Annotated in this window: 44 protein-coding genes and 1 tRNA gene; 22 read left to right on the top strand and 23 right to left on the bottom strand. The window is 66.3% G+C overall.

Annotation, left to right across the window (positions count from 1 at the left end; all coding sequences use genetic code 11):
- Together H7007_RS09150 and H7007_RS13735 are read right to left on the bottom strand one after the other, a co-directional pair.
- Positions 1-1,948 (bottom strand): DUF362 domain-containing protein (locus tag H7007_RS09150; protein ID WP_287154923.1); only part of this gene is annotated, 1,948 nt, incomplete at its 3' end.
- A 278-nt stretch (positions 1,949-2,226) separates the two neighbouring features.
- Positions 2,227-2,718 (bottom strand): HEAT repeat domain-containing protein, encoded by a 492-nt coding sequence (locus H7007_RS13735; protein ID WP_287154922.1) that lies wholly within the window; start codon positions 2,716-2,718, stop codon positions 2,227-2,229.
- A gap of 414 nt (positions 2,719-3,132) precedes the next feature.
- Between H7007_RS13735 and H7007_RS09140 the strand changes: the two genes are divergently transcribed.
- Positions 3,133-3,981 (top strand): amidohydrolase family protein, encoded by an 849-nt coding sequence (locus H7007_RS09140; protein ID WP_287154921.1) that lies wholly within the window; start codon positions 3,133-3,135, stop codon positions 3,979-3,981.
- A 270-nt stretch (positions 3,982-4,251) separates the two neighbouring features.
- Complete coding sequence (locus H7007_RS09135) at positions 4,252-5,337, top strand: DUF3048 domain-containing protein (RefSeq protein WP_287154920.1); 1,086 nt, start codon at positions 4,252-4,254, stop codon at positions 5,335-5,337.
- Between the two features lie 158 nt (positions 5,338-5,495).
- On the opposite strand, the gene H7007_RS09130 is transcribed toward H7007_RS09135, so the two are convergent.
- Together H7007_RS09130 and H7007_RS09125 are read right to left on the bottom strand one after the other, a co-directional pair.
- Positions 5,496-6,431: a carbon-nitrogen hydrolase family protein gene (locus H7007_RS09130; protein ID WP_287154919.1), complete on the bottom strand. Its 936-nt coding sequence runs from the start codon at positions 6,429-6,431 to the stop codon at positions 5,496-5,498.
- A gap of 326 nt (positions 6,432-6,757) precedes the next feature.
- Positions 6,758-7,468, bottom strand: coding sequence for an HAD family hydrolase (locus H7007_RS09125; RefSeq protein WP_287154918.1), 711 nt, complete (start codon positions 7,466-7,468; stop codon positions 6,758-6,760).
- A 716-nt stretch (positions 7,469-8,184) separates the two neighbouring features.
- On the opposite strand from H7007_RS09125, the gene H7007_RS09120 reads away from it, so the two are divergent.
- From H7007_RS09120 to H7007_RS09060, 13 genes are all read left to right on the top strand, one after another.
- Positions 8,185-9,582, top strand: a complete 1,398-nt coding sequence (locus tag H7007_RS09120) for a MurT ligase domain-containing protein (protein ID WP_287154917.1) — start codon at positions 8,185-8,187, stop codon at positions 9,580-9,582.
- Between the two features lie 82 nt (positions 9,583-9,664).
- Positions 9,665-10,447, top strand: coding sequence for a type 1 glutamine amidotransferase (locus tag H7007_RS09115; protein ID WP_287154915.1), 783 nt, complete (start codon positions 9,665-9,667; stop codon positions 10,445-10,447).
- Between the two features lie 84 nt (positions 10,448-10,531).
- Positions 10,532-11,791 carry an NAD(P)/FAD-dependent oxidoreductase gene (locus H7007_RS09110; RefSeq protein WP_287154914.1) on the top strand — a complete coding sequence of 420 codons (1,260 nt, stop codon included), beginning with the start codon at positions 10,532-10,534 and terminating at the stop codon, positions 11,789-11,791.
- 408 nt (positions 11,792-12,199) lie between these two features.
- A complete protein-coding gene (locus tag H7007_RS09105) occupies positions 12,200-12,397 on the top strand; it encodes a 4Fe-4S binding protein (protein ID WP_287154913.1) in 198 nt (65 codons plus the stop codon).
- Positions 12,398-12,452: 55 nt separating this feature from the next.
- Positions 12,453-13,172, top strand: coding sequence for a Crp/Fnr family transcriptional regulator (locus tag H7007_RS09100; RefSeq protein WP_287154912.1), 720 nt, complete (start codon positions 12,453-12,455; stop codon positions 13,170-13,172).
- A gap of 543 nt (positions 13,173-13,715) precedes the next feature.
- The gene (locus H7007_RS09095) at positions 13,716-13,967 is read left to right on the top strand and encodes a glutaredoxin family protein (RefSeq protein WP_287154911.1); all 252 of its coding nucleotides are present in this window, start codon (positions 13,716-13,718) and stop codon (positions 13,965-13,967) included.
- A gap of 106 nt (positions 13,968-14,073) precedes the next feature.
- Positions 14,074-15,117 carry a uroporphyrinogen decarboxylase/cobalamine-independent methonine synthase family protein gene (locus tag H7007_RS09090; RefSeq protein WP_287154909.1) on the top strand — a complete coding sequence of 348 codons (1,044 nt, stop codon included), beginning with the start codon at positions 14,074-14,076 and terminating at the stop codon, positions 15,115-15,117.
- A 454-nt stretch (positions 15,118-15,571) separates the two neighbouring features.
- Positions 15,572-16,522, top strand: coding sequence for a HAMP domain-containing protein (locus H7007_RS09085; protein WP_287154908.1), 951 nt, complete (start codon positions 15,572-15,574; stop codon positions 16,520-16,522).
- 118 nt (positions 16,523-16,640) lie between these two features.
- Positions 16,641-18,281 (top strand): FAD-binding oxidoreductase, encoded by a 1,641-nt coding sequence (locus H7007_RS09080; protein WP_287154907.1) that lies wholly within the window; start codon positions 16,641-16,643, stop codon positions 18,279-18,281.
- Positions 18,282-18,574: 293 nt separating this feature from the next.
- Positions 18,575-20,683 carry a vitamin B12-dependent ribonucleotide reductase gene (locus tag H7007_RS09075; RefSeq protein WP_287154906.1) on the top strand — a complete coding sequence of 703 codons (2,109 nt, stop codon included), beginning with the start codon at positions 18,575-18,577 and terminating at the stop codon, positions 20,681-20,683.
- 391 nt (positions 20,684-21,074) lie between these two features.
- The gene (locus tag H7007_RS09070; RefSeq protein ID WP_287154905.1) at positions 21,075-21,923 is read left to right on the top strand and encodes a DUF166 domain-containing protein; all 849 of its coding nucleotides are present in this window, start codon (positions 21,075-21,077) and stop codon (positions 21,921-21,923) included.
- Between the two features lie 188 nt (positions 21,924-22,111).
- The gene (locus tag H7007_RS09065; RefSeq protein WP_287154904.1) at positions 22,112-22,801 is read left to right on the top strand and encodes a response regulator; all 690 of its coding nucleotides are present in this window, start codon (positions 22,112-22,114) and stop codon (positions 22,799-22,801) included.
- A 78-nt stretch (positions 22,802-22,879) separates the two neighbouring features.
- Positions 22,880-22,954: transfer RNA gene (locus tag H7007_RS09060), tRNA-Val, on the top strand.
- 661 nt (positions 22,955-23,615) lie between these two features.
- Here H7007_RS09060 and H7007_RS09055 read toward each other — a convergent pair.
- Positions 23,616-24,113, bottom strand: coding sequence for a hypothetical protein (locus H7007_RS09055; RefSeq protein WP_287154903.1), 498 nt, complete (start codon positions 24,111-24,113; stop codon positions 23,616-23,618).
- 772 nt (positions 24,114-24,885) lie between these two features.
- Between H7007_RS09055 and H7007_RS09050 the strand changes: the two genes are divergently transcribed.
- Positions 24,886-25,965, top strand: coding sequence for a hypothetical protein (locus tag H7007_RS09050; protein WP_287154902.1), 1,080 nt, complete (start codon positions 24,886-24,888; stop codon positions 25,963-25,965).
- 413 nt (positions 25,966-26,378) lie between these two features.
- Here the strand turns inward: H7007_RS09050 and H7007_RS09045 are convergent, their stop codons facing one another.
- The 8 genes from H7007_RS09045 to lexA form a co-directional block, all read right to left on the bottom strand.
- On the bottom strand, positions 26,379-27,794 hold the full coding sequence (locus H7007_RS09045) for a hypothetical protein (protein ID WP_287154901.1): 1,416 nt from the start codon (positions 27,792-27,794) through the stop codon (positions 26,379-26,381).
- 146 nt (positions 27,795-27,940) lie between these two features.
- The gene (locus H7007_RS09040; protein WP_287154899.1) at positions 27,941-29,563 is read right to left on the bottom strand and encodes a hypothetical protein; all 1,623 of its coding nucleotides are present in this window, start codon (positions 29,561-29,563) and stop codon (positions 27,941-27,943) included.
- Between the two features lie 396 nt (positions 29,564-29,959).
- Entirely contained in the window at positions 29,960-30,853 is an 894-nt protein-coding gene (locus H7007_RS09035; protein WP_287154897.1) for a hypothetical protein, read from the bottom strand.
- A gap of 120 nt (positions 30,854-30,973) precedes the next feature.
- Positions 30,974-33,142 carry a CehA/McbA family metallohydrolase gene (locus H7007_RS09030; protein WP_287154895.1) on the bottom strand — a complete coding sequence of 723 codons (2,169 nt, stop codon included), beginning with the start codon at positions 33,140-33,142 and terminating at the stop codon, positions 30,974-30,976.
- Positions 33,143-33,637: 495 nt separating this feature from the next.
- Positions 33,638-34,135 carry a DUF2284 domain-containing protein gene (locus H7007_RS09025; protein ID WP_287154893.1) on the bottom strand — a complete coding sequence of 166 codons (498 nt, stop codon included), beginning with the start codon at positions 34,133-34,135 and terminating at the stop codon, positions 33,638-33,640.
- Between the two features lie 357 nt (positions 34,136-34,492).
- Entirely contained in the window at positions 34,493-35,794 is a 1,302-nt protein-coding gene (gene dinB, locus H7007_RS09020) for a DNA polymerase IV (RefSeq protein ID WP_287154891.1), read from the bottom strand.
- Positions 35,795-35,806: 12 nt separating this feature from the next.
- The gene (locus tag H7007_RS09015; protein ID WP_287154890.1) at positions 35,807-36,058 is read right to left on the bottom strand and encodes a DUF6504 family protein; all 252 of its coding nucleotides are present in this window, start codon (positions 36,056-36,058) and stop codon (positions 35,807-35,809) included.
- Positions 36,059-36,352: 294 nt separating this feature from the next.
- Complete coding sequence (lexA, locus tag H7007_RS09010; protein ID WP_287154888.1) at positions 36,353-37,018, bottom strand: transcriptional repressor LexA; 666 nt, start codon at positions 37,016-37,018, stop codon at positions 36,353-36,355.
- A gap of 530 nt (positions 37,019-37,548) precedes the next feature.
- Here lexA and H7007_RS09005 point away from each other — a divergent pair.
- From H7007_RS09005 to H7007_RS08985, 5 genes are all read left to right on the top strand, one after another.
- Positions 37,549-37,707, top strand: coding sequence for a hypothetical protein (locus H7007_RS09005; protein ID WP_287154886.1), 159 nt, complete (start codon positions 37,549-37,551; stop codon positions 37,705-37,707).
- 52 nt (positions 37,708-37,759) lie between these two features.
- Complete coding sequence (locus H7007_RS09000; RefSeq protein ID WP_287154885.1) at positions 37,760-38,134, top strand: STAS domain-containing protein; 375 nt, start codon at positions 37,760-37,762, stop codon at positions 38,132-38,134.
- A 2-nt stretch (positions 38,135-38,136) separates the two neighbouring features.
- Positions 38,137-38,574 (top strand): ATP-binding protein, encoded by a 438-nt coding sequence (locus tag H7007_RS08995; protein ID WP_287154883.1) that lies wholly within the window; start codon positions 38,137-38,139, stop codon positions 38,572-38,574.
- 88 nt (positions 38,575-38,662) lie between these two features.
- Positions 38,663-39,322, top strand: a complete 660-nt coding sequence (locus H7007_RS08990) for a protein-L-isoaspartate(D-aspartate) O-methyltransferase (RefSeq protein ID WP_287154881.1) — start codon at positions 38,663-38,665, stop codon at positions 39,320-39,322.
- 154 nt (positions 39,323-39,476) lie between these two features.
- Positions 39,477-40,196: a polyprenol monophosphomannose synthase gene (locus H7007_RS08985; RefSeq protein ID WP_303646174.1), complete on the top strand. Its 720-nt coding sequence runs from the start codon at positions 39,477-39,479 to the stop codon at positions 40,194-40,196.
- Positions 40,197-40,423: 227 nt separating this feature from the next.
- On the opposite strand, the gene H7007_RS08980 is transcribed toward H7007_RS08985, so the two are convergent.
- The 8 genes from H7007_RS08980 to H7007_RS08945 all read right to left on the bottom strand — a co-directional run bounded on the left by H7007_RS08980 (position 40,424) and on the right by H7007_RS08945 (position 48,584).
- The gene (locus H7007_RS08980) at positions 40,424-41,806 is read right to left on the bottom strand and encodes a GGDEF domain-containing protein (protein WP_287154877.1); all 1,383 of its coding nucleotides are present in this window, start codon (positions 41,804-41,806) and stop codon (positions 40,424-40,426) included.
- Positions 41,807-41,980: 174 nt separating this feature from the next.
- Positions 41,981-43,240 (bottom strand): radical SAM/SPASM domain-containing protein, encoded by a 1,260-nt coding sequence (locus tag H7007_RS08975; protein ID WP_287154875.1) that lies wholly within the window; start codon positions 43,238-43,240, stop codon positions 41,981-41,983.
- 667 nt (positions 43,241-43,907) lie between these two features.
- Complete coding sequence (locus H7007_RS08970; RefSeq protein ID WP_287154873.1) at positions 43,908-45,059, bottom strand: glycosyltransferase family 4 protein; 1,152 nt, start codon at positions 45,057-45,059, stop codon at positions 43,908-43,910.
- Positions 45,044-45,514: a deoxycytidylate deaminase gene (locus tag H7007_RS08965; protein ID WP_287154871.1), complete on the bottom strand. Its 471-nt coding sequence runs from the start codon at positions 45,512-45,514 to the stop codon at positions 45,044-45,046. The genes H7007_RS08970 and H7007_RS08965 overlap by 16 nt, the downstream gene beginning before the upstream one ends.
- 29 nt (positions 45,515-45,543) lie before the next feature.
- Positions 45,544-46,794, bottom strand: coding sequence for a serine hydroxymethyltransferase (glyA, locus tag H7007_RS08960; protein ID WP_287154869.1), 1,251 nt, complete (start codon positions 46,792-46,794; stop codon positions 45,544-45,546).
- The gene (rpiB, locus tag H7007_RS08955) at positions 46,791-47,267 is read right to left on the bottom strand and encodes a ribose 5-phosphate isomerase B (RefSeq protein WP_287154867.1); all 477 of its coding nucleotides are present in this window, start codon (positions 47,265-47,267) and stop codon (positions 46,791-46,793) included. Before rpiB ends, glyA begins: the two co-directional genes overlap by 4 nt.
- A gap of 4 nt (positions 47,268-47,271) precedes the next feature.
- Complete coding sequence (locus tag H7007_RS08950) at positions 47,272-47,904, bottom strand: arsenate reductase/protein-tyrosine-phosphatase family protein (protein ID WP_287154865.1); 633 nt, start codon at positions 47,902-47,904, stop codon at positions 47,272-47,274.
- A 14-nt stretch (positions 47,905-47,918) separates the two neighbouring features.
- On the bottom strand, positions 47,919-48,584 hold the full coding sequence (locus tag H7007_RS08945) for an L-threonylcarbamoyladenylate synthase (protein WP_287154863.1): 666 nt from the start codon (positions 48,582-48,584) through the stop codon (positions 47,919-47,921).
- Positions 48,585-49,071: 487 nt separating this feature from the next.
- On the opposite strand from H7007_RS08945, the gene H7007_RS08940 reads away from it, so the two are divergent.
- Complete coding sequence (locus H7007_RS08940; RefSeq protein ID WP_287154861.1) at positions 49,072-51,612, top strand: HEAT repeat domain-containing protein; 2,541 nt, start codon at positions 49,072-49,074, stop codon at positions 51,610-51,612.
- A 208-nt stretch (positions 51,613-51,820) separates the two neighbouring features.
- Here H7007_RS08940 and H7007_RS08935 read toward each other — a convergent pair whose 3' ends face one another.
- On the bottom strand, positions 51,821-53,350 hold the full coding sequence (locus H7007_RS08935) for a lactate racemase domain-containing protein (protein ID WP_287154859.1): 1,530 nt from the start codon (positions 53,348-53,350) through the stop codon (positions 51,821-51,823).
- 330 nt (positions 53,351-53,680) lie between these two features.
- Positions 53,681-54,871, bottom strand: a complete 1,191-nt coding sequence (locus tag H7007_RS08930) for a CaiB/BaiF CoA transferase family protein (RefSeq protein ID WP_287154858.1) — start codon at positions 54,869-54,871, stop codon at positions 53,681-53,683.
- Between the last annotated feature and the right edge of the window lie 107 nt (positions 54,872-54,978).

The raw sequence follows: 54,978 nt of genomic DNA, 5'->3' as shown, positions 1-54,978 counted from the left end.
AGGCCCCCTCCTGCCCGGGGTTCTGCAGGCAGAGCCACTCCTCGAACCCCTCCCGCGTGCACCCCTCGGCGAAGTACCAGTCCTGCCGCGGGGAATCGGCGCCCAGGACGCAGTGGCCTCCGGACCAGCGCCCGCCGTAGAGGAAGTACATGGGGCGCTCGGCCACGATGGGGGAGGAGGCGTGGACGTGCACGGAGAGGTCCCTCCCCGGGCCCAGGAGGTGGTTGACGTTCAGGGTGGTGCGGGAGTGGGGCGGGAGGTCCACCTGCAGGGGGACCACCTCCCCCTCCCCGGTGTGGAAGGTGAGGGCGCAGGAGGCCCCCTCCTGCCCGGGGTTCTGCAGGCAGAGCCACTCCTCGAACCCCTCCCGCGTGCACCCCTCGGCGAAGTACCAGTCCTGCCGCGGGGAATCGGCGCCCAGGACGCAGTGGCCTCCGGACCACTCCAGCCCCTCGCTCAGATCCCAGCGGTGCACGGACATGCGCGCCGGGTCCAGGGTGACGTCGTGCCCCCCGGCGGCGAGGACGCCGGCCGTGGACTCCAGCATGATGCGGAAGGCGTTGTAGGGGTAACCGGTGTTGCGGGTCCCATCATGGTAGGGGTTGGTGTTCTCGGTATAGGGCGTGTCCGGGTCGTGCCTCCCGTACCCGCTCACCGGGTAGAGGACGTGCTTGGCGGCGTACCAGTCCAGGGCCACGGGGTCGGTGCCCGCCAGGAGTATGTTCGTGCGCACCGCCTTGGAGTAGGGGGCGTCCGGCCCGTCGGGATGGGCCGGGCTCACCCAGATGGCGTCTATGATGTTCAGGTCGGGGAAGATCACCTGGTTCATTATCCGCCCCATGAAGCCGCGGTAGAGGAGGTCGTAATGCACGTTGCTGGTCATGTGGATGCTGGGGACCCCCATGAAGTTCTTCAGGGCGGCGGTGACCCCGGCCAGGTGGTGGGACTTGAGCACCGGGATGTTGATGAGTTTGACCCTGCTCTTGTCGTACCCGCTCCCGGTCCATATGCCCCGGCGCAGGGAGATGCAGGTCCCCCTCCCGGTGATGAACTTGGGGTAGGAGACGTTGTCCCCCAGGATGACGTACCCCTGCCGGTAGTCGCCGGACTCGAACTCGTACACCGCGTTGTCGGTGAAGGACCACCAGCTGGAGGCCGATACCCGCGAGGGGTCGCCGAAGGAATCCACCACCGCCTGGAAGGACTGGTAGATGTTCTCGGCGTTGTTGTAGCGCTGCGTGTAGTCCGGGCCTCCCTCGCAGTTCTCCACGATGACCACCTCCCCGGTGAAGCCGTCGGGATGCTCGAGTATGGCGGTTATCAGCCCCTTCACCAGGTCGGTGTTGGTCATGCCCCTCTGGTCCCAGGCGGCGTTGACCTTGAGGAGCACGACGTCGTCGCGGGCGATGATGCCGTCGGGGCCGGCCCCCGGGTAGTACTTGTCGCTGCGGTAGAAGCTCAAACCACCCTCCCACATGAGGCGGATGAGGCCCCGCACCCCCGGGTGGTGGGGGTCGGCCTGCGAAGGCACGGGGACGTGGTCCACGACGAAAAGGTGATGCGCGTCGTCGGCATCGGCGGCCTGCCAGCTCTCGGGCACCAGGGCGGCGGCCCGGGAGCGGGCCGCTTCCAGGTCCAGCTCCACGGCCGGAACACCGGCCTCCGTGGCCCCTCTCCAGTCCACCAGCGGAAAGAGCAGCAAAATGGCTATGATTGGTATTATTATCCATTTCCTTCCCGGGAAGCGCGCCCCGAGAGAACGGGCCAGGAAGGCCCCTCCCAGCGAGAGGATCCATCCCGAGTGGACCATGGCCGCTTGCTGGCAGGGATAGCGCAGGCGGGAGGGCTTGCGCCCGCTCCGCAACAGCAGCCAAAGGAGACAGAAAAGGGAGAACAGGGGGTAGACAAGACTGCGCACCCTTCCCCCCGCCCGCCTCAGCGGCCTCATCTGCGGGGGGCGGTTCCCTGCAGCACTCACCTTAGGCTCATTCACCTTCTCCTCCCTCAAAGCCGCTCCCCCTCTCGAGCCTTTTCCTCTCCCCCGCCGTACTTTCCGCATCCGGGCACGCCGGGGGCATCCCGTGTCCGAGGCCGTCAGGGACGGGCCTTGCCGGTCCGCCCGTCCACCCCGCCACAACCCCCGGAGACCCCGACCCACCTTGCCGGTCCTCACCGCCGCCGTCTCCACCTCAAAGGCGCCGGCTCGGCCTCACCGAACCCCACATTTCAAGCCCTACCACCATGCTCCATCCTCTCCAGGGCCTGGCTCGCCGCCTGCCTCACCTCCATATCCCCGTCCCCCAGCAGGTCCCTGAGCCGGGGCACGGCCTCCGAAGCCCCTATCCTGCCCAGTCGGCGGGCGGCTTCCGCTCTCCTGGCTGCAGAGCGTGAGTCGAGCTCCCTCATCCTCATGGCCGTGAAGCCGGCCAGACCGTAGAGCTTCTCCACCTTTTCCTTAAGGGGGCCCTCGGCCTGATCGCCCATCCTCAGGAGCACCTCCTCCAGGGCACCGGGATGGGGATCCCGCAGGAGGTCACGCAGGGCCTCCTCCGGGGATATCCTTGGCAGGGCGGCGTAAAGGATGGTCTCGTAACCGCGCATGATCTCCAGGGTGCGGGCGCGGCGGTATACCTTCACGATGCGCACCAGGAGGTAAATGGAGAAGATGGCCAGAGAGATCACCACGGCCGTCAGGAGGTAAAGAAGGACTTTTCCCACTTTTTTCCATCTCCCGGCTTCCCCGCGGCCCCCGGGCCACGGCTCGACCCCGGATATCCCAGGCGTTACCCGTCGGCTGCAGACGCTCTCGTCAGTCATATTATAAGCTCAGCGGCGACGGAAACCCTTAAACAATCCACGGAGCTTTCAACCCGCCCGGTTTCCGGAAATGTCGTCACGAGGCGGCCCCGGGATGGTCGCACCCGCGGCCTTCCCTCTCCCGGAAAGCGGCACATGCGCCGCGCCGATCGTCACGGACGTGAGGGAACACCCGGAAAAGTCCGGAGGCGGAGGCGACGACGCAGGGAGGGTTGGACAAGCCCCCTCCATCCCCGTATCATTTTCCTGGCCGGAGGCCCGGCCGGCGCGCGAAACCATAGGGTACGCCATTGGGTGAGGTTGAGGAGCAGGACCTTGATCATCGACGCCCACACCCATCTTTTCCCTCCCCGCGCCAGGGAGAGGCCGGCCTCGGTGAGCGAGGAGGAGATCGCCTTTCGCCTCCTCTTCGCCTCCGGAGGCCAACGCATGGTCTCCCCGGAGGAGATGCTCTCCGAGATGGACTCCGAGGGTGTGGATGCCGCCGTTCTCTGCCCTTTCCCCTGGATGACCCTGCGGGCCTGCGCGGAGAACAACGACTATATCCTGGAGGTGGCCTCCTCTCACCCCGGGCGCTTCATCCCCTTCGCCGTGGCCAATCCCAGGTGGGGCCGTCCCGCGGTGGAGGAAGCGCGGCGCTGCCTGGAAGCTGGGGCCAGGGGCATCGGCGAGCTGCACGCGCAACCTCAGGGTTTCGACCTCCTGGACGAGGGGCTCGTCTCCCCCCTCGTGGAACTGGCCGTGGAGTACGGGGTGCCCATCATGGTGCACGTGAACGAACCCGTGGGCCACACCTACCCCGGCAAGGGCCCGGTGACCCCGGAAACCGCTTACCGCCTGGTCAGGACATATCCCGAGGCGGTCTTCATCCTTCCCCACTGGGGGGGCGGCCTACTCTTCTACGAGCTCATGCCCGAGGTGGCCGAGGAGTGCCGCAACGTGTATTACGACACCGCCGCCTCTCCCTTCCTCTACCGTTCCGGGATCTACCGGCTGGCGGCGGAGGCCGCCGGGAGCGGGAAGATACTCTTCGCCACCGACTATCCGCTGCTGCCCTATCGGCGCACCCTCGCCGACGCCCGCAACGGACTGGAAAATACCCCCTTTGCGCAGGAGGTCCTGGGCGGGAACGCCGCCCGCCTCTTCGGCGTCACAAAGGTTTGAGCGGCGGCGTCATCGCCAACGGCGTGGGGCGGAACGCCCTTCTCGGATCCCGGCCACGGAAGCGCCGCCGCCCTTGACCGGCCCGGGAGGGGGAAACAACCTCCCGGGTAAGCGGCCTTGAAGGACATGGATCAGGGGGGAGTGAATAACAAGAATGGACAAGGCGGCCGGGTCGCCCATCCGGAGAAGGAGGGCGTCGTTCCAAGAGGAAGGCCAACGGAGTCGGACAGGAGCCTTTGAGTCGTTCAGGTGGGGTGAAGGAGAGGCGATATGAGGATGCAACGGTTCGCATGGTGGAAATCGACGCTCGCCGGGATGTCCGTGATCCTGCTCCTTCTCGCGGCAACGGTGGGCCTCTACGGCTGCTCTCCGGCCAGGTCGTCGCGGGAGGGTGAGCAGGCCCCGAAACCGAACGAGCCGCCCGTGAACCCCCTGACCGGGGAGGAGGTCTCCTCCTGGGACCTCCTCACCCGACGCCCCCTGGCGGTCAAGGTGGAGAACGACCCCAAGGCCAGGCCACAGAGCGGCATAATCGACGCCGACCTGGTCTATGAGGAGCTGGTCGAGGGCGGGGTGACCCGCTTCATCTGCGTCTATCTTTCCAGGGATTCCCAGGTCATCGGGCCCACGCGCAGCGCCCGCCCTTCGGACATCGACATCACCTTTTACCTGGACCCCCTACTCATCTGCAGCGGAGGGGCCAGCCAGGTCATCTCCATGGTCAAGGCGGCGGGGTTGAGGTACATCTCCGAGGATTCCGTGCACTTCTGGCGGGACCGCACGCGGAAGATACCCCACAACCTGTACACCAGCACCGCCCTTCTCCGCCAGTACCTGACGGAGACCGGCGACACCTACAACAAACTCCCCCAGAGCGGGCTGGTCTTCACCTCGGGAGGCGGCGATTCCGGGGAGGGAGAAGGGGAGGAAGCACAGAGCGCCTCGCAATCTCAAGCGACCTCCATCAACATCCCCTACAAGGCCACTATCTGCGCCGCCTCCTACCAGTACGACGCCTCCACGGATACCTATCTGCGCTCCATAAACGGCGTCCCCCACACCGACCTGACGACGGGAAAACGGGTAGCCCCGCGCAACGTCATCGTGCAGTTCATCACCGTGACCGGAAGCGGCATCTACGACGTGACCGGCGCGGAGACCCCCAACCTGCAGGTCATCGGGAGCGGCAAGTGCCTGGTCTTCACCGGCGGCAAGGTTTACCACGGCACCTGGAAGAAGGCCAACCGCAACTCCCCCACTCGGTTCCTGGACGAGAACGGGAGGGACATCCCCCTCCACCCGGGCCAGACCTGGATCCACCTGGTCACGGAGGACATCGGCGCGGTCTATAAGTGAGTCTCGCGCATCAGTAACCTCCACCCGGGAAAACGCGTTCTTCCCATCCTCCTCATCCGCGGGGTAATACCGCCTTCCCTGCAGCTCCCGGTGCCGCCGGGCGAGGCGGAGGAGACGGGGGAGGTCCGGTGCGAGGAGGCGTCCCGGAAGGCCCGGGGCTATGCGGTGCGCAGCCTCCCGCTCCGCTTGGCGCGGCGGTAATACCGCCCGCCGTGGAGGTTCTGGTACCACCAAGCGAGGCGGATGAGCCAGGGCAGGTCCGGTATCCAGAAACCGTCCGGCGGTTCCTCGGAGGGCTCCACCCTTCCCGGCTGGATGTCGGCGACCGCGACCCCCTCCCCTTCCTCACGGGAGAGACGAGCCAGCACCCGGCCCGTGGCGTCCACGATCATCGTCTCCCCGAGGTAATAGGAGCGGTAGGGGAGGCCGGGCAGGAGGGGCATCCGGGCCTCGAATTCCTGGGCATGGGCGGCGTGGACCACCGGGACGCCCAACATGCGGGCCATGCGCACCGGCGTCTGGCGCATGATCTCCAGGTTGCGCCGGTGGGCCTCCTTCTTGCCCGGCAGGGGGATGGCCCGGTCGGGCACCGTCCACCAGCAGGACCCGCCCACGAGCAGGTCCACCTTGCCGCGCAACCTGTGCACCGTGCGGGTCCGCACCAGCTCCCAGCAGAGGGCCACCCCCACCGGTCCCAGCGGCGTCTGGAGTATTCCCTCGTCTTTCCCTCCCAGGTAATAGCAGTTCTCCCACATGGTGGGCTGGTCCTTGTCGTGGACGGCATAGTCCCCGTCGGGGAAGGCCAGGACGAAGGTGTTGTAGTTATCACCTCCCCGTGAAGCGATGAACGACCCTCCCACATAACCCCCGTTGCGCCGGGCCGCTCCCCGGAGCATCTCCAGGGCGGGCCCCTCGAAGGGAAGCGCGGCCTGGAGCATGTCCGGGTGGAAGGCCACCGCCGAGGTGAAGAACTCCGGGAGGATGACCATCTCGCACCCTCGGGAGAAGGCCTCCTCCACCAGTTTCTCCGCCCGTTCCAGGTTGTGTTCCACGTCCGCCAGCCGGGCGGTCATCTGCACGGCGCCTACCCTCATGACCGTGACCTCCTCTCCCTCCGCCTCTCACCGGAAACCCCGCAGTCCGAAACGCCCTCCAAGAGTGCCCGTCGTTGGAAATCCATGCCGCCCCCGCCGAGACGCGCCGCTTTCCTCTCACTCCTCCCGGCGTCGCGGGGCTTTCATCTCCCGCTCGACAGCCGTCCGAACGGCGCCTACCCTCATGACCGTGACCTCCTCTCCCTCCGCCTCTCACCGGAAACCCCGCAGTCCGAAACGCCCTCCAAGAGTGCCCGTCGTTGGAAATCCATGCCGCCCCCGCCGAGCGGCGGCTCCCCGAGGCTCAGGCAGCCCGCGCTGCGCCCTCATCTCTCCAGAGCGCCGGTGAGGAGGAGCCCGGGAAGCTCGGAAAGGCTCCTTATCACCGGGCAATCCGGGTTCTCCGCCCGGCCGGTGCGGTCTAAAAGGACGGGACGGATGCCCGCCGAACGCGCGCCCAGGACGTCGGCATAGTAATGATCCCCCACATGAACCGCCTCCTCCGGCCGCACGCCAACCCGGTCCAATGCGGCGCGGAAGATGGAGGCCTCCGGCTTTATGCGCCCCAGGTTGGCCGAGCTGATGACGAACTCCAGATAGCGGCTGAGCCCCAGGTGGTGACAGAGCCCGGGGAGGCGAACGTCCCAATTGGAAACTATTCCCATACGGAGCCCCATCTCGTGAAGCCTATGCACAGTGGGCATCACGTCGGGGTAAAGGGCCCACCTGTCTCCCTTCCCGAACTCCTCGTAGAGCTCCCTCCCCAGTTCCCGGGAGGGCTCCACCCCCGCCTCCCGCATGGCCAGGGCGTACATCTCGCTCCACATGGCCGCCGCCTCCTCCTCGGAGGCCCAGAAGGTGTCGTCCTCCCAGTAGCGTTCCTCGTAGTAGAGGTCGGCTTTCTCCAGCCCTCTGCGGATGGCCTCCGGGTCGGCCCGCAGGCCATGGGAACGCAGGACCTCGGCGCATACCTCCTCCACCGAGGGATGGGGCAACAGCAAGGTGTTGCCCGCGTCGAAAAAGACCGCCTTGATCATGGGCCTTCCCTTGGTCGCCGTTTAAAGGCCTCCATTGCGTGCGGCACTCCGCGAGCTGAGGACCGCCCTTATCATGGGCCTCCTTCTGGCCCCCGTGCCGCCTTATGAACTGATTCTAACAGCACGGGCAGTCGATCATCGACGGACGTATCGTCTCGGCCTTTAACTCCTATGCCACCCGGATGCTCTTCGTGTCCCAACCAGATTCTCGTCATGTCTTTCAGGTCGAACACGAAGAGACCACCCCCGTTCCGGCAACCCGTTCCTGGCCTCCTCAGGATGACGGGGTGGTCCAGGAGAACTTCTCAAACCTTGAAGCGTCGGCTCCGACTATAGACATCGGGCCGGTCGAGGGTCTCACCGCCATACTCTATCCGCTTTTCACCCGCAGGTCGGCCACCTCCCGCCGGCGCGCAGCGCCGGTGAGGCGCGCCGCCCCCTATCACTCTCGGCATCTGGATGACCTTACCTCCCGGGTGTACTCCGGCGGAACTCCTCGACGGGTCCCGCATGTCCGTATACCTTCCATTGCATGGCCAAGCCCCTGCGGGTCGCCAGAGCTTCCCGTCAACCATCCTCCATAACGGAGCATATCCCGCCGCCTTCTAGACAAACGACCGTTCCCCGAAGACCGCCGCGGTTCAAGATCGGGCCGGGTGAGGATCGGATAGGCGATGCCGGGTGCGGCAGCCGCCGCGGACCCTTACAATAGACCCATGAGGACGAGGCTTGTCGCCGCCGTGGCCGCGGGAAAGGCGGCCACCGCCCTATCCCGGCGGCTGGGCCTGGGGGCGGGCTCCAACTTCCCGGGCCGGGTGGTCCTGCGCCTGTATCCCCGTGCCCTTGAGGATATGGCCTCACGCCTGGAGAGGGGTTGCGTGCTGGTCACCGGGACCAACGGCAAGACCACCACCTCCAATCTCCTGGCGTCCATGCTCCGCGAGGCCGGCCTGCGCCCGGTGCACAACCGGGTGGGGGCCAACCTCATCACCGGCATCACCGCTGCCCTCGCCCAGTCCTCCGACCTGCGCGGCGAACCGCGAGGCGACATCGGCCTCTTCGAGGTGGACGAGGCCACTCTCCCGGCGGCGGTAAGACGCCTTCGCCCTCGTATGGTAATAGTTACCAATCTCTTCCGGGACCAGCTCGATCGTTACGGGGAGCTGGAAACCCTGGCCGGCAAGATGGACGGGGCCCTGCGGGAGCTGGAGCCCGGGAGCGTCGTCCTCCTCAACGCTGACGACCCCCTTGTTGCCTCCCTGGGAAAGGACTCCCCGGCCTCCATACGCTATTACGGGATAGAATCCGAGGAAGCGGCGGAAAAGGTGCTGCGCCACGCCGCCGATTCCAAGCACTGCCGGGTGTGCGGGGCGCCCCTGGCATTCACGGCTCACTTCTTCGGCCACATGGGAAAATATTCCTGCCCTCGTTGCGGTACCGCCAGGCCCTTCCCCCATTTCTCCGCCACCCGCGTGGAGCTCAGGGGGACGGAGGGCACCTCGGTCACCGTCTCCACCCCCTCCTGGCGGGCCTCCCTCTCCCTCCCCATCCCCGGCCTGTACAACGTTCACAACCTGCTGGCCGCCCTGGGAGGGGCGCTGCTGCTGGGACTGGGGAGGGAGGAGGTAGAGCGCGGGGTGCGGGGATACGTCACCGCCTTCGGGCGGGGCGAACGCATCCCGTTGGAGGGCCGGGACATATTCCTGGTCCTCTCCAAGAACCCCACCGGGTTCAACGAGGTCATCCGCACCGTGCGGGGCGAGGGGAAGGACCTGGTGGTCCTGGCCGCCCTCAACGACCGCATCGCCGACGGCCGGGACGTATCCTGGATCTGGGACGTGGACTTCGAGGAGTTGGCCCCCCTTCCCCGCGTGCTGGTGGCCGCCGGGACGCGGGCCTTCGACATGGCGCTGCGCATGAAATACGCGGGCATGGACGCGGCGCGTATAGAGGTGCGCGGCGACCTGAGGGAGGCCCTGCGGGCGGCCCTCGCCCACGCCCGGGAGGGGGAGACGGTCTATGCCCTCACCACCTACACCGCCACCCTGGAGCTGCGCCGCATCCTGACCCGGATGGGCGCGGCCCCCGGGCTGTGGGAAGGGGGAAGCTCTTGAACATATACGGTGATCGGGGGAACGTCATCGCTCTGGAGCGCCGCTGTGCCTGGCGGTGCGTACTCGAGGAGGTGAAGCAGGCATGAAGGGGCTTACCCTGCGCCTCTGCCACCTCTACCCCGAGCTGATGAACATATACGGTGATCGGGGGAACGTCATCGCTCTGGAGCGCCGCTGTGCCTGGCGGGGCATACGGGTGGAGGTGAGCCGCCTCACCCTGGGTGACCCTCTGGATCCCGGGGACTTCGACCTCTTCTTCATCGGGGGAGGCCAGGACCGGGAACAGATGCTGGTCTGCGAAGACATCTCCGCGGAGAAGGGGGCCGCCCTGCGCCAGGCGGTGGAGGAGGGCGCCGCTCTGCTCTCCATCTGCGGCGGTTACCAGCTGCTGGGGAGGAGCTTCCTCACCTGGACCGGGGAACTCCTGCCCGGCATCGGGCTCTTCGACGTGGAGACGGTGGGAGGGGACACCCGTTTCATAGGCAACGTGGCCGTGAGGTGCACCCTGGAGGGCGCGGAGGGGACCCTGGTGGGCTTCGAGAACCACTCCGGGCGCACCCGGCTGGGACCGGGCTGCCGGCCCCTGGGGCAGGTCATCTTCGGCCACGGTAACAACGGGGAGGACGGGACGGAGGGATGCGTGTACCGCAACGCCATCGGGACCTACCTCCACGGTTCACTCCTGCCCAAGAACCCGCGCCTGGCCGACTGGCTCATCCTGCGTGCCCTTCGCCGCCGTCACGACCTGGAGGGCCTTCCACCGCTGGACGACTCCCTGGAGGAGGCCGCCCACCGCGCCGCCCTCTCCCTCATCCGCCGGGATAGCGGCTTACTGTGGAGGGCTATCCGCGGATCTGGAAGATAAAAATACGCTCGAGGCTCCGGTAAGGCCCGGGGCCGTTGAGGAGCCGTTTTAAAGGAAGGGCTAGGGAGAAAGGAACGAGAAGGGATGGAAGCCGAGATGCGTTACGTGATCGTGGGCAACGGAGGGGCGGGGTTGCGGGCGGCCCAGACCCTGCGCAAGCACGACCCCCAGGGGGAGATAACGGTCGTCGACCGCGAGCCTCTCCCCTGTTACTACCGCATGCGCCTCCCCGACTACATAAGCGGTTGGCGCGACCGCGATTCGGTCTTCGTGGTGAGGGATGATTTCTACGCCGAGAACGGCATCCGCTTCCTGGGGGGCAGGACGGTCGTCGAGGTCCGGGCCGGGGAGAAGACGATGCTCCTCGAGTCGGGAGAGGCCCTCCCCTACGACCGCCTGCTCCTGGCCTGCGGGGCGCGCCCCCGAAAGCTCGACGTCCCCGGCAGTGAGCTCGACGGGGTGGTCTACCTGCGCACCCTGGAGCAGGCCGAGGACATCATCCGCCGCGGGAAGGAGGCCGATTCCGCCGTGGCCCTGGGCGGTGGGCTTCTGGGCGTGGAGATGGCCCGGGCCTTCAACGAGATGGGCCTGCGCACACGCTACCTCATCCGCGAGGACCGTTTCTGGCCCCAGATGCTCGACGCGGAGGGCTCCCGTCTGGTGGAGAGGGTCCTGGAGTCCAAGGGCATCGAGCTCCTCAAGGAGGAGGGGATCGAGGAGGTCATTGGGGAGGAAGGGCGGATGAAAGCGGTGCGCACCACCTCCGGACGGGAGCTCCCGGCGGGCCTCCTCGGCGTGGCCATCGGCGTGGTCTCCAACCTGGAGTTCCTGGAGGGCAGCGGCCTGGAGACCGACCGGGGCATCCTGGTGGACGATCGCCTACGGTCCAACCTCCCCGACATATACGCCGCCGGAGACGCCGCTCAGGCCCTGGATCGGAGTTCCGGGGAACACCGCATCGTCACCTCCTGGCTTAATGCCCAACGTCAGGGGGAGATCGCCGCCGTCAACATGAGCGGAGGCGAAGCGGTCCTGGAGGGGGTGGTCCCCTACAACGTCATCGTCATCTACGGCCTCCCGGTGGCCTGCATAGGCCTGGACCTGCCGCCGGAGAACGAGGAGTACGAGGTGCTCACCGGCGATTACCCCAGGGATGGCAAGTACCGCAAGCTCGTGCTCCGCGAGGGCATACTGGTGGGGGCCACCTTCATCGGGGAGATCGGCGAGGCCCGTGCTGCGGAAGAACTCATCCGCCGGGGAGTCGATCTCTCCGCCTGGCGCGACCGGCTCTTCCTGCCGGGTTTCGACCTGCGACAACTGGCAAAAGATGCCAACAATCCATGAGCCCCATGGGCCTTTCATCCGTGTGGGGAACGGAATCGGCTTCCACGTACCCACGACCGGGTTTCCTGCGCAAAGTTTCCCGCCGCCACTGCGTGACGAGGAGACCATGCGGAGTCGTCAAGTGATCGATGCTGGCTCACCGCCCAAACTGCCATTGGAATAAACGGCGCGACCCGCCGTCGTAAATCGTCCCCGGCAAAGGGGCGTGAGGCAAAGGTCGCTTTTGCCCGAGGCTGAGCAAGATCCGAAATCCCCTTTGCCGTCTGTTCGATTTTTATGGCCTCCATCGGGAAAATCAACAATCACCGCGGGGTGAAAGGTTCATGTTGCCTACCCCGTAGTACTGTGCTATAGAATATGAGGGATTTAAGCCCCTGGGTGGAAAAGTCGGAAAAGGAGGAGTATTTCATGGGAGAGCCAAGCGACAAGAGGCCGGTCATCGACCAGGATGAGTGCACGGGGTGCGGGCTCTGCGTCGACGAGTGCCCCAACGACGTGCTGGAGCTCAACGACGACGACGTGGCCTACGTGGCGCGCCCGGAGGACTGCGACGGATGCGGGACCTGCTCCGAGGAGTGCCCTTCCGAGGCCATAACCATGGAATAAGCGCCTATACGGCGGCGGGGGAGCATAGGCTCCCCTTTTTCATCTGGGGGGATGCATGGCGGAGGGACAGGGGGGCGACCCCAAGGTAAACATCTTCTGGAAGATCCCCATGTTCGAGTTCCTGGAAGCGGAGGAACTCGACCGCCTCTACTCGCTGTGCGCCAGGGAGAACTTCTCCAAAGGGGATTACATCTTCCTCGAGTGTGACCCGCCCCGCAGCCTCTACGTGCTGGTCAAGGGAGAGGTGAAACTCCTCAAGCAAACCGACGATGGCCGGGAGATGATCGTGGAGATGGTCTATCCCGGCGAGATCTTCGGTGAGGAGGCCGTCTTCGACGGACAGCCCTATCCCATGACCGCCCAGGCCTTGGAGGATGTGGAGGTCCTTTCCATCTCCCGCAGCGACTTCTTCACCTTCCTCAGGGACAATCCGGACCTGGCGCTGGAGATAATCACCGAGCTGGGCGCCCGCCTGCGCGAGGCGCAGAACACCATACGTGCCCTGGCCATGGAACGGGTGGAATGGCGCATCGCCCGCGTGCTGCTCATGCTGGCCCGTAAGGCCGGTGTGGCCGGAAAGGAGGGGGTGAGCATAGACCTGCCCCTCACCCGCCAGGACATCGCGGAGATGGCCGCCACGACGGTGGAGACCACCATCCGCGTGCTCTCCAACCTCAAGAAGATGGGCCTCGTGGAGACGGGGAAAGGAAAGATCGTCCTCCGCGACCGCGCCAGGCTGGAGGAGATGGTCACCGAGGGCTGCGCCAGACGCTGACCCCAAGGCCCGGAGCGGGTAAAAGGGGCAAGATGGCATTTCCGGGAACGCCAGCCGGAGGAGGCTTCAGTCTATCCTTTTCCCCGCCGTATCTCTGGAGAACGCGCACAAGCACGCCGGAAAGGAGGACTTTCTCAGAAAGGCCACCGGGATCCCGTCCGTGGACAGCAGCGGGGCCTCGCCCCGGGGCAGGCTCAAGCGGGCGCGTAAGGGAATATCTCTTCCTTTGGGGGAGGGAATCCACGCCGCCCGCAAGCCCCTCCGCGGGCTTTTGCAACTGCAGTGGAGGTTCCAAGGAGGAGCTAGTGGCCAATGCCCCCGGAAGTGTTTATGGAGCCCGGTGAAGGTCTGTGCTTGTGATTGTACGCAGGGCTTGGGCGGAAGCCGTCGCCGGCAAGAGATTGGTCAAACACTCGCCCTTGCGCGAACCTGGAGCCGCTAAGAGAGTTGCGGGCTGACGCGGGTCATGGCGACAGCCACGGGTGAGCGTTTAGGATAAGTTGTTGAAACGCGGGATGACGGCGAGATTCGAGGAGGATTCGCATGCCGGAGGTCAAACTGTATTCCACTCCCACCTGCCCCTACTGCCGCATGGCCAAGGACTTCCTGGAAAAGGAAGGGGTCGAGTTCACCGTGGTGGACGTCTCCGAGGACGAGGAGGCGGCCCGGGAGATGGTGGAGAAGAGCGGCCAGATGGGGGTGCCGGTCATGGAGGTGGAGAACACCATAGTGGTGGGATTCGACCGCGGCGCCTACCGCAAGGCCCTGGTGGACGCCGGCATCCTGGCCGGATGAGGTCGAAACCGTCCTCCGGGCCTCTTTGCGCGGAGGCTTCCGGTAAGCGGCGAAGCGGGGCGCCCCGGCGGGAACCGCGTACCCTCGAGGAGCGAGACTCTCGGAGATGAACGGGGAAGACACAGGGGCGGGACGGCTCCCGGAGTTCGACATCCCGCTTCCGACCACGGCTATGGGCATCCTCCCTCACCGGGACCCCGAGAAGGCCCTGGACCTGGCCTTCTCCCTGGACATACCCTTCTGGCCCCAGTTGCCCAACCTCTCCTATTCCGAGGACACCTACGTGCAGACGGTTCGCGGATTCCCCGGAGCGGTGGTGGACCACGAGGGGCTGCGCATCCTCTTCGACGAGGAACTCTTCCTGGCCGGCCTGGAGGAATATCTGGGACTCGACCCTATGGACGACCTCTTCGCCGTTGACCCCGGAGAATCGCTGACCTACGCCGGATTCCTGGCGCGCGCCTCGGCGAAACACACTGCCTTGAGGGGGCAGTTCATGGGCCCCATATCCCTGGCCCTCATGGTCAAGGACGGGGAGAACAAGCCGGTCATCTACCGGGATGAGGTCAGGGAACTGCTCATCCGGCACGTGGCCTGCCGGGTGAACCGCCACCTCCACGACCTGCGGGAGATAAACCCGCGTTCCTTCGTGTGGGTGGACGAGCCCGGCCTGGAGTTCCTCTTCACGGGCATAACCGGCTACGCCGCGGAGAACGCCCGCGCCGACCTCGCCCTTTTCCTCTCCTTGCTGCAGGGACCTCGCGGCGTACACCTGTGCGGGAACCCGGACTGGGACTTCCTCCTCCGCTCCGATCTCGACCTCCTCTCCCTGGACGCCTACAACAACCGGGAGATCCTCGAGGGTTACAGGAGCGGCTTGGCCGCCCTTTTCCGCAGTGGGGGCTCGGTGGCTTGGGGCATCGTGCCCACCCACACCTCCCTTTTGGAGGGCGAGGACCCCCGGAGCTTGGCGGAGAAACTGCTCGCCATCTGGAAAAGACTGGAAGATGAGGGCCTGGAACCCTCGATGCTGCGCCGACGCTCCATGCTCACCCCCGCGACATGCTGCCTGGTCAACCCGGACCTCACTTACAGCGTGGAGAAGGCCTTCTCGCTGCTCCAAGAGGTACGAGAACTTCTCGTCGATTGAGGCGCGGAAAACCCGTGCCACCGGTCCCGCAAGGCCGCCCTCGGGATGCCGGCCTGAAGCGCAGCAGCATACCGGACGGGGGAATTAACGGCATAGTTACCAGAGGCTCCCGGCGTCACGGGCATAGGATCTCCGCGAAGCCCGAGGGCGCGTCCGCCCCGTACTTCGCGGGCGGGTGAGTACTTCAGTAAGAGTGAAGTGGGGCCGAGAAAAATAAAGAACGCCTACCCGGTCGGTGGGGCGGACGAGGTGGGAGCGTTGGCAAGACATCCCCATCCGGAATCCAGGGGCTGGAGGGAAGCGCCATCCAGCCCGAGGGAGAGGCGGAAAGCAGGCGAGGGGAGGATTCGCCTTCTTCCGGGTGGGGCGGACGAGGTGGGAGCGTTGGCAAGACATCCCCATCCGGAATCCAGGGCTTTGCGGGATTGATCCCTGAGGAAGGAGTGAGGCGAGTATGGCAACCGCGAAGAACATTGAGGGCAGGAAAGCGTTGGCCGCCCGGTCCAGGATCCTCTGGGAGATCACCGCCCTCCTGGTGGTGGTGATGGTCATTTCCGGTCTGGCCATCTTCTTAAGCGTGCGGGCCTCCCAGGACCGCCTCATTGAAAAGAGCGTGGACAAGCTGCTGGACGAGAGCGCCGAGGACGTCTCCTCCTTCTTCTTCTACACCATGCAGCAGAGGATGGCGGAGTTCATGGTTTACGTCCGCCAGGAGGGAACGGCGAGGATCGCCGCCGCCCTCCTGCAGGAGCAGCTCAGCGAGTCACAAAGGAAAATCAGCGATTACCTGGGGGAGCTGGCGAACACCAACCCCATGGGGGTCAACCTCCACATGATCATCGTCATCTCCAGTTCGGATTTCAGGGTCCCGGAGCCACTCATCTTCGCCTGCAACCGCGAGGACCTGATATACCATTGGAAGATACCACCGGACATCGCCGAAAGCCTGCTCGCCGGGAAGCCTTACGTGTACCGCGAAGAAGGAATCCCCGAACTGGGGCTGCAGGGGGAATATCTGGCCATCACCAGGAAGATAGAGGACCCGCAGCTCGGTTACGTCGCCGGATACCTGGGCTTCAAACCTTTCGCCGACGAGGTGTCCGCGGTAAAGGGCTACTATGACCAGGAGCGGCGCCACCTCCTCCTCACGCTGGGGACGGTGGTGGGCCTCTCCGTCTTGGCGGTCATCTTCGTGAGCTTCTTCGTCCTCAGCTGGCTCATACGCAAGAGGATAACCATGCCCCTGGAGCGCCTGGCAAAGTCGGCGGAGAGGGTGATGGAGGGGGACCTCGACGTCGAGATACAGGTCCAGGAGGGAGGGGATTTCTCCATCCTGGAGCGCGCCTTCCGGGAGATGCTGGAGAGCATCCGGAGGACCTTCGCCGCGGCGATGAAGGGCGAGTAGGGTTGGCCGACCGCCAACCCGCCTGACCGCTCCTCGCCGCCTCCGGCGAAGGGGGCGGGCTTGGGAACCAGCCCAAGACGCCGAATAAAACGGGTCCAGGGGAAGATGAGAGGCGTACATGATTCCCGACGACGCTTTCAGGGAGCTGCAGGTGGCGGTGGGTGAGGAGAACGCCTCCCGCGAGCCCGCGGTGCTCGACACCTATGCCTGGCAGCCCTTCCTCAACGAGGACCCCGCGCTGTGGACCCCGCGGCCGGAGGCGGTGGTTCTGCCCGGATCCACGGACGAGGTGCGGGCGGTGGTGAGGGTCTGTAACCGGCACGGGCTGAGGTTCAAGGCCTTGTGCACGGGATGGGGAGTGCATGCCGGTCCCACCGCCGTGGGAGTGGTGCAGGTGGACCTGCGCCGCATGGACCGCATCCTGGACATCGACGAGAAGAACATGATCGCGGTGGTGGAACCGTGCGTGAGCGGGGCCCAGCTCCAGGCCGAGGCCATGAAGCGCGGCCTTAACACCCACCTCATCGGGGCGGGACCGGTGTGCTCCCCACTGGCCAGCGCCACCTCCATGCACGGGGTGGGACACGACGGCATCTACATGAGCTACAGCCCGCGCAACCTGCTGGGTGTGGAATGGGTGCTGCCCGACGGGGAACTGCTGCGGCTTGGCTCTCCCGGCTCGGGACTGGGTTGGTTCACGGGCGACGGCCCCGGACCCTCCCTACGGGGCATAATGCGTGGAGCCTCCGGGGCCTTCGGCGGCCTGGGTATATTTACCAAATGCGCCCTCAAACTCTTCAACTGGCCGGGGCCCCCATCGCTCCGGGCAGAGGGTACCGTCTTCGACTCCGTGGTCGAACAGCCGCCCAACCTGCGCTTCTACGGCTGCGTCTTCCACCGGACGCACGACTTCGCCGAGGCCATGTACGCCCTGGGGGAAGCGGAGATCGGCTACCTGTGCCTGCGCGTAAGCCTGGCCTCCTTCCCCATGGCCATGACACCCAAGCTCTATCGCAAGATAATGCGCACGAAGAACCTTCGAGCCATCGCCTACGAGGCGCTCCGGTATCCGTTCACCGTGCTCCTGGCGGGGGATTCCATGCCGGAATTGGAGTACCAGGAGGCGGTGTTGAGGGAGATCGTCCACGGGCACGAGGGCATCATCCTGGACATGCAGCATCCACCACTGGGCCCCCTCCTTCCCCTCAACCTCATCCGCGCAAGCCTGATCCCCGCCGCCTTCCGCCTCGGGGGCACCTTCTGCACCAACCTGGACGGGAACGATGCCCTGGACTCCCAGATGCCGTGGTCCGAGGCCATCGCCGAGGTGAAGAGGCCCTGGATAGAGAGGGGGGCCATCCTCGACGACGGGGCGGAGAACCCCTATTTCGTCCCCTACGAGAACAACACCTGGGCCCACTGCGAGGTGGTACACATGTACAGCGTGCACGAGGAGAAGAGCCTGCAGGCCCTGAAACCCATCGCCTTCGCCTCCACCCTGGAGGCCATCGAACGCTGCATGACCCCCCTTTCCGTCCTCAGCCCGGAGGTGCGCAAAGCGCTGAGTCCGCTGGCTGGAAACTTCAACCGCTGGCAGAAAGGTATCTCGGCCGCCCTCGACCCCTGCGGGGCGGCGGACACCGGCCTCTACACCGCGGAGCGAGATTTCGATACCACCGGGGTCGATCCGGAGAAGGTCAAGCGCTTCGAGCGGCTGAGCGAGCTCTTGCGCTGGACTGACGAGGGCCCTCCGCCCTGAGCGGTCACCATCCGCCTCTTCCCACGCTTCCGCTCCCGCGACCCACCCGCATGCCTTCCCCCCTCCGGCACGGTCCCTCAAGCTGGGGAGAACGGCCTTCCCCCACACCCTAAAGGTCGCGGAGGCGGAGCCTGGTCCCGTGACCCGCCTCGTCCCGCTGCCCGGTCTCCGATCGGGTACAAGACCGTGTATACGGTCACCAGGTGCGGGTACAATCTATGGGTGAAGAAAGGTACCGATCACGCCGGCCGGCCGGACAGAAAGAGCGGACAGAAAGAGGAAGGAGAGCGACCATGCCCCTGGACAGGATCCGCAAGCGGGACGGCTCCGTGGTGCCCTTCGAGAAGGTGAAGATCGCCGCCGCGGTGCGTAAAGCCCTGGAAGCGGTGGGCGAGGGGGATCCTTCCCGGGCCGAATCCCTGGCCGACGAGGTAGCCGTCAAGCTCGAGGAGCGCTATGTCGGCGATATCCCCACCGTGGAGGAAGTGCAGGACCTGGTGGAGGAGACCCTCATCGAGAGGGGCCTTCCCCGCACGGCCAAGGCTTACATCCTCTACCGGGAGAAGAGGGCCGAGATCCGCCGCACCAAGGACTTCCTGGGGGTCCGCGACGAGCTCAAGCTGACCATCAACGCCGTCAACGTGCTCAAGAAGCGCTACCTCCTGAAGGACGAGCGGGGCCAGGTGGCGGAGACACCGGACCAGATGTTCCGGCGCGTGGCCCGTGCCGTGGCCGAGGCGGAGAGGCTGTACGACCCGGGGGCCGACGTCTCGGCCTGGGAGGAGGAGTTCTACCGCCTCATGGTCTCCCTGGAATTTCTTCCCAACTCTCCCACCCTGATGAACGCGGGCACCGAGGTGGGGCAGCTCTCCGCCTGCTTCGTACTCCCCGTGGAGGACTCCATCCCCGGCATCTTCGACGCTGTGAAGAACATGGCCCTGGTGCACAAGTCCGGAGGCGGGACCGGCTTCTCCTTCTCCCGCCTGCGCCCCAAGGGGGACGTGGTGCAGACCACCATGGGCATCGCCTCCGGCCCGGTCTCCTTCATGCGCATCTTCGACGTGACCACGGAGATAATCCGGCAGGGAGGCCGCAGGCGGGGAGCCAACATGGGCATCCTGCGCTGCGACCACCCGGACATCCTGGACTTCATCACCGCCAAGGACCAGGAGGGCTTCCTCTCCAACTTCAACCTCTCGGTGGGCATCACCGACGAGTTCATGGAGGCCCTGGAGAAGGACGAGGTGTACCTGTTGCGCAACCCGCGCAACGGGGCGGTGACCGGTAGCCTGCACGCCCGCGACGTCTTCAACCTCATCGTCACCCAGGCCTGGCGCACGGGGGACCCGGGGCTCATCTTCCTGGACACCATCAACCGCCATAACCCCACGCCCCACCTGGGGGAGATAGAGTCCACCAACCCCTGTGGGGAGCAGCCCCTGCTCCCCTGGGAGAGCTGCAACCTGGGCTCCATCAACCTCAAGCTCATGGTGCGCGACGGGAAGCTGGACCGGGAGAGGTTCCGTTCGGTCATCCGCACCGCGGTACGCTTCCTGGACGACGTCATCGACGTCAACCGCTGGCCGCTGGAGGAGACGGAGAGGGTTACCAAGGGGAACCGCAAGATAGGCCTGGGGGTCATGGGCTTCGCCGACGCCTTGCTCATGATGGGCATCCCCTACGACTCCGAGGAGGGCCTGCAGGCGGCGGAGGAGATCGCCTCCATCCTGGAGGAGGAATCCCACCGCGCCAGCTCCGAGCTGGCGGCAGAACGGGGCAACTTCCCCAACTACCCGGGCTCGGTCTGGGACAAGAGGGGCATCCCCATGCGCAACGCCACCACGGTGACCATCGCCCCCACCGGCACCATCAGCATAATCGCCGGCACCTCCTCGGGCATCGAGCCCCTCTTCGCCATCTCCTTCGTGCGCAACGTCATCGAGGGCACCCGGCTCATGGAGGTCAACCCCATCTTCGAGCAGGTGGCCAGGGAGAGGGGTTTCTACGGGAACGACCTGATGATGGACATCGCCCGCAGCGGCACCCTCCACTACGTGGAGGGCATCCCCGAGGACGTGAAACGGGTCTTCGTCACCGCCTTCGACATCGCCCCGGAGTGGCACGTGCGCATGCAGGCCGTCTTCCAGAAGCACTGCGACAACGCGGTGTCCAAGACCATCAACTTCCCTTCCGACGCCTCCATCGACGATATCGAGGAGGCCTACCTCCTGGCCTACCGCCTGGGATGCAAGGGGATAACCGTCTACCGCTACGGGAGCAAGCGGGAGCAGGTCCTCTACCTGGGAAGCGACTCCATGATGAGGCTCATGGAGAGGCCGGACTACACCATGGCAGAATCGGAGTACGCCGGCGGGTGCCCCACTCCCCTTTGCTTCTTCTAAACATGAAAGCTCCGAGGGGAAAGGCGGGACGGTGAAGGAGAAGACGAGCTCCGCCGTGGCGTTGCCGTGGTGGGATCGGAATACGAAGGCGGACCCATCCCCTCCACAGCGTTTCCTCTGAGCTGGACAGAGGCTTTGGAGAGGACCCTTCCTGAACCGTCTCGTGAAGGAAAGGGCCTACCGCGAAAGGTGCGAGATGCACGGCCCATCCCCTCCCCATTCCTGAATGGGAAGGGACCGGATGTCGCGGAACCGCGCAGGACTGAAACGACCGAAACAAAGCGAGTAAAGAACCGGAGGGTCGACAGGAAGGCCGGTCACTCCCCATCCCGGTGCCAAGACCGGCCGAACTGGAGCCCCGAGGTCCGGAGCGAAGGACGGAAGTGACGGGATGAAGCTGCTCATCGTGTACTGCGGGGGCTCCATACCGCCCCGGCCGGATCCCTTTTCCGTCACCTTTGACGACACCTTCGCCGAGCGTTTCATACGCCACCTGGTGAACGAGGAGGGCTACTGCAACGGCTGCGGAGCCCTGTGCGACCACTGCCGGGACACCTATGGCATCGACTTCACCGCGGACATCGCGGACGTCATCCAGCTCCCTTCCGTGCTCCCCTACTACCTCGACGACCCTGCCGAGTTATTGGGGGGCGAACTACCTCCCCACGAGGCCACGGTGGCCATAAACGTGCACCAGGAAGTCCTCCTGGCCCTACCCGAGCTGGCCCATCACGCCGGTTCCCGGGTGCTCATCGCCCCATCGGAGGCGCCGGAATGGGTGACGCGCTGGGTGAGGGGAGAGGTGCGGAAAGCCTGCCGCCGGCTGGACATGGGGTGCGCGTTTCCCAAGCCCTTCTGCTCCCTCCAGCCCGGCATCCACCCCACGGTGGACGAGTTCATGGAACACTTCCGCATCGGTTACCCCCGCCTCCACCTGGAGCTGGGTGACGGCTATATCCGGGAGGCCCGAGTGCTGCGCAGCGCGCCATGCGGGAACACCTATTACGTGGCCTTCAACCTCAAGGGCGCGCCGCTCGACGCCTCGGTGGCCGAAGTGGTCGCCAAATACTGGCACAGTTTCCCCTGCGTGGCCTCCATGCAAGTGGACCGCGAGCTGGGCGAGACCGTGCTGCACATGGGCGGGTTTATGCACTACCGGGCCGTCCAGGAAGCGCTCGCCGAGGCGGGCGTGACGGTGGAGCTTCCCTCCTCCCCGGCCCTGGCCCGCATCTCGGCCTGAACGGCAGCCGGGACCTCTCAACCTCCGGCTCAAAAGGGGGTCTCAACCGACCGATTATATTTATGGTATGGAAGAAATGAAACGCGCCGGCGGCAAGCTGGCACGTAAACGAGGAGGTGGATGCCCTCCGGATCAAGCACGTCCCGGGCTGGGAGTGTCCGGACGGTCATCGCCGGGGAGGTAAGGTCATGGCGGGCAAGAGGATCCTCATCGCCGACGACGACCCGCATATCCGCAGGCTCATCTCCGAGCTCCTGGCGGTGGAGGGCTACGAGTTGCTCACCGCCGAGGACGGGGAGGAGGCGTTGCGCGTATGTCGCGAGGAACATCCGGACCTCATCATCCTGGACATCATCATGCCCAAGGTGGACGGCATGGAGGTGTGCCGCCGCCTGCGCGACGAGACGGCGGCGCCCATCCTCTTCCTCACCGCCAAGGACGACATTACCGACCTGGTAAGCGGACTGGCCATCGGCGGAGACGACTACATCACCAAGCCCTTCAAGGGAGCGGAGCTGATCGCCAGGGTTAAGGCCGCCCTCCGCCGCGCGGACATGGTGCGGGACTCCTCGGAAAAGGAGGAGTACATATCCGTGGGCGGCCTGGAGATCGACCGGCGGCGGCGGGAGGTGTCCGTGGACGACCGGCCCGTTGAGCTGACCCAGACGGAGTTCGACCTCCTGTGGCTCCTGGCCAGCCACCGGGGCACGGTCTTCTCGCGCAAGGAGATAGTCAAGGCCCTGTGGGGTTACGACGACCCGGGAATCTCCCGGACCATCGACACCCACATCGCCCGGCTGCGCAAGAAGATCGAACGCGATTCCTCCAACCCGGAGTTCATCAAGACGGTCACCGGCGTGGGCTACAAGTTCTTCTGAGCAGCAGGAAGGTCGGCATCGAACCGAGATGCATCCTTCTAATCGCGAGGAAATTCTGATAACATAATGGGCTGCGGCGGGCGCTTAGCTCAGCGGGAGAGCGCTGCCTTCACACGGCAGAGGTCGAGGGTTCAAATCCCCCAGCGCCCACCAAACCAAAAGGTCCGGGAAGAGCGGTCCCGGACCTTCTCGTCTCGGAGGACCCGTCAAGAGGCGGACAACTCTTCGGATAATGCCGCCGCCTATCCTTCACGCTTTTTCCTGTACAGAACCCGCGAAAGGGCAGGCGCTTTCTCTTCCCGTCCTCCGGTCGGGAAATCCCCCTTTTTCACCTTGCATACAGGATGGAGAGCACCAATCACCTCGTTTTCATCCTCCATGTCCGTCACATCGTTACTCCTAAGCGTGCCGGGAATCCTCTGTCGCACACCAACCGCAGCCCTTGAAAAAGTCGGGTTTCGGCTCACAGGGAGGACCGGCTGCAAGGTCGACCGCCGACCGTCGTCTCCCAGAGATCCTCCTTAAGAGATGGATTCGCTTCCGATGCCGGGGACAGGTGCGGGATTGCTCGCGCGCCCTTAGGGTGAGCCGCGTCAAGTCGCGCGCCGGGATATGGACCGGATGCAAAACATCTTCGGTGATCCGGAAGTCGGGGATAGACTTGGAAGGGTTCCTCGACCTGCTGGCGAGGAAAAGCAGCGGCGGTGCCAACGACCCCATAAACATCTCCGGGCGATGGATGGCCGGGGACGGGTCCGGCCTCTGCGAGCGGCCTCAGTTCAATCTCGCTGCCCTCTCCATCCCGGCGGGCGCCTCAGTTTCCCCCGTAGCCGCAGGGCACCGCGTGGGCATACCAGATGTGCTCGCCCTCCGCCGTACCCTGGTCCATGATGACCTCGAACTGGCCCCAGACGGGATAACCCCCCTCCCGCCAGTAAGGACTGTTCTCGAGTTCCGGCCCCACCCAGATTATCTTATAGTGCCACACCTCGCCGCTCCCCCCCGGGACGGCGCCGTTCCACTCGTTGCTGCACCAGGCATCGGGGCTCCAGGGAGCTCCGTGGAAGCGCGCTTCGTCCCAGGCCTTGGACCACTTCATGACCAGGTTGTCATTGGCATAGGTGGGGTCGCCCCACACCTTCCCGTCCAGCACCCTGTCGACCCCGTCGGCCTTTCCCACGAAGAGACGGGCGCCGTAATTGTAGCCGAACTCGTCGAACCCGCCGCCGGCGACCGCCGTCCCGGCGAGCATCACGGTGAGGAAGAGAAAGACCGCCACCGCTACCAGCACTCGCGCGTATTTTCCGAGCATCCTCCGACCCCCCTTCCATTCCGGTGCCTCACGGCAAACATGCCGGCCCGTCCCCGGCGCGCCAAACGTCACTTCAAGGGGATTCCGTCTTTCGCCCGTCGGTCCTCATACGCCCCCTTAAATGTTACTACCCTCCTTTCCTTATTCCAACCTCCGGGAGAGCCTTGAGCACGGCCCGGCCGGCTCGAAGACGATCCCGGCGGTTTTTCCTTTTCCTTACAGGACCTTCGCGTGGGTCGGATGCGGTACCGTCTCCCTCGGGACGGTCATCAAGAGCTCACCTACTCCCTCCCGCAGAGAGGCTCGTTTTGTCAGGTCGACGGAGTGACCCCCCAACCCTATTCATGCCCGAAAGGGCTCTCGGGAAGCATCCCGCAACCCCTCCCGGCTGGTTGCATCGGTTTGACCCCCCTCTCCCCCATCGCCTCGCTCACCCTCGCTCCGGCCGTGGCGGACCGGGAATTCCCGGCGCTGGAGGCACGTCACTCTCCTCCCCTGTCACTGTCTCCTCCATCCGGGATGAAGGGTTCGCCCATTCTATTTCTTTCAAACCCCGAGGCGGTTGCCGTAACGGCTAAGGTGGGGTGTCTTCCGGGACGGTAGCGCTTTGGATACCGAGTCCGTTCCTCGAGAAGGAATCTGCCCTCAAGAGGGGAGTCTCCCAGAGGCCCGTAAACCCCTCGATGGGCCGCCAAGCTCTCAAGGATGGCCAGCCGGTTAACGATAAATATGTTACCCAGCGGTCATCAAAAAGGACTAACGGAGCGTGGTCATGGAAACAATATGTCCTTCCTGCGGCGTTCCCCTCATCATCTCCCGGACCCATGAATGGAGGAACGGTTGCATCGCCAACAGGGCCGACGGGAGCGCCAACTTCAGCGTTTACGAGGCCTCCTTCCACAACGGGGTCTTCGAGAGGCTGGAGCGGCAACTGGGTCCCACCATAAACCGCATGGTGTACATCGCCGGGAGGGTCGCCGCCGCGGAGATCGCCAGGAACCTCTTCTCCTCCCGCGCCCTGACCCAGAGGCTGCTCTTCAGGTCCCCTCTCTACCGCCTCACACAGAGGAAGCTCATCCTTTTCACCCGCTCCATCGGCATGGGCCGCATAGAGCTGCTCGCCCACCGGCGGGGAAAGGAGGGGGCGGTGAGGGTCAGCGATCCCTTTCACCTGGCCCACTGCACGGCGGTCATCCTCGGAGGTTTGGATGTCATGTACGGCTTCCCGGTGTCCTTCACCGCGCGGGTGGAGGGGGAGGCCTACTTGGGGGAACTGGTGCCCGGGAAGAAGGACTCCCTGGGCGGCGAGGACGCCTACCGCCGCCTGGCGTCGGAGAGATTCATCCCCTCACCGCTCCAGGATGGAAAGATGTTCCCATCCTGCCGGCGCTGCGGCGCACCCCTGGAGCTGGGGCGGTCCTTTTCCTTCGACCTCCAGGGAGGAGTGATAACCGAAAGGGAGACCGGGGACCGTTGTATCTTCTACGGCCACCGCTCCCTCCACGCCATCCTGCGCGAGTTCGAGCTCGAACTGGGCCCGGAGGTGAGAGGCCTGTTCGTGGAGGCGGAGAGGGAGGGGTTCTCCGCCAAGCTTGCACGACATCCGGATTACGGGCTCTCCTGGGACCTGAAGAGCCTGCGTTCCTATCTCGCGCTGCGGGGGATGGGTTTCCTGTCCCGGCTCGAGGTGAAGGGGGATGGCGTGGAGCTGGAGCTCTCCAACGCCTTCGTGCCCACGGTGGCGGTGGGGCGGCTTGTAGCCCTGTGGGAAGGATGCGCGGGGAAGCGGGCGGATTACACCTACGGGATGGAGGGAAACACGCTGCTCCTGCGTATCACGCCTGCCGGTTGAGGGGCTTGACAGGCTCTGACGGGATTAAAGGGCGGGGCGTGGGGTCCGGTTGCGGCCCGGAGGTCCAGGAATCTCTCAACAAACGGAACCCTGCTCGATAATCTGGGGTTTTCGCGGGGAGCTCAAGTCCGGGTCTGAAGCTTTAGTTTCTGGGTTTATGGTACATGATTCGGCCTCAGCGTCGACGATTCGGTTATATGTCGGGTTTGGCCTGATTTTCCCGCTTGGATTTTGGGGTCGGTGCTTGGCTTCAGGGGCCAGGGTTTAAGAGGCGATGTTGAGTCCGGCCGAGCGCCACGTGCCGGACGCATGGCCAGGGGTCGGAGAGTCCGGGAGTGGGCTCCTTGACATACGGCCCGGCCTCTCTTACCCACCGGCCGACCGCGGTTGGCGGCCCTCCGGAACAGAGGAACTCAAGCCATGAGGAGAAGGGGGAGGAGCTCCTCCGCCTCATCCAGCCAGGCACCCTCCAGGCAAAAGGCGGCGCTACGGTTGAGCTCCAGGGGGAGCGAAAAAGCGGCATGTTCGATACGCCCCCTCTCCAGCGCCAGGTGGCAGCAGGTCTCTCCCCCCGGCCCCTCGCAGCGCCCGAAGCCCCGGCCGCTTCCCCGCCTTCCGAGAGGAGCCTCCCGGGGCCCTTCCGGGGGCTCCCGCAGCAGCGCCTCCAGGATGGCCAGGGAATCCGCCACCTCTCCGGCCATGACCTCCACCATCCGCCGCAGTGTCCCCTTCCTCCCGGCAGCCGCGCGGGGAGACCAGCCGGGAGGCCGCGGGAACGCCTGATCCTCCGCCCGGGCGTCGCGAGCCGCCCCCAGGGCCCTGGCGAGAGGCCCGACCCAGGCTTCCCATCCCTCCCCGCGGGCTGCGCGGCATTCCAGCTCTTTTCCGCGCCTCCTCCTCCCTTCTTCCCGCGGAAGTACGGCCAGGCGCCCTTCCGCCCAGCGTGGAGGGGAAAAGGCCGAAAGGCTCCGGGACAGCTCCTCCCATTCCCGGGCAATAACTTCCATATAATTCCATATTTCGCGGGCTACCGGACCTCTCTCGACATGCCGCGCCCCTCCCGGGACCAGCGCCGCCGTTCCTCCACCTCCGCCGCTCAGCGAATCTTCCAATTCGGCGACTCCCTCGCCCCACCCCCGTAGCCGCCGGGAAAGCCGGAAACGCCCGCAGAGCTCCGCCGCCCTGGAGAGCCAGGAACAATGGGAACGCATCCGTAGGAGCTCCAGCAATGCCGCGCGCACCGCCCGGGCCGATGCGGGTACCGCATACCCGCGGGCATCCTCAAGGGCCAAAAGGAAGGAGAGCAGGAGCGGGAGGTCCGAGCCCAGCGACCCCCGTACCTTTTCCGCCTCTTTCCCCACCCTGACGCCCCTGAGGGAGAGACAGGGTGCTTGGCGGAGGCATTCCGTCACCCGGAGAACGCGCCCACCCGACACCTCCAGGAGCAACCCACCCTCCGAGTAGAGGACCTCCCCGTTTGCCGCCCTCTCCACCCCTCCGCCGCCGTGTGTTTTCGCCTCCGCTCTCGTCCCCTGCCTCTCCACAAGGAGATCCCCCCTGCTTCCTTCCGGACCGTAAAGCAGTTCCATCCAGCGCGTGGCGGAGGGAAAGAAACGCGATGCCGCCTCCACCAAACCGCCACCTTCCGGGGAGAGCAGGTGCAGGGTCTTGCCCTCCCGGGGGTCGAAGAAATGCAGGGCTTCCCGCCCTGCCGCATCCACGTCCGCCATGAGCAGCCGGAGCCCACGCTCGGCCAGGAAACGCAGCCTGGCCTCTCTCTCCCCGCCCGCTTCCGTCACCCAGACCCCACGGAACACGCCCTCAGCCACGCATCACCTCCGGTCCGCCGCCACTCCTCTCCCAGTCCCTTCCGGTCACCGCGAAGCCGCAGGAGACCCGTCCGATGGGAGAGCCTTCACCCACCGCCCGGAGCCGCCTCCGCTGCCGCGAAAGCGCGGCATCCACACCAGGGGCGTCAACGTAATACGGAAAGGATGAACATCCCCCACCATCCCAGGAACACGGCCAGATCCAGGGCCACGACCGCACGCACCAGAGACTTTCCCGGCCGACGCGGAGCCAAAGGCCACGGCAAAAGAGCCGTCGCTGTGGAGGCCGGGGCACAGGAGGTCAGGGCAACCGCCGCCATCCCCGCCACCCTCCGCCCCCTAGCCCACCACAGGAAGGCCAAGACCCCCAGGACCAGCAAGCATGCGCCGGCCAGTGAACTCCAGGAGGAAAAAGGGAACTCCAAGGGCAGGCCGTACTCCCTCATGAGCATATCCGCGACGCGGCCGGGGAAGATCCCCGTAATCGCCAGGAAGGCGCAGAGGGGCAGGGCCACTGCCGCGGAGACCCATGGGGGCGCCCCGTCGGCCTCTCCGCCGCCGGCGATGAGGGCCGCCGCTCCTCCCGCCAGGAAGGCCAGGACCATGACCGGCCAGCCCAGAAAGAATGTCGTCCCCATCGCACCTCCCTGGCCGTATGCCGGGGATCTTCCCGCCATCCAAAGGGAAGCGAACCCGGCCAGAGGAGGGAGGCCGAGGATGGCCGCCCCGCCTACGGTTCTCGCCCCTCCGCGCCGCCCCCCGTCAGAAGCCTCCAGCAGCAGGAGGGCCGGAATCCCGGCCAGGAGGACCAGCCTGGCGGCCACCGCGCCGCCCTGTCCCCCTGAGGAGAGGGAGAAGGTGAAGGCGGCGCCCAGGCAGTTGGCCAGCCATCCCCTCCTCACCCCCAGGGGTATGGAGCGCAACAGGGCAAGGGCGGAGGAAACCAGCCCCGCGGCGCCGATTCCCATCATCGCCCAGAGCCATTCCCCGCCCGGGTTGAAGACCACCCGCACGGCCATGAAGAGGAGGTAAGCCCCCAGGACGGGGTTGATCACTTGGAGGTAGGGAATCCGGAAAGCCTTCCCTCGCCCTGCGAGGAATGCCGGACAGGTGGTGAGGGGAAATACCCCGAGGCGCAGCAGCGCGGCGGCCAGAAGGAGCGGGAAGGCCGAGGAGCGGATTCCCGGTGCGACTGGGATATTATGGAATAAGGCTTTCGGCGCTGCACCGTTTATGAGGAGCACGGAGAGCATCAGGCAGAGGTCGGAAGCCATAAGGGGGAAAAGTGCGGCCAGATACCGCGTCCTCTCCTCCCCTGGCCCCTCCAACAGCACGGCACCGGCGGCGCACCAGGTGACCAGGGCGCAACCGACGGCCAGGAGGAGCAGGTGCTCTCCGAGCACCGCGGCCACGGCGCCGGCAACGGAGAGGTGGCCGAGTGTACGGAGAACCCTCCCCTTCCGCCCCTTACCGGCCTCCCCTCCGGCGAGGAGGAACAGGGAAAGGGGCCCGATGACCGCCAAGAGGGCGAGGAAGGCCAGCCTCCCGGCCTCAAACCCCCACCATCCCCAGACGAAGGGTCCCGGGCCGACATGCCTCTCCCAACCGCGATAGAGCAAAACGAGCAGCGTGGAGGAGGCCGCAAGCGCCCAGATAGATGGTATATATTTCCATGCGGGCCTCCTCACGGGGAGCGCGCTCAGCAGTGCCGCCGCCAGCCCGGCGGCGGGCAAGAAGGGAAGGAGCTGTACGGCCCTTATCTCTCCCAACCCCTCTCCTTTCCTTCCGCCTCAGGCTCCCCGCCCGGCATGGCGGCCTGCGCCGTTCCGGGCCCTTTCCCCGCTCCGAAGCCCGCCATGGGGATTATCCCCCACCTCTTCCCCCCGCCGCCCTTCGCGCTTCCCTCCCAACGGCGGCCTGCGCCCGTACTCGCGGTACACCACTCCCGTACGCTCCACCGGCCGGCCCGGCGATCCCCCGATATCCCGGCCGGCCCCTCCATGCAGCCCTTCACCGGGGGCCTCACCCGTTGGCTATCCCCGTATCCCGCGCCGCCCGCCTCCCGGTCCCGAACGCATTCCTACCCATGGTCCCGCTCCCACTCCAACATCCGCGCGGTGTCCGGCCCGTACCCCGGACATCCCCGGGCCATCCCGCCTTCTTCCTCAAGCCAGGAAGGAGGAGACCGCCACGAGGGCCAGAGAGAGGAAGGCGGGGATCGTCGCCCACCACTGCACCTTCCTCCTCCCCACCCTTCCCGAGCGCGAGAGCCCGACGCGCAGCAGGACTCCCAGGAGGAGCCACCCCAGCGAGGCGGGAAGCCAGACAGGGTATCCGCCGTTCCCCGCGCCCGGATATCCCAGGAAGAGGACGATGAACACGGCCGCTAGGAACACGCGCTGCCCGGCGCGGAGGGAGTCGGCGGCCAACCTCTCGGGCCCCGCCGCGGGAAGGCGAATCCCAGCCTCCCATGCCGGATCCCCAAGGGTGAGGAGAACGGCGGCCAGGACGGCGATGCCCAGTCCCCCGGACACGGCGAAACGGTATGGGCCATCCCAGAGGGCCAGGGAGGAGAAGATGTGTTCACCCCGCAAGGAGCGGAGGGAGATGTCAGGACCCCCCGGGTAACGGAGGGAGGCGGCGATGAGGATGGAGAGGAAGGAGGCGGCGCGGAGGAAGGCGGTGCGGAAGGCGAGGGGCAGAAGGGCGTTCCACCTCCGCCCCCCGGCCTCGCGCATCGCGGCCAGCGGCAGCGCCTCGGCGGAGACGAAGAGGAGGCCCATGACCAGGAGGTCTCCCCTGGCCCCGACCAGAGACACCAGGCCGACGGCGAGCGCCAGCAGGGAGGCGGAGAGGGTGAGACCGCCCGTTGGGGGCCACGCCTCTTCCGGCTCCCTTCCCGCCACCCCCTCCCCGCCACCGTCCGCCGTCTTTCCGAGAAGGAGCCCCGCCGCCTTACGCTCCAGGAAGAGGAGAAGGCCACCCGCGGCCAGCATGAAGGCCAGACCCGGAAAGAAGAGCAGTCTCAAGAGTTCCAGGACCGTCCGCATGGCCACCATCCGTCGTCTTCCCCGTGGCGGCCCGGCATTTCCGCCGCTTCCCCGAAACACCGGGGGGCCGGGCGCAGGTGCCGCCGGTAGGGCTCGATATCCAAAATGAGGAGCGCCGCCGGCCCCGGCTCAGCCCTGCTCGCCCTCACCCAAAAGCCAGATGGGGCTGGACCACGCCCAGTGCCCGTCCTCCTGTTCCGCCCGCAGGTAGTAGAGCCTCTCCCCCTCATCTCCGTCGGTCAGCCGAAAGCCGGCCTCCCTCCCGCCGCATGAGGACCAGGCCACGTCGAAGACCCCCTTCCTCCCCCGCACCAGCTCCACCCGGCGCAGGGGCGCCGTGCCCAGGACCCTTCCTTCCAGACTCACCGGCCCCAGGGGATAGTATTCCGAGCCCATAGGAAGGCCGTCGGCGTAGAGCTCCATCACCATGCGAGCCCCCGTGGTCCCGTACACGCGGCGGTTCCACAGGGCCCTCCATATCTCCTCGTCGGTCAGTTCCTCCGCCCACACGGCGGTAAGGCCCCGTGGGTAGATGTCCACCGGATGGACCCTCTCGTCCACGGCGTAATCGTGCCGGTCGCTTCCGGCCACCACCCCCAGGCGCAGCCCGGCGGCCAACGCTTCCTGGTAATAGTTGCCATATCCCGCCGGGACCCGGTCGTCCCTGAGAAAGCGGGGGAACCACCCCCTCGGATTCCCGTGGGTGACCGGGTAGGGGCCGTCGTAGCTCTCGGAGGCACCGTGCATGCTGTAGATCTCCACCAGGCGCTGCTGTTCGTCATCCGCCCCCCACCAGGCGTAGGCGGGGGGAATCCTCAACCTCACCATCTTGGCCCAGTTGAAAGGGAGGACGAACACCCGCCGCCAGGAGGTGTGGTGGGGAACCACCAGGGCGTGGTGGACGCGCAGGCACTCCCTCAGCTTGGTCGGGTCGTCACTCTCCGGGCTCAGCCAGCCGTAAAGGCGGGGGTCCCTCTCCCAGGGCGCGAAGTAGACGCCCCGGTGCCCGTACCTGTGATCCGACCACTCGTAGCCCAAGAGGACCACGAACTCGCCGGGCCGGTTGAACTCCTCCCGCAGCTCGCGGAGCAGCCTCCATTCCTCCTCCCTGCCCGAGGGCTCGAACATCTCCATGGTGTCATGCATGGTTATCGCCGCGAAGTCCAGGCCTTCCTCGTCGCGCGCCGAGCGATAGAACTCCCGCGGCTCGAGGTTGCCGTCGCAGAGGCAGGTGTGCACGTGCAGGTCGCCCCAGAAGAGGCGCATCCCGCCGCCGAAGGACACGGGGTTGCTCTCCCCTCGCAGGCCCCCCGCCGAGGCCCTCAGCCGGTAGACCCCCGGCCCCGCCAGGCGGTAAGGGACGGTGACCACGCCCCTGTCCCGGGGAGAGAAGATGACCTCCGGAGCGGTTTCCATCCCCGGCGGGGGAAGGAGGCGCACCGCTCCCTCGAAGGCGGGGTCCACATCCCCCCTGGCATCCACGGCCCGGAGGTGGATCCTACCCCTCCCCTCCCGGTCCGGGGAGGAGAGAACAGGCTGGAGGGCCTCCGCCTCCCCGCCCACCGCCTCCAGCACCGGGTTGCGCTCGATGAAACGGTAGAGGCCTGAGGCCCGTTCGTCCACCTCCACCGCCAGGTTCACCCGTGAGGAACGGGCGGGCACCTTCCACCCCCTGCTCCCTCCACTCCTGTCGCCCAGGAGGACCAGGATCTCGTCTCCCTCCCGCAGCCTGCCTTCACGTACCCGGATGCGGATCTTCCTCTGCTCCAGGTAGAGATATCCCACGTCCAGGGCTTCCAGCCTCACTCCGCAGCGGCGCAGGAACTCCCGGCCCAGAAAGCGCAGGGCTCCCCGCAGGGGGAAGTAACCCTGGGAGGCCACCTCCAGCCGGGCTCCCCCGGAGGTGCGCAGCTCACACCGGTAATAATTGGGAAGGCGGGGATGGCGGTTCTGGATCAGGCCCCATCCGTGGGCGTAGAGGAAAGCGGGCCTGCGGCCATTATTACCAAAATCTACCATACGGCAGAGGCTTATCTTCAGGCCCCCGTCCTCGGAGATCCCTCCCGGACCGCAGCGGAACTTCAGGGTGACCTCCGCGTATCCCGAGCCGGCCCGGAGCATGGCGGGCTCCACTTCCGCCTCCCCCGGTGCGCTGTCCGTTGTGGGAGCCGGCTTGCGACCGGAGCGGAAGAACTCCGGATCGTAGAGGAAGTCCATTATCCCGAAGATAAGGACCCCGGCGGCCGTTCCCGCGAGCCCGGCCGCGGCCTTCAAGACCCGGCGCAAGACCTTTCTCATCCCGGTCCTACCTTCCAGCCCATCCCGTTTCGGCGGGAACCGATTTCACAGGGGATATTCTACCAGCCCTCGGGTGGGAGGCAGGCCCCGGTGCCGGCGGCCGACGGAAACGGGTCTCGATTTCCTCCCCCGCCCGGCGAGGGGAAGTTCCCGGGGAAGGGAACCGCCGCCATCCGACTTGCGCCCGAGAAACGGCATTCCTTCCATAAGATGTCGTCTCTCGGCGCAAGGAGACGGATCCTCGTCGCTCATTGCCCAATATCCTTCGCCTGCTGTCCGTTGCTCGCTATCCCTTAGCGTTGCTGGTTGCCCGTTGCCTGCTGCCTGCTGTCTTTCACTCCTTTTCCTTTTTCCTCCGTCAGCTGCCTGTTTCCCTCCGCCTCTTTCTCTCCTGCCCGTTGCCCTCTGCCCTCTACTCTTTGCTCTTCATCCCTCGGTCTCCGGCCGGCGAGCCCCTTGGATGCCGTCCGCTCCGCGAACCGCTCCCACGCGGCCTCATTCCAGGAAGACGAAGGCGTAGCGGTCCTGCCTCTGCTCCTTGTGGGTGAGGACCTCGATGGGCAGTCCGAACTTGCGCACCGTGGCGTAGACGTCTATACCCAGGAAATCCTCTCCCGGCCGGGCTTTCTCCGGGTTGGCGCAATCCTGGCGGCTGGAGGCGGCACACACATCACAGCCGTGACAGTCGTAGAGGGCGAAGGCCCAGTAGTGCCCGTCCAGGAAGGCCCTCCGCTCCACCTCCCAGGCGATCTCGTTGGCCAGCTCCTTGCGGTGGGTGTGGATGAGCAGCGCCAGGCGGTAACGGCGCAGGAGGGGCTCCGCCTCCCAGGGTTTGATGAGGTCTGGTGAGCATTTCAGCTGACCGAACTCCGGACATCCCCAGGCGCACTTGAGGTAGGTGCGGTGGTCGAAGACTATCTCCGGGACCTCGACGATCAGTGCGTCGACCGCCCCCATCTCGTAGGCCAGGTTCACGTATCTTTCCATATCCATAGCCAGCCCCCTTCCACTCGTCGCCCAGACGAGTCCCTCGGTCACCGGTCCACGCCGTACCAGAAGCGGCGGCAGAACTCCCAATCCCTGAAGGCGCGTGCACCCCCGCGCATGAGGATTGCCGGGAGATTCCGCATACCCGCGCTCCCCCTACTCGATCCCCAGCCCCTCCCCGTCCATGATTATATGCGCTCTCCCCGGTATTCGACCGCAGCCTGGAAAGGAGAGCCGCATCTGGTAAGATATGGCAACTAATAATGGTCGTGCGGAAAAACCTTTTCCCGGCCCTTCGGCGGGCAAGGTTCCCCCGCGGGGAGGGGCCGCCCTCGCCGCACGGCGCCGCCCCGCGCCAGGGGGTCAGCGGGCCAGGTTCATGCCCGAGAGGGCGAAGTCGCCCAGCAAGGAGGCCCGGGTGACCACGTCCTCCCCGTAGCGGTCGCGGAGGGCGTCCAGAGCGGCGGTGAGCCTCTCCTCCCGGGAGTCCAGGCACTCCCAGATGGTGATCTGTCTCCCTTCCTCCCTGCGACGCAGCTGGGTGACGGAGACGCCCACCGTGGTCACCGGCTCCGTCCACAGGCCGGAGCCGGCCTCCCGCCGCAGGAGGTCCCGCGCCGCCGCGTAGACCGGGGAGGTGAGGTCGGTGTACTCGGCCAGGCTGCGGGTGCGGGCATAGCCCAGGGCATAGCCCACGCGCAGGCGCAGGCTCACCGTCCTCCCCAGGTAGCCCTCGCGGCGCATACGGCGGGTCACGGCGTCGCACAGCCCCAGGAGGGTGTTCTCCAGGTACCCCAGGTCCCGGGTCCCCCCGCGCAGGGAGAGGCTGTGCCCGAAGGACTTTATCTCCTGCTCCTCCCCGCCCTCCCGGACCGGGCTCCCGTCACGGCCGTGGGCCGCTTCCCAGAGCAGGCGGCCCATCACCCCGAACTTCCACTCCAGCAGCTCCACGGGGGTGCGGGCCAGGTCCCCCACCGTCTCCACGCCCATGGCCCGCAGGTGGCGGCGCATCCGCTCCCCCACCCCCACCAACCGGTCCACGGGGAGGGGGGCCAGTATGTCCGGGAGTTGCTCCGGGGTTATGAGGGTCAGCCCGTCCGGCTTTTGGAACTCGGAGGCCATCTTGGCCACCAGCTTGTTGGGCCCGATGCCCACCGAGGCGGTGAGCCCCAGCCGGCGGCGTATCTCCCCCTTGAGCTCCCTCCCCAGCCTGAGGGCCTCCCGCCAGCGCCCTTCCCCCGGGAGGCAAGGGCGCAGGAGGGGGGTGAGGTCCACGAAGACCTCATCTATGGAAAAAACTTCCACACGGTGGGAGAGCCTCTCGCAGAGGCGCCGGATGCGCCGGGCGTTGTCCAGGTACTTGGGGATGTCCGCGTGCACGAAGCAGGCGTGGGGGCAGCGGCTCCGCGCCTCCCACACCGACATGCCCGCCTTCACCCCCCAGCGCCGGGCCTCGTAGGAGGCGGTGGCCACCACCCCGTGGGTGCAGAAGTCGCTGGAGGTGTGACAGACCACCAGGGGCCGGCCCCGGTAGAGGGGCACGTCCCTCTGCTCCACGGAGGCGAAGTAGGCGTCCATGTCCAGGTGAAGGACGCACCGCCCCTCCTCCGCGGCCCGCACCTGATCCGCGGCGCGAAGAAGGCCGTGCGTCACGTACTGGGTCATCCCCGACCTCCCCTACCCCTCGCTGTGCACCCGCACCAGACTCCACCTCATGCCGTCGGTGGAGAAACGGAGCTCGTAGACCTCCGGGGTGTCGCTCATCACCGAGTAATAGAGCTCCAGGTACCTCCCCTTCATGGCCCGGTAGGTCCCCAGCACGCGGCGGACGCGGTAGCGCCGTCCACGCCAGAGGAAGGCGGTGGGCCGCAGCTTTCCCCCGCGGAAGACCGCCGCCACGTCCACCGGTTCCTCGACCAGGGTGACCATGGCATCCCTCCCCTTTTCCGGCCGCCGTTCCCGCGCGGCGTCCCTGCTTCCTCCTTCCGGCGGAGCCCCCGGACCCCCGGCAGCCCCTTCCGAGGGCGGGCCGCCGTCCCGTCAAAGCCCCCCGTCCGCGCCCGCCCGGAGGAGTCCCCGGCATCGCGCCGGGGCGGCCCTCCTGCCCCCGGCTTCCGGGGCCCTCCAAGGGCCCCGCGAAAACCCCCCGTAGGGACGCGAGGAGGGCTTGCGCCCTCCTTGGAAACTTATTCCATCCCCGCGCCGCCGCGCGGGGTCCCCGGTTCAGACCCTCTCCCGCAGCAACGAGACCACCTTCCCCACCACCCTCACCTCCCCCTCTCCCCGCCTCACCCGCAGGGGAGCGTAGCGGGGGTTTGAGGCATGGAGCTCCACCGTCTCCCCCCGACGCCTCAGGCGCTTCACGGTGGCCTCCCCCTCCACCAGGGCCACCACTATCTCCCCGTCCTCCACACCGGGGCGGGGATCCACCACCACCAGGTCGCCGGGGTGGATGCCGTCGCCGATCATGCTGTCCCCCCTCACCCGGAGCAGGAAGCGCCCCCTCCCTCCCCAGCGGCCGGGGACCGGGACCCACTCCTCCACCTCCTCGGAGGCGTAGCGGAGGGGACCCGCCGGGACCTCGCCCACCAGGGGCAGATAGGCCACCCCGCCCCGGAGGCCCTCCCGCACCTGTATGGCGCGCGCCCCGGGCGCCCGGGTTATGAAGCCCTTCCTCTCCAGGGCCTCGAGATGGCGCAGGGCCCCCCGGGTGGAGGAGAGGCCCAAGGCCTCGCAGAGCTCCCGCACGCTGGGGGGATAGCCCCTTCTCTCCAGGGTGGAGAGGACGAACTCCAGGGCCTCCTCCTGCCGGGGCGTGAGCCCCTCCCTGCCGCCCCCCTCCCCGCCCGCGGGGCGGGAGCCTCTCCGCCGGGACGCCGCTTTCTCCATCCTCCCTCACCTCCTCCCCTATTATAGTAAACATTTGTTTATCCGTAAACACCCGTTTAGGGTGAATCTTCCGCTGCGGGGCCCGTTTCCACTAACCCACCGCCCCTTCTCCCGGATGCGCCTCCTCCTTCGCGGGGCTCCGCCCCGGACATCCCGCTCGTCCCGGGTCTCCCCAGGGGTCGATCCCCGCCGGGGGTCCGTTCGCCCGCCCTCCGCCGTCCGGCTCCCGAGCACCTCCCTCACCCCGGGGCCCCCGGACATCCCTGCCGGCGTGGTCCACCCCATGCCCGTTCCCCCTCGCGGGCTCCGCGCCATGCGCGGACGGGAAAAGGGAGGCCTTCCTCCCTCCGCGCACGGGAAACAGGCCTAAACCTCCAAGAGGCGGAGCCGGTCGGGGAAAACGAGTCCAGCCGACAGAGCCACGGTACGAGAAACAGGTTTCAAACCCCCGGCGGGAGGGTAAATATTTGGTGGACCTCGCCTTAGCGGGATGAAGGTGACGTATTCGAAGAAACAACGGAGGTGAAAAAATGGTGCGGGGGCCTCACGGTCATGAGAAGACAGGTGTCGAGGTGCTGCGGGTTCTCTGCCCCAAGTGCAACAACCGGGTCTCCATAGATCCCGGTGAGGACAAGGCGAAGTGCGCCAAGTGCGGCACCGTGGTCAAGCGTCCCTCCCGGTCCCGTTGACGGGCCCCCGCTCCTTCGAGCCCCGGGCCGTCCTCCCGCACGAGATGGAACCATGGTGGACAACGAGGTAAGGGAAGGAAGCGAGCTGGACATCGCCCTGGAACACGTGGGCGACCACTCGATCGTCGTCCTCTCCGGAGAGGTGGACGTGTACAGCGCCCCCAAGCTGCGCGACACCATAAAGAACCTGGTGGAGGAGGGTCGCTACCGCATCGTGGTGGACCTGGAAGACGTGGCCTTCCTGGACAGCACCGGCCTGGGCGTCCTGGTGGGGGGGCTGAAGCGGGTCAAGCACCACCAGGGGGACCTGGGGATAATCTGCAACCAGGAACGCATCCTGCGCATCTTCCGCATCACCGGCCTCACCAAGGTCTTCACCATCTACTCCTCCCGGGAGGACCTGCTGGCGAGCATCAAGGGGGCGTGAGTTTGTCCGGAGACAAGAACGTGGCCTTCGAACTGGAGATCCCGGCGAACGCCAAGTACATAAGCCTGGCGCGCCTCTTCGCCGGCTCCATCGCGCGTCGCATGAACTTCAGCGAGGACAGCGTGGACGACCTCAAGATAGCCGTCTCGGAGATGTGCACCAACGCCGTCGTCCATACCGGGAACGGCACCGCGGAGAAACCCCCCATAAACATCCGCTTCATCATGGGGGAGGAATCCCTGACCGTCGAGGTCCAGGACCGGGGACCGGGTTTCGACCCCCGGTGCGTGCTGGAGAGCCCGCCTTCCGAGCTGCTGGAAAAGGGTTTCGGCATCCCGCTCATCCGCAGCCTGGTGGACGTTTTCGAATGCCAGTCCAGCCCCGGGGGAGGGACCAAGGTCACCATAACCAAGTTCTTGCCCGGCAGGGAGAGAGGTTGATCCCAAGCCGGGTACCCTGACGGCACGCCCGGAAGGGAGCCCCGAGGCACTGTTTTCCGGCCCGGACACCGATCGAGGCGGTTCACCCATGGATGAGGAAGCCTTCTTCCGACGACTCAGAGAGGAGATGGTGCGCACCCAGATCGCGGAGCGGGGTATCCGGAACCCCCGGGTCCTGGAGGCCATGCGCCGCGTTCCCCGGCACCTCTTCGTCCCCGAGGACCTCCGCCACCGCGCCTACGAGGACACCCCCCTCCCCATCGGCGAGGGGCAGACCATAAGCCAGCCCTATATGGTGGCCTGGATGACGGAGCTCCTTGATGCCGGGGAGGGGGACAGGGTCCTGGAGATAGGGACCGGCTCGGGCTACCAGGCCGCTGTCCTCTGCGAGCTGGTGAAGGAGGTCTACACCATCGAGAAGAATCTCCTCCTGGCCCGGGAGGCGGAGGAAAGGCTGCGCTCCCTGGGTTATGCCAACGTGCGCGTCAGGGTGGGGGACGGCACCTTGGGATGGCCGGAGGAGGCTCCCTTCGACGGGATCATCGTCACCGCGGGCGCGCCCTCCGTGCCCCAACCCCTTCTGGAGCAACTGGCGGAGGGGGGGCGCCTGGTGATCCCGGTGGGCTCGGCGACCATGCAGATGCTCACCGTGGTCAGGAAGGAGGACGGCGCCTTCCGCACCACCGAAGAGGGTTCCTGCATCTTCGTGCCCCTGGTCGGCAAGTACGGGTGGCGGCGCTTCCGGTGACCACCGCCTCACGCCTCCGCGGAAGCGGCGAGGCTCGCTCCTTCGGGCGAGAGGGCAAACGCCTCGGAACGCATATTCTCGGGGCCTCCAGGGGCGAAAAGAAAAACTCGCCCACGTGGACGGTGAAGAGCCGGCCTGGTGGTATAATCTTCCCATGCGCGAGATCGTGGTGGTCATTCCCACTTACAACGAGAGGGAAAACCTGGAAAGGATAGTCAAGGCCGTCCTGGCCCAGCCCCTGGACCTTTCCGTCCTGGTGGTGGACGACAACTCACCGGACGGCACGGGGGAGATCGCCGACCGTTTGGCCGCCGAGGACGAGCGGGTGGCCGTCCTGCACCGGGAGGGAAAAGGGGGGCTGGGCACCGCCTACCGCGCCGGTTTCCGCTATGCCCTGGAGAGAGGCGCTCAGTATCTCTTCGAGATCGACGCCGACTTCTCCCACAACCCGGACGACATCCCTCGCCTCTACGAGGCGGCCAGGGGAGCGGATGCCGCCGTGGGATCCCGTTACGTGAAGGGCGGAGGATGCGAGAACTGGAGCCTCTTCCGCTGGATGATCAGCCGGGGTGGCAACCTTTACACCAAGCTTGTGGCCCGCACCAAGACCGTGGACACCACCTCCGGCTTCCGCTGTTACACCCGCCGGGTACTGGAGACCATCCCCCTGGACCGGGTGACCTCGCAGGGTTACGCCTTCCAGATCGAGATGACCTTCGTTGCCGAGGCCCTGGGGTTCCGCATCGTGGAGGTGCCCATCGTCTTCACCGACCGCAGGGGCGGGGAGTCGAAGATGGATTTCGACATCTTCTGGGAAGGCCTGAAGGTGGTCTGGGGGCTGCGCCGCAAGTACGCGGACCTCTTGAAAGGCTGACCCGAATCCCGGGTCTCGGAGACCCTCTCCATCTCGGATAGAGCGTCCTTCCGCCTCCCCCGCTCGGGAACGTCCGGCCCGCCTGCCTCTGCCCTGACGGCCACCTTGCCGGGCTCGGCGTAGAGGCGCCTTCTTTGCGCAGGATTCCCCCTTCTCCAACCCCCTAAAGGACGCAAAAGCCGAGCGAGTTCGAGTCGCCTGCCCCGTTTCCCGCCGGAATCCTCGCCTTACATCCCCTCGGCGTAAAGGAGCACTCGGTTGGGGCCCTGCGTCCGAGCGGCGGCCAGGGCGGCCAGAGCCCGCTCCAACAGCGTCTCCTCGCTGTCGGCGCATGCCGGGTAGGAGGCCACGCCGGCGCTCATGGTGAGGGACTCCACCTCCTTCTTCTCCCGGGAGGGGAAGGGGTATTCCTCCACCACCTTGCGGATGCGCTCCGCAAGGCGCATGGCTCCCAGCCTCCTGGTCTCCGGGAGGAGGACGGCGAAGGTGTGGCCCTGGTAGCGGGCCGCCGTGTCCACCTCTCGCGTGTTGCGCCTTATGATGCTGCCCACGTCGGAGATCACCAGGTCCCCGAGGAAACGGCCGTTCCTCTCCACGTACTCCTCGAAACCGTCTATCTCCAGGAAGACCAGGCAGACGTTGAGGCTGTAGCGCCGGGCGCGGCTTATCTCCTCGTGCAGCCTCTGCAGGAAGAAGTTACGGTTGTAGAGGCCGGAGGCGGAGTCCGTCACCACGTTGGTCTCCAGCTCGGAGTACAGGCGGGCGATGAGCACCGCCAGCCCCCCTTGGTCGGCCACCAGCGCGAGGAGTGGAAGGTGCCTGGTCTGCGGGAGACCTCTGAAGACCAGGGCCAGTATCCCCACCACCCTTCCCTCCGCCCGCATGGGCAGGGCCAGGATGTTCTCCCCCTCCTCCACCCCCAGGAAAGCCGATTCCTCGGTCCCCTCTTCCACGGCATGGTGCACGACGGCCCCAGTGTCGAAGGCACGGCCGCATATGGAGCGCTCCACCTCCAGGGAACCCCCCACCACCGCCTCAAGCCTCTCCCCCCTGGCCAGGACCACCCGCATGGAATCAACCTCCTCGCCGGGGAAGAGGACCATCCCCTCCCGGGCCCCGGAAAGGGCCATGGCCCTGTCCAGGAGCTGGGAGAGCTTGGGTAGGGGGTCGGAGTAGGCCTCCACCACGCCGGCGCCGGCACAGACCGCGGTGATCTCCTGCAGCTCGCCGCTCAGGCGACGGCTGTCCGCGGCCAGGACGGTAAGCTTTTCCAGCAACAAGGCCAGGGGGGAATCTTCGTAGATTTCCAGTATCTGGTATTCTCCTGCCGGAAGGCTCGCCGTGTCCGTGCCCTCCGCAGCCAGGATCAGGTGGGGAGCGGATTCCTTGACGAACCTGCCGCGGGCGGTGAACAGGGGCGGCGGCTCCACCTCGGACGGCCAATCGGGGGGCAGCTTGCCGGCCAGGATCCCCGTGATCTTCACCATTTCACACTGCGCCAGCACCCTGGCCAGCCGCCCGCAGGCGGAATTGAACCCGGCGAAGGCCAGGCGGACCTCCGCCCTCTCCGACCCTCGAGGCGTATCCGTGGTCTGAGGTGTATCTGTCATTTTTTGCCAGCCGATTCTTCTTGCCGATCGGCAACACCGCCGCGCTGACTTGCCCTCCTCATTTTAATCCATGACCGCTGGCCTTGGGAAGAAAACCCATCCAGTCCTTAGGCTTGCAGACGCCCCCACCTCCGCAGCCCCTGAGGGAAAGGCAGGCCGGGGGATCGGGGGTTCTCAGGGGAAGGCGCGGCGCGCTTTACGGTGCTCCTCGTCCAAATCGTAGATGGGGAAGGGGAGCTCCGCGCCCTCGGGAATCTTGTGCACGTACTTGCGGCGGAACTCGGGGTCCTGCATGCGGCAGGTCATGGCCTTGCGGTCGTACTCGGGGTGTACCTTCATGCGGTGCCAGATGTCCCACAGGGGCTCCTCCTTGACGTTGCCGAAGTGCAGGGGAGTGAAATCGCAGGGAGTGACGAAACCGTTGTGGGTTATGTGTATCTGCCACTTCACGCCGAAACACCCCATTATATGAGGGTCGTTCACGTGGCACATCATGCACACCCGCGGCCCGCGGAAGTCCTTCCACTGTTCCTCGTGGAGGACCCGGAAGGCCTCCCTCTCGGCGTCGGTGAGGATGAGTTCATCCTGCTTGAGGCATTTTCCCGTGGGCACCAGGTCGAAGACGGTGAGCTCGCGCACCCCCAGCTTCTTGCAGATGGCCAGGAATTCGTGGTGGTATCCCCTCCTCACCCATTCCCGGCTCATGTAGGTGGAAAGGCCCACGTACATCCCGCGCGCCACCGCTCTCTCGATCCCCTCCATCACTTTGTCGTAAAGGCCGGGCACGCCGCGCAGGCGGTCGTGCTCCTCGGGGACCGGGCTGTCCAGGCTGACGAATATGGTGTCGCATCCCGCCTCGCGCAGCCGGTCCAGGTTCTCCCCGGTGAGGAGGGAACCGTTGGTGAAGAGGTCGGCAACGCAGTCGTTCTCCACGATGCGGCGGATGAGGACGTCCAGGTCGGGCCTGAGCAACGGCTCGCCCCCGGTGATGATGATGTCCGTGATGCCCAGTTCCGCGCACTGGTCGATGACCCGGCACCATTCGCCGGTGGTCAGCGTCCCCTCGCGGGAGCGGCGGAAGGCGCTGCAGTGCACGCAGCGCGCGTTGCAGTCGTGGGTGACGGCGATGGTCACGGCGTGGGGTCCCCATTCCCTTCCCAGGCCACGGTTCACGATGTTGCGGTAGAAACGCTCGTAGGCCCGGGACTTGACCGGAGGCAGGTGGTAGGAGAAACGGTCCGGCCTGGCGAAACGGACGAAGGGTATATGGGGCCCGACGCTCTTCAAGAGCCATCCCCCCGCGGCCATGAAGAGGGGGAAGGTGGGAGGCCCGAAGGCGCGATAGAACTCGCGCCTCAGCCTGCGGGCAAGGGTCGGTCTTCCCTTCCCGCCGTCCATCGAAGGCTCGCCGTTCATCTCGGTCTTCCCCTTCACTCTCCTCCCTCCCCGACGGGCGACCGGAGTGCATTATACAACACGGCCCCGCGCGCGCCATGACCGGGGTCAGGTGGGTCCTTTATCGTCCGCCTCGCGCCCCGCCCACGGGCCCCGGGGGCCATCCTCCCTCGAGGGCTGGCGAGATCGGATGCTCACGGCCAAGCCCTGCTGCCACCCCGCCGTGCAGGGGGAAGCCCCCGTGCGAGAGGCTTCGCCCCGCCTCCTCTCCGCTCCGGGGAATACGCCTTCCTGGTTGAAGGCCTAAAGCCGCGGGCGAAGGCGACAAGCCGCGAGTGGGGGCGACATTCCCTTTCCGCTAAGCGGACAACGCGGGCATGATTGATCGCGCCGTCGCCGCATACGCTTTTACCCACCGCACACGCTTTCACCCATGTGATATTCGACAGGATCACATAAAGCTATAAATGGTTATCATATTAAACTCTCAAGTCATATTATATATCCATTTTAACAAGCGACGCACACACTGCAGGGGGTTGCAGGCGCCCAACCGGGAGGTCGACATGGACCACCGGCCCACGTGCGTCAGGGGGAATCCGCGCTGGACACGAGAAATGGCCGGGAACGCCCCAGCCCCGGGAAGACGAAGGGCCTCCCCCCAGGATGCGCGGGCCGGAAGGGGCCGGGCCCGGGTTCAAAGGCCTCACCCCTCGTCCCGTCCCTCCCCCTTCCAGTCCGTCCCGACGAAGTTCTCCTCCTCTTTCTCCAGCTCGCGGCCCCCCAACACGATGCGCGGGAGGGTGGTCGCCAGGAGGCTGGCCACCCCCACGGCCAAGAGGGTGAAGATGATGGTCCGGGAAGCCACGAACTCCAGGGAGAGGGCTATCCCCGTGAGCAGGGCGGTCCAGAGGTAGATGATGAGGACCGCCTGCCTCTGGGAGTGGCCGATGTACAACAAGCGGTGGTGGATGTGCTCCTTGTCCGCGTAGTGGAAGGGCTTTCCCTTGCGCGCCCGTCGCAGGATGGCCAGGCCGGTGTCCACGATGGGCACGGCCAGGATGATGAGTGGGGTGAACAGGGTGGCCACCGCAGTCCTCTTGAGTATGCCCTGGATGCTCACCGCCCCGAGGATGAAACCCAGGAACATGGCGCCGGAGTCGCCCATGAATATGCTCGCCGGATGGAAGTTGTGGCGCAGGAAACCCAGGCAGGCGCCAGCCACGGCGGCGGATATTACCGTGGCCTGGAGGGTGTTGGGGTCGCCACCGATGCGCGTGCCGTAGACGAAGAAGGCGGCGGCGGAGATGGTGCACACCCCCGCGGCCAGCCCGTCCAGGCCGTCTATGAGGTTGATGATGTTGGTGAAGGCCACCATCCAGAGGAGGGTGAGGAGAATGGAGAGCAGGGGGCTGGCGGTGAGGTCGATGACGTTCCCCCGGGGCAGGGCCACGGTGCTTATCTCCACCCCGAAGGAGATGAGCACCAGGGAGGCGGCCACCTGCCCGGCCAGCTTCATCCATGGCGAGAGGCGCCGCATGTCGTCCACCGCTCCCAGGACGGCGATAAGCGAGGAGGCGATGATGATTCCCAGAAGCTGGTAGGAGGAGAGGGCGTCGGACATCCCCACCGGCCGGGCCAGGGAGGGGAAGACGCGCACCAGCACCTTCCCGGCCAGCGTGGAAAAGACCACCGCAAGGAGAATGGCCAACCCGCCCAGGGTGGGGGTGGGGTTCTCGTGCACCTTGCGGTCGTGAGGCATGTCCACCGCCCCCAGCTTCACCGCCCATTTCCGGGCTACCGGGGTGAGGAAGAGCGCCAGAAACAGGGAAACGGCGAAGATCAGAAGGTAGAGCAACCGGGTGCCTCCTCCAGCATGCAGACCAGCTGCAGTCCCGCCTCCCCCGCCAGGTCGTCGGCCAGGGTGTCCCGGTACCCCTCCCGGTAGTAGATCCGGGTTATCCCCGCGTTGATGAGCATCTTGGTGCACAGGACGCAGGGTTTATGAGTGCAGTAGAGGACCCCTCCCCTCACCGCCGTGCCGTGCATGGCCGCCTGGATGATGGCGTTCTGCTCGGCATGCAGGCCGCGGCATAGCTCATGCCTCTCCCCCGGGGAGACCCCCTGCCGCTCCCGCAGGCATCCCACCTCCTCGCAGTGGGGGAGCCCCACGGGAGCCCCGTTGTATCCCGTGGCCACGATGCGTTTCTCCACCACGATGATGCATCCCACCTGGCGCCTGAGGCAGGTGGAGCGGGTCGCTACCTGTCCGGCGATGGACATGAAGTACTCTTCCCAGCTGGGCCTACTCACCCGTTACCTCCCGACCTTACCGGCGCCGTTCAGAGGTGGGGGTACAGCGGAAAACCGGCCAGGAGCTCGTCCACGCGGCGGCGCACCTCGCGCATGACCTCCTCCGAGCCCAGGTTATGGACCACGGCGGCTATGAGGTCGGCGATCTCCACCATCTCCTCCTCCCCCATGCCGCGGGTGGTTACCGCCGGGGTCCCCAGGCGTATCCCGCTGGTAACCGCGGGGGGCTTGTCGTCGAAGGGGACGTTGTTCTTGTTCACCGTGATGCGCACCGCGTCCAGCGCTTCCTCCACCTCCTTGCCGGTGAGCCCCAGGGGGCGCAGGTCCACGAGGAGGAGATGGGTGTCCGTCCCCCCGGATACGATGCGCAACCCCCTCTCCGCCAGGGCCTCCGCCAGCTTTTTGGCATTTTTGACCACCTGCCGCTGGTAGGCGGCGAACTCCGGTTGCGCCGCCTCCTTCAGGGCCACCGCCTTGGCGGCGATGATGTGCATGAGCGGGCCGCCCTGGATCCCGGGGAATACGGCATGGTCCAGCTCGCGGGCGTAACGTTCCCGGCAGAGGACCATCCCTCCCCGTGGCCCCCGCAGGGTCTTGTGGGTGGTGGTGGTGACGAACTCGGCGTGGGGCACGGGGTCGGAGTGGATCTTGGCCGCCACCAGGCCGGCGAAGTGGGCCATGTCCACCATGAGTATGGCCCCCACCTCGTCGGCTATCTCCCGGAAGGCCCGGAAATCGATGTCCCGGGGGTAAGCGCTGGCCCCGGCGATGATCAGGCGGGGGCGGCAACGGCGGGCTATCTCCGCGATCTCCCGGTAATCGAGCCTCTCCGTCTCCCTGTTCACCCCGTAAAAATGGGCCCGGTAAAGGGCCCCGCTGATGTTGGCGTGCGTGCCGTGGGTAAGGTGCCCGCCCGCCGCCTTGTCCATGCCCAGGATGGCGTCTCCGGGCTTGAGGACACAGAAATAGACGGCCAAGTTGGCCTGGGCTCCGGCGTGAGGCTGCACGTTGGCATGCTCCGCCCCGAAGAGCTCCTTGGCCCTCTGGATGGCCAGCCTCTCGGCCACGTCCACGAACTCGCATCCCCCGTACCAGCGGTGTCCCGGATATCCCTCGGCGTACTTGTTGGTGAGAACGGATCCGGCCGCCGCCAGCACGGCGCGCGAGGCGAAGTTCTCCGAGGCGATGAGCTCTATCTTCCGTCTCTCGCGCTCCAGCTCCCCGCGGATGGCCTCCGCGATATCCGGATCCACGCGGGCTATCTCCTCCCAGTCGTTCATGCTTCCCCTTTTCCGGAGGTCTCCGCCTCCGCCATCTTGCTCAAGCGCCGGGAATGCCTGCCTCCCTCGAAGGGGGTCTCCATCCAGGTGCGCACGATCTCCTCCGCCACCCCCGGGCCGATGACCCTGGCCCCCAGGGCCAGGACGTTGGCGTCGTTGTGGAGCCGGCTGTAACGCGCGGTGTAGAGGTCGTTGCACACCGCGGCGCGCACCCCGGGGACCTTGTTGGCCACCATGGCCATGCCGATGCCCGTGGCACAGACGGCTATGCCTCGCTCCGCCTCCCCGCCGGCCACGCGGCGGGCCACCTTGAGGGCGAAATCCGGGTAATCGCAGGACTCCTCGGAGAAGGTCCCCTCGTCCAGGACCTGGTGCCCGTCGCGGTGCAGCCACTCGGCTATCATCCGCTTGAGGGCCAATCCCGCGTGATCGGAACCCAGGGCCACCTTCATAACCGTTTCCCCAACGTCCACAACTTCACCTGTCGCCGGCAGGACTCTCCCTTCCACCGGGTGCGGGCAATCCGAAGAGGGCGCGCATGGCTTTCTCCAGGGCCATATCCAGGTCCTCGGCGACGCCTATATAGACCTGGAGCGAGCTCCCGATGGGGTCAATTATATCAGAGGAAGAGGACTGCATATCCGCCAGGTAGGGCGGTCCCGAGGGCGCTGCGCGCAGTATCCCGAGGACCTTCCCCAGCCTCTCCAGGGCCTCTTCCTCCCCGCGCACCGTGGTTTCGCCGAGCGCTTTCAGGATATCCCTCTCCCGCCGTGCCAGGTAGGGCAATGTGGTAGTCTTTTCCAGCGCATGCGGGTCCAGCCTCTCCACGGAGAGCAGATGCTCCCGGGCCATGGCCAGGACCAGGTCCGCTTCCCGGAGCAGGCGCGGACTGAGGAAGGAGGCGCGGTGTCCCTCCAGGTCCACCCCCCAGAGGTCCATGGCCTGCACCGCGCCGGCGCTCGCCGGGTTCCCATCCACCGCCGAGGTGCCCGCCGAGGCCACGCGCACGAAACGGAGATGGGGGTAATCCCTCTCCAGGCGCCGCCGGAAGAGGGCTTCCGCCATGGGGCTCCGGCAGATGTTCCCGGTACAGAGAAACAGGACTTTCAATCCCTCACCTCCGGTCAAGCATCCCTCAACTCCCGCCGGCGCCGACCGCCGGAGCGCAACGCCCTCTCCAGCTCCTCCCGGCTCAACGCCCCGGAGCGGATTATCTCCAGCCCCCCCTCTGTGAGCTCGGCCACCGTGGAGGGCCTGCCCGTACCGGAACGGCCCTGGTCCAGGACCAGGTCGACCCTCTCCACCAGCAGGGGGTCGAGGTCCCTGGAATCGGCGGGAGGCTCCTTCCCGGCGAGGTTGGCGCTGGTGACCGCAAGGGGCCCGGTCTCCCTCAGGAGGCGCAGGAGGAAGGGGTGGTCCGGGACGCGAAAGCCCACCTTCCGGGAGCCCGGAGCCACCCACTCCAGCCACTCCAGGGGAGCGGCCTTGACCACCAGGGTCAGGGGGCCGGGCCAGAACACGGAAAGGCGGAGGAGGGGCTCTCTCCATTCCGGGGCCGTCAATTCCGCGGCGCGTGCGGCATCCTCCACCATCACCGGGAGGGCCTTGGCCGCCTCGCGGCCCTTGACCTCGAAGATGCGCCGCACGGCCTCCCGCCGGTCCACCCTGGCCGCCAGCCCGTAGACCGTCTCCGTGGGGAGGATGGCCAGGCCCCCACGCGCCAGGGACTCCGCGCACCGGGCGAACAGCACATCCAGGGAATGCTCGTCGAAACACAGGATCTCGGGCATAAGGGTATTCTACAGCATGAGTGGGAGGGGAATAAGCGCAAGAGAAACGGAGGGTCTCGAGCGGTGCCTGTCCCGTCATCCTCGCGGCAAAATACAGGGAAAGGGACAGCATCGCCGGCGCAGGGGCCTCGAGCGCCGTGAAGCGGTGGATAGGGGCGCGTGGGAAAGACCGCCCACCATGTTCCCGACCTCGAGCCACGCGGAGACGGCTCCGGCAGGCGCAGGTCCAGGGGTTGAGGGAACCTGGTGTTTCGAGGTCAGGGGGCGGGGGAATATCCTTCCACAGAGGGGTTTTCCTAATGCCCTCGGTCATCGCTGACGATAAAAATATCCTGAAAGGAGTTGCGGGAGGGCGGCGCTGCGGACACATCCGCGAAGGTGCGCCCACCGGAAGGGAACGGCCGGAAGCGAGACCGGCGGAGAGGACGAAGAGCGACAAATCCGGCGACCCCAAGGGAAGAGGACGCGGGGAAGGGAATGGCAGAATATGGCAGATGACCTTCGGCCCGGAGAGGAAACCCCAAAAGCGCGGGAGGCCGGCGAGGAGCTGGCTCGCAGGGCGGTGGAGCTTCTCATCGCCCTGAACGCGGCCATGATCAATATCCACATGTACCCTCCCACCAGCGACATGATCAGCGCCTCCGTGGAGACCGCTTACGCGCGACTGGAACCGCTCCTGGAGGCCACCGGGACCCTCACCCTGGGCGAGGCCGACAACCTCCTCCTGGTCAACGGCGAGAGGCTCCACGACCGCGACCAGGTCCGTCCCCCGGTGCTCTCCTTCCTGGAGGGCCTGCGGCGGCGCGACGTGTACAGCATCACCTTTGAGCGGGGCATGGACCAGCAGGAGTTCCTGGCCTTCCTCTACATCATGGCCCGCGACCCCGAGGAGCTCCGCCGCAGCGGGGGCCTGGCGGAGGAGGTCTCCCGCCAGGGATGCGCCCACATCCAGGTGAACGAGAGGCGCTTCGTCTCGGTTACCGACGAGGAAGTCATCACCGCCGAGGCCCGCGAGAGGGCGGAGGAGGTGAGGGCCGAGGAGGAAGAACTGCTCCGCCTGGAGGAAAAGCTGAAGGACGAGCGGTTCGTGGCCTACGTCACCGGGGCCCGGAGCCGTCGGGAGGTCGGGGAGGAGACCATCCGGGACGTCGTCTCCAATCCCCCACGCCTGGGAATGCTCCTCCGCCAGGCAGTCCGGGAGATCGTGGTGGAGAAGGAGAACCCGGAGGAGGCGCTGGAAGAGGTGGTGGCGGGGCTGGAGAGGGCGGCCGTTCTCCTCGAGGAGGTCCCGGACCCGGAGCTGCGCCACATGGACGGGGAGGAGGTGGCCCGCGCCGCGGCCTTCCTGGAGTCCTCGGAGCTCAAGGACTTCCTCCTCCTGGACAAACCCCCCTCCCTGGAGGGGCTCACGCCGCGCAAGAAGATCCTGGAAGGCCTGCGCGAGAACAAGACCCTGGACCTCCTGGAGAGCACCATCCGCGAGCACGAATACCTGCACCGGCTGTCCGAGGACCAGGAGGTGCCCTTCAGCCCCGAGCAGGAGCTGCGTCGCAGGGAGCTCTCCACCCTTATCGACGAGATCTACCAGGCCTCGGTGGGCAAGCCCTGGGAATCCAAGGTCAGCGACCGCATCTTCCAGGCGGACATGTGGAAGAAGATCGCCGAGGGCAAGGGTGAGAGGGGTGACGCCGGGGCCAGCACCCTCGTATACCAGATAAGCAGTTTCCTGGTCAACGAGGGCTTCACCTTGGACATCGACGAGCTCTCCCGCACCCTGACCATCGACGAGAACATCCCCCGCCTGCTTCAGAAACTATACCGGGCGCGGAAGCCGGAGACGGTGATCAAGCTGGTGGAGAGCCTCCTGGACAACCTGGAGGACATGAGCCCGGAGATCCGGCTCAAGACCGCGGAGACCCTCCGCAACATACCCGACGCCCTGGAGATGAGCCGCCGGCTGCAGGAATTCCCCGTGGCCTACGAGATGAAGGACCGCCTCCTGGACCGCCTGGAGAGGGAGCGGGAGCTCACGGAGATCTACACCACCCTGGCCGGCTGCCTGGCCGCCCTGGCCCAGACCTTCATCCTCTCCAAGGACTACGACGCGGCCCTGGAGATCATCGACACCTTCTGGCGCCACTACGGGGAGGACGGGGGCCGGAAGCCGGAACAGCGCAAGGTGGCCCTGGACGCGGTGGTCACCGTGGCCAGCCAGCAGGTCCTGGATAACCTGGCCGAGGTGCTCAAGGAGGGGGACATCCAGACCATCACCGAGGTGGCCGAGCTGCTCATCAAGTTCGAGGACCGTTCCGTGCAGCCCCTCATCCAGGTCCTCAAGGACAGCGAGGACCTCCTGGTCAAACGGGTGACCTTCGAAGCTTTGGAAAACATTGGTAAGGATGCCATACTCAGCCTCATAAACGACCTGGAGAAGTACAACCCCTGGCACATGTACCGGAACATCATCTCCATCCTGGCGGAGATCAGCAACCGCTCCATCATCCAGTCCCTGGCCCGGTTCATCAAGCACCAGAACCCCGAGGTGCGCCGGGAGACGGTGAAGGCCATCTCCCGCATCCGCACCCCGGAGACCACCTCCCTGCTCGTGGAGGCGGTGGACGACCGGGACGAACAGGTGCAGAGGGAGGCATGCCTGGGGCTGGGCCGCATGCGGGACGTGAGCACGGTCCCCGTGCTGGTGGAGGTGGTGCGCCCGCCGCGCAGCTTCCGGCGGGAGAAGCGCCGCACCGGCCCGGTGAAGGCGGCCGCCCTCTGGGCCCTGGGGGAGATAGGCGACCGCTCCGCCATCCCTTACTGCCGGCACCTCCTGCGCAGGGGTTCCCGCCTGCCCTTCCGGCTGGGGCGCAACGACCAGGTGAGGGCGGCGGCCGCCCTGGCCCTGGGAGCCATCGGCGGCGAGGAATGCCGTTCCATCCTCCAGGCTTACGCCGCCGACCGCAGCGAGGAAGTGCGCCGGGCGGTGGCCGAGGCCCTGCGCCTCATGCAGCGCCGCAAGGCCGCTTCGTGAACGCCGTCACCGTCTAAAGAGCCTGATCCCACGCGCAAACGTTCTTGTGCCCTCAGAGAGCCCCCTTACCACCCGTCGACTTCCTCGACCCCCCTTCACGCCCCCGCGAGACGGGGAACCGCCAGGCGCCCTTCCCCGGAAGGGACTCATCGCCCTCCCCTCGGCCCACCTTCATGCCGCGTGGATAAGAGGCCTGCGGCGCTTCCGCTCACCCGCTCTCCCCGACCGTCTCCACGGCGAAGATGGGCGGGACGGAGAGGTGGAGGAGGGAGAAACCTTTGCCCAGTAGCCCCTCCGCCTCCCTCCAGGCCTCCTCCAGGGAACCGGCGCACCGGAAGCCCATCCTCTCCACCACCTCGCGGCGCCGTGCCCCCACCACGATGACCCTCTGCAGGTCCCTCAAGGCCAGGCCGCACCAGTACCAGACGTAGAAGGGATGCGCCCCGTGATAGGAATGTTCGTGCCGGTAGGCGTGCACGTATTCCCGGCGGGTGGCGAACTCCTCCTCGAAGCGCGCCTCCATCTCCACCGGATCGCGGGTCTCGGAGAGCACCCGCTCGAAGAATTCCACGTAGGGGAAGTGATGGCGCCGGTGGAAGCCGGGGTGAAACGGCTGCAGGAGTATCACCACCCCTCCCCTGCGCACCGCCGGGCGGCCCAGGTGGAGGTTGAAGACGTACCCGAGAGCGGCGTTGGCGGCCAGGAGGGGGTTGATGCGCGAGAAGACCGCGTAGGGGCTGATGTCCGGGAGGGCCAGGAAAAGGGCGTCGCTCTGCCCTTCCAGGCGCACGTTCTGCTGGCGGTAGAGCTCCTGCAAGGTGAGACGGTGAACCTCACCGGGGTTACCGGCGTGCACGGCCACGGGGGCGTAGGCGCTGCGCAGCGCCGAGGAGACCACGGACTTGGCCGCCCGCGGGAGATACCTCGAGAGACGGAAGGGTAGGGGTACCCGGTCCCGGGAGAGGGAAAGGAACCTCTCCAGCGGTCCCGGCCACACCCGGTTGTTGAGAACCGTCTCCACGCTGAGCAGCCTGGCGTGGCGGGCCAGGTACTCGCCCTGGGAGCGCAGGATGTCGTGAAAACGACTGGAGGGGTCCATCACCGAGCCGCCCTCCACGAGCACGGAGGCGTTGTGGTGGGCGCGGATGGTGCGGTAGGTCCCCAACCCCACCAGGTATGATTTCCAACCCCCGTTCATGCTCGTCCAGTTGACGTTGACGTAAACGGTGAGGTCGGATTCCATTATCTTCCTGTTGACCTCCACGCGGTATCCCTCCGGGGTGCTCCCCAGGTCCACCACCCCCGCGGGGTCCTCCGCGTCGTGGTTGGCGATGCGGGTCGGCCCCATCACCGCCCACACCCTTTCCCCAAGCAGATGTCGCAATTCCCTCTCCGTCCATTTGCGGTGCAGGCCCACGGCGCACACCAGCTCCACGTCCTCCCGCCTCACACCCAGGGAGAAGAGCTCCTCCAGGACGGCCTCCACCGCAGGTCCCCGGGGATCCCGCATGGCCGGAGGCAGGGGAAGGCAGGGGTCGTCGAAGGCGACGGTCACCCGGGAGCCCGGCCCCACCAGCTCCGAAAGCGGTGGCGAGCCCACGGGGTTCCTGAGGGCCTCCCGCACCTTCCCCGCATAGTCGGGGAGAGGGGGAAGAGGCGGCGGCGCCTCGAGCACCCGGGTGCCCTCCGGGAGGTCCACCGCCACCAGGTCATCGCCGTAGAAGACCAGTCTCCTCATCTTCGCACCTCGCTCCTCTTTAGGTTAAAGCCCAATTTATGGTAAATATTACCATAACAACCATACACCGTCATCCTCTCCCGGGTTTGACCGAATCGGGAAGACCGTCCCCGCCGTGGACCTCCGGCAACCGCCCCGGCGTCACCACCCGCCGCTCTCCCCTCCCTCCGCCGTACCGCCAACGGACACGGACGGGAAAACATCTCCCCCGCGCCGGCTTACCCGCCGCGCCCTCCGTCCTTCCGCTTTCCCCGTGTCGCACGCCGAGGCCTTCCCTCGGAATCCGGCTTCCCGCGCGCTCCTTCCGTCCCTTCGCCTCCGGGCTCAACCTCAACCCATGGCTCCGGAAGACAGGATACGGTCCGCCTCCGCGGGATCCTTGCCCAGCAACTCCTCGAGGAACCAGCGGTTGTGTTCGCCCAGGGCGGGAGCCGGGCCCCGGGGGCGGACGTCGCTCCCCGCCGCCTTCACGGCCGGGCCGAAGATGGTGATGGTTCCCGCCCCGGGCTGCTCCAGGTCCACGAGCATCCCGCGAGCCCGGGTATGGGGGTGTTCCACCACCTGCCCGACGTCCTGGACCGGAGCCCCCGGGACCTCGTACTCCTGCATGAGCCGCCAGACCTCTTCGGTGGTGAGGCCGGAGGACCACCCTTCGATTATCTCCTTCAGCGCGGGCTCGTTGGCGTTGCGGGCCATGAGGTCACGGAAACGTTCGTCATCGGCCAGTTCCGGGCGTCCCATGGCCCGGCAGAGGTTGCGGAAGGGGTGGTCTCCCACGCAGATGATGAGCACGAAGCCGTCTCGAGTGCGGAAGGCGTCGAAGGGCGTCACGTACGGATAGCGGTTTCCGGTCCGCTGGGGAACGTTCCCGGTGACCGTGTAGTCCACGAACTTGGCCTCCAGAAGGTTGATGCCCACATCGTACATGGAGATGTCCAAATACTCCCCCACTCCGGTCCTCTCGCGGGCGAAGAGAGCGGCGCATATCCCGAAGGCGGCGTAGAAAGCGGTGGAGATGTCCACGATGAGGGTTCCCGAGCGGAGTGGCGGCCCGTCCGGGGTCCCCGTGGTGCTCATCAAGCCGCTCATGGCCTGGATGACCGCGTCGTAGGCGGGAAGGTGGGAGAGAGGCCCGTACTGCCCGTAACCGGAGATGGAACACATTACCAGACGGGGGTTTACGCCCTTTAAAGTCTCGTAGTCCAGCCCCAGCTTCTTCATCACCCCCGGCCGGAAGTTCTCCACCAGGACGTCGGATACCGCCACCAGTTCCTTGAACAGGCTCACCCCCTCCGGGTTTTTGAGGTCCAGGGTGATCCCCTTCTTCCCCCGGTTGAGGACGGCGAAGGATGCGGACACCCCATCCTTATACGGCGGAAAAAGGCGCGCCTCGTCTCCCAGTCCCGGCCTCTCGACCTTGATGACCTCCGCACCCATGTCCGCCAGGAAGAAAGTGCAGCCCGGACCGGCCACGGTGGTGGTGAAGTCGATGACCCTTATGCCCTCGAGCATGGAACGCATGGCGCTTCCTCCTTTTTCCTGTCCTGAACCGTAGAACCCAACCCTTCAGGCGGAATCCTCCCTCCCCGTCGCATGGATGGCCGGGACGCCACCGTCGTATGAACCGT

Source organism: Candidatus Solincola tengchongensis (assembly GCF_015711935.1).
Classification (GTDB): Bacteria; Actinomycetota; Geothermincolia; order Geothermincolales; family RBG-13-55-18; genus Solincola_A; species Solincola_A tengchongensis.
This window is presented reverse-complemented; position numbering and strand designations above follow the sequence as displayed.

Coding starts and splice junctions, on each gene's coding strand:
- H7007_RS09135 (WP_287154920.1), top strand. CDS start 4,252: ATGAGGATGCAACGGTTCGCATGGTGGAAATCGACGCTCGCCGGGATG.
- H7007_RS09130 (WP_287154919.1), bottom strand. CDS start 6,431: ATGAGGGTAGGCGCCGTGCAGATGACCGCCCGGCTGGCGGACGTGGAA.
- H7007_RS09125 (WP_287154918.1), bottom strand. CDS start 7,468: ATGATCAAGGCGGTCTTTTTCGACGCGGGCAACACCTTGCTGTTGCCC.
- H7007_RS09120 (WP_287154917.1), top strand. CDS start 8,185: ATGAGGACGAGGCTTGTCGCCGCCGTGGCCGCGGGAAAGGCGGCCACC.
- H7007_RS09115 (WP_287154915.1), top strand. CDS start 9,665: ATGAAGGGGCTTACCCTGCGCCTCTGCCACCTCTACCCCGAGCTGATG.
- H7007_RS09110 (WP_287154914.1), top strand. CDS start 10,532: ATGGAAGCCGAGATGCGTTACGTGATCGTGGGCAACGGAGGGGCGGGG.
- H7007_RS09105 (WP_287154913.1), top strand. CDS start 12,200: ATGGGAGAGCCAAGCGACAAGAGGCCGGTCATCGACCAGGATGAGTGC.
- H7007_RS09100 (WP_287154912.1), top strand. CDS start 12,453: ATGGCGGAGGGACAGGGGGGCGACCCCAAGGTAAACATCTTCTGGAAG.
- H7007_RS09095 (WP_287154911.1), top strand. CDS start 13,716: ATGCCGGAGGTCAAACTGTATTCCACTCCCACCTGCCCCTACTGCCGC.
- H7007_RS09090 (WP_287154909.1), top strand. CDS start 14,074: ATGAACGGGGAAGACACAGGGGCGGGACGGCTCCCGGAGTTCGACATC.
- H7007_RS09085 (WP_287154908.1), top strand. CDS start 15,572: ATGGCAACCGCGAAGAACATTGAGGGCAGGAAAGCGTTGGCCGCCCGG.
- H7007_RS09080 (WP_287154907.1), top strand. CDS start 16,641: ATGATTCCCGACGACGCTTTCAGGGAGCTGCAGGTGGCGGTGGGTGAG.
- H7007_RS09075 (WP_287154906.1), top strand. CDS start 18,575: ATGCCCCTGGACAGGATCCGCAAGCGGGACGGCTCCGTGGTGCCCTTC.
- H7007_RS09070 (WP_287154905.1), top strand. CDS start 21,075: ATGAAGCTGCTCATCGTGTACTGCGGGGGCTCCATACCGCCCCGGCCG.
- H7007_RS09065 (WP_287154904.1), top strand. CDS start 22,112: ATGGCGGGCAAGAGGATCCTCATCGCCGACGACGACCCGCATATCCGC.
- H7007_RS09055 (WP_287154903.1), bottom strand. CDS start 24,113: ATGCTCGGAAAATACGCGCGAGTGCTGGTAGCGGTGGCGGTCTTTCTC.
- H7007_RS09050 (WP_287154902.1), top strand. CDS start 24,886: ATGGAAACAATATGTCCTTCCTGCGGCGTTCCCCTCATCATCTCCCGG.
- H7007_RS09035 (WP_287154897.1), bottom strand. CDS start 30,853: ATGGTGGCCATGCGGACGGTCCTGGAACTCTTGAGACTGCTCTTCTTT.
- H7007_RS09030 (WP_287154895.1), bottom strand. CDS start 33,142: ATGAGAAAGGTCTTGCGCCGGGTCTTGAAGGCCGCGGCCGGGCTCGCG.
- H7007_RS09025 (WP_287154893.1), bottom strand. CDS start 34,135: ATGGATATGGAAAGATACGTGAACCTGGCCTACGAGATGGGGGCGGTC.
- dinB (WP_287154891.1), bottom strand. CDS start 35,794: ATGACCCAGTACGTGACGCACGGCCTTCTTCGCGCCGCGGATCAGGTG.
- H7007_RS09015 (WP_287154890.1), bottom strand. CDS start 36,058: ATGGTCACCCTGGTCGAGGAACCGGTGGACGTGGCGGCGGTCTTCCGC.
- lexA (WP_287154888.1), bottom strand. CDS start 37,018: ATGGAGAAAGCGGCGTCCCGGCGGAGAGGCTCCCGCCCCGCGGGCGGG.
- H7007_RS09005 (WP_287154886.1), top strand. CDS start 37,549: ATGGTGCGGGGGCCTCACGGTCATGAGAAGACAGGTGTCGAGGTGCTG.
- H7007_RS09000 (WP_287154885.1), top strand. CDS start 37,760: ATGGTGGACAACGAGGTAAGGGAAGGAAGCGAGCTGGACATCGCCCTG.
- H7007_RS08990 (WP_287154881.1), top strand. CDS start 38,663: ATGGATGAGGAAGCCTTCTTCCGACGACTCAGAGAGGAGATGGTGCGC.
- H7007_RS08985 (WP_303646174.1), top strand. CDS start 39,477: ATGCGCGAGATCGTGGTGGTCATTCCCACTTACAACGAGAGGGAAAAC.
- H7007_RS08980 (WP_287154877.1), bottom strand. CDS start 41,806: ATGACAGATACACCTCAGACCACGGATACGCCTCGAGGGTCGGAGAGG.
- glyA (WP_287154869.1), bottom strand. CDS start 46,794: ATGAACGACTGGGAGGAGATAGCCCGCGTGGATCCGGATATCGCGGAG.
- H7007_RS08945 (WP_287154863.1), bottom strand. CDS start 48,584: ATGCCCGAGATCCTGTGTTTCGACGAGCATTCCCTGGATGTGCTGTTC.
- H7007_RS08940 (WP_287154861.1), top strand. CDS start 49,072: ATGGCAGATGACCTTCGGCCCGGAGAGGAAACCCCAAAAGCGCGGGAG.
- H7007_RS08935 (WP_287154859.1), bottom strand. CDS start 53,350: ATGAGGAGACTGGTCTTCTACGGCGATGACCTGGTGGCGGTGGACCTC.
- H7007_RS08930 (WP_287154858.1), bottom strand. CDS start 54,871: ATGCGTTCCATGCTCGAGGGCATAAGGGTCATCGACTTCACCACCACC.